The following is a 57,671-nucleotide window of genomic DNA, read 5'->3' on the forward strand; positions in this document are numbered from 1 at the left end:
TAACTGCATTTGATGCACTCTCGGCAGAAGAGAAGGTGGCAATAACGAGATCTTTATCCTGATTAATGTAGAGATGTTGTCCGAACACTCCGCGGAAAGTCCCGACGCCGTTTTCACTGTCATGCACCCACAAATAGTTTTTGTAACCTTCTAGCCATGGGTCAAACGCGGCACTGTTTGGATCTTTGTAGTTACTGTTCGCAACCTGTTCCTTCTCTGCATCGGTTAGTGCAAAGGTGTCTTTCACCCATTTTTCTGAGAACACTTGTTCGCCGTTATATTGACCATTGTTTTCGAACGCCATGCCGACACGTGCGAAGTCTCTCAACGTCGTATTAAAGCCGCCGGTTGCGATGGCGTTGAAGTCCACATCTGCTGCCATAAAGGCATCATGTTCAACCCCCAGTTTGCTCCAAACTTTTTCAGCGATGACCGTCTGTAACGGTTTGCCTTCAACGCGACTGATGATCCAACCCGCGACATCGACGTTTGGTGAGTGATACTCAAATTTGTATCCAGGTTCAAATGCATCGGTTTGCTCAAATTGGGAAAGCAATGGCAAGGTGCCACGCGGTGTATCACTTTTGGTTGGGTCGAGTGCCATCAAATCAAAAGCGGGCACGAACCCGAGTCTACGGAAGTATTCCGTGCTGATTTGGCCCGGTTCGAAGTTTACATAGTCTTCGTTGTAATCCAGTGCGGATACCATATTGAGGATGTCGCGCACTTGTCTATCGCCGAAGTGCGTTCCTTTCAACTCAGGAAGGTAAGTTTCGACCTTAACGTTAACGTCTACCTTACCTTCTTCGACTAACAGTCCCATGACCTGACCGACTAAGGTTTTTGTGCTCGATGCCCATATATGGTGATCGTGTGGGCCAAAACCATTGAAGTATTCTTCGTAAACGATTTTCCCGTCCTTAATCACGACAACGCCATCGGTATCATCACCGACCATGGCATCCCTGACCGTGTAACTTTTACCCTCAAACTCAAATGCCAAGTTAGGTACCTTGCTATTTAACGCGTAAGGGATTTCTGTGATGTCTCCGCCGCGAGGAACCATCAGGCTTGGGAGAATGCTTGCGTTTTTAAAGCTCCAATGGTTGTAAGGCTGCGCTGACCAATTAGAGAGCGTGACTTGAGATTCTGGAGCGGCAGGTATGGCGTCCATCGCCACCTTCGCTTCCGCAAATGCACCTGCGCTCATGCCCATTGCTATGACGGCTGTTGTCAGTGTCTTTTTCATCGTTGCTCTCCAATTGTTACGCTGTTTGCTCTTAAGTTGCACACAGAATATGATTGGGAAAAATTTCGTACAAATACATTATGAACGCTCAAGACGTTCAAGAGAAAAAGGAAATCATCAAGGATGATGTCACTTGAGCAAATCCAAAGCTTCCTGTCGGTTTATGAAACGGGCAGCTACAGCGCGGGTGGCCGCAAGATAGGAAAGGACAGAACCACGGTACGAGAGCGTGTCGTAGCGATGGAGGAAATGATAGGGGAGCCTCTATTTATCATTGAAGGCAAAAAAGCCAAACCGACGTCGTTAGCCGATGCCTTGTACAAAAGAGCGTGGAACATCAACAAACAGGCACTGGATTTTAATCAGGCTGCGTTCGCTGCGAATCATGTCCAACTCACAGAGCTTGTCATTCATCACCATGCGCTTACCTCTATTGATATGCTCGCGGATGTCGACCGCGCAATTGGCGAACGTTTCCCGTATCTGAAAATTAACTGGTTTCAGCGACACAGAGAGGAAAGCTTTGCTGATTTAGAAAAAGGGCGAGCACACATTTCAATTATGCCTACGATAGGTAACGCGCTACTAAAAAGGGATGTTGGGGCAATCAATGTGGGCGCAGAACGCTTTGCTGTCTATGTCGGCAAGCATTCGCCTTTGGCAAATAAAGAGAAAGTGAGCGTCAACGAGCTGACCACCGAAGTGCAATTGGTGAGTGAGAGTGCGCAACACGCGCATCTGGCGTATATCAATGTGGCTAGTCAGCAACACATGGTCTCTAACAGCGAATTGCTGATGTCATTGCTTAGCTCTAGGGGTTGGACGGCACTTAGCCGAGTCAATGCACAAAAATACGTAGATAGCGGCGAAATTGTCGAAGTAGATATTGAGGAATTGACGCAAAGTTATGTCGCGGGTTTTGTGTTGTTTTACTCCTTGGCGTTTGAGAACCACGATGTGGTTAAAAACGTTATCCGTATCGTGAGAGAAGCCTGCGAAACACACCTTAGCTAAGGTAATTTTTCTTATCAGCGAAAAATAAAAAAGCTGCCCATGGCAGCTTTTTGCGTTATCGAAGGGTGTATAGCGCGATCAGTTGGTGCTGACCGCTTCGCCTTCTGGCGAGGTGACAGGATCGCCCTGGAATTGCGCTTCTTGCTGTGCGACTTTGTCACGCATACGCTGCCAAAGCTGCCCTAAACGCTCATGCCAGTACTTTTCGAACTGCTCAAGGTATTGAGCACGCGGCGAGTACTTGATCCAAGGTTGTTTAATCTCTTTCTGTGCAATGTAATTTGTCGGAGCAGGAACAGGGTCCAGACCCGCGGATTCGAACTCATACAATGCGCGGTCCATATGGCTTGCAGAGGTGACCAGCACCAAGTTGCTGTCTCCGACCACTGAAGCAGCTTGGTAGGCTTCTTCCACGTGTCCTTTGCGGTTTCAAGCAACAGAATATTGTTTTGGTTTACACCCATTGCCATTGCAATGCGTGCAAGCATACGTGCATGACTCACTTCAAAGCCACCGTCGTAACCAGACAAGATCAGCTTGGACGTCGGATACATAAAGTGAATGCGAATACCTTCCACTAAACGCATTAGAGCCGTGCGAGAAAGCTCAGATGTTGGTGGGATTTCATCATCAACCACGTGGCCGTGGCCAAGCACCATAACGTAATCGACGGGCTTGTCGGTGGGTAAGAATCGGGTGTGATTGCGCTCCAATGGCATCAATAACGAAGAAGTGAACGGCTGAAAAGACACCAAGCCGATTAACACTAATGAAACAAATACGAAGAACGTGCCAAAGCCTTTTCGCTGCGTAAACCAGATCAGGAACAGGCCAAAAAATCCAATAAGCAGTAGCGCAGGAAGGGGCATCAGTAAAGTTGATATAAGTTTTTTTAGTTCAAACATGAAATGTCGCCCGAAATATAGTCAAACAGGGGCCAATACGTGCATCAAGCCTTTATTAACGGCAGGCTTATGACAAAATGTACCCCTTAGCAGATTATGATAACGAAGGCGCTGTGACAGGGGATAGAAATTTCGACGACATTGCCCACAAATTTGTTAAAAACATTTACGGCTCGGGCAAGGGTGACATCCGCCAAGCCGTTGTTTGGCAAGATCTCGAATCAATATTGAAACAACTGGGTGAATCTACTCCGTTAGACATTTTGGATGCTGGCGGTGGCCTTGCACAGCTATCACAACAGATAGCGCATCGTGGCCACAACGTCACCTTGTGTGATCTTTCTTCACAGATGCTGGCATTAGCAGAAAAAGATATCGATGAAGCAGGCCTTCTGGCGCAATATCGCTTCGTCCATGCGCCTGTACAAGAAATCGCGCAGCACATGGACAAGCAGAGTGACCTGATCCTCTTCCATGCCGTCATGGAATGGCTAGAGAATCCGAAAGAAGCACTGGATGTCATACTGTCACAAGTTAAGCCTGGTGGCATTGCATCAGTGATGTTCTACAACCAAAATGGCCTGCTATTTAAGAACCTAATTTGTGGCAACCTGACTCACGTAGAAGAAGGGATGCCGCATAGAAAACGCTTTAAGCTGCAACCGCAAAAAGGTCTTCAACCAGAAGATGTCTATCAATGGATAGACGATGCGGGTTTTAACATTTTAGGGAAAAGTGGTGTCCGTACGTTCCACGACTATATGAAAGACACGAGAACGGGCGAGTACACTTTTGAACAGGTTGTGGCGATGGAACAGAAGTTCTGCCGTCAGGAGCCTTTTATTTCGTTAGGTCGTTACATTCACGTGTACGCGCAAAAGCCTCTCGAACATAACAATAAATAGACCACAAGGAAAACGGATGAGCGAATTCTCTCTGACTGTTCCTGAGTTGGTAGGTTGGGTGAAACAAAACGACTTTTCTCTCAATTTGCCGCCGGAACGGCTGGCATTCCTTCTCGCCGTTGCCGTTTTGAGCAGCGAGCGCTTTGAGGAGGAGCTTGGAGAAGGGGAGCTGATCGATGCATTCCGCATTGTCAGCGACCAGTTCGGGCAAGCCAGCGAAACCCTCGCATTCCGAGCAAACAACGCAATCAACGATTTAGTGCGAAGCCGTCTGATGAGTCGTTTCACCAGTGAAATGACTGACGGTGCGAGCATTTACCGTCTTACGCCTTTAGCACTGGGTATCAGTGACTATTACGCGCGTCACCGTGAATACAGCTCATTGAAGTTGTCTATTCAGTTGTCCATGGTTGCGGACGAAATCGATAAAGCCCTGTCTGCAGCATCAGAAGATGGTGATGCGGACTTTTGGCGCAAAAACGTTTACGGCGTACTGAAATACTCAGTGGCCGAAATTTTCGATCGTATCGATTTGAACCAGCGCACGATGGATGAGCAGCAGCAGAAAGTGAAAGAAGATATCGCTGCGCTGCTGAATCAGGATTGGCAGGCTGCGATTGCAAACTGTGAACACCTGCTGAATGAAACTTCCAGCACCCTGCGTGAACTGCAAGATACGTTGCAATCAGCGGGTGACCAGCTTCAAACCCAGCTTTTGAACATTCAGGAACAAGTCCAATACAGAGACGACTTAGAGTTTGTCGATGTGATGATCTACAACCTGCAAATGAAGCTGGACCGCATCGTGAACTGGGGTCAACAAGCCATCGACCTTTGGATTGGTTACGACCGCCACGTTCATAAGTTTATTCGTAATGCCATCGACATGGACAAGAACCGCGCGTTCAGCCAGCGTTTGCGTCAGTCGGTGACAGAATACTTCGATAACCCTTGGTTCTTGACCTTTGCTGATGCAGAACGCCTTCGCGATTTGCGTGATGAAGCATTGGTGCTTCGCGACGATGAAGTGACTGGTGAAATGCCAGCCGAAGTCGAGTTTGAAGAACTGACACTGGTTAACGATCAACTGAGCGACCAAATCGCTGACATGCTGTCTCGTCATCGTGCAACAGGCGAGGGCATCGATTTGGGCGTAGTACTGAAAAACTATCTGGCTCAACATCCACACGCCCGTCACTTCGATCTGGCACGCATTGTCATTAACCAAGCGGTTCGCCTTGGTTACTCGCAATCTGATTTGCAGGCAATTCAACCAGACTGGCAGGCAATTAACGAATACGGAGCCAAGGTACAAGCGAATGTCATCGATAAATATTGAAGAATTTATGCCGGAGGAACTGGCAAAAGCGATTGCAATCCGCTATTCCCGGCTTTGGATAGTGCGCTGCGTGCTGGCCGCCATATTGCCAGCGAAGATCTGGATAACCACGCGTATCTGATTGAGTTTGAAACACCGCTGCAGCATTTTTATCAGCGTTACAACGCCGAACTCGTACGCGCGCCGGAAGGCTTTTTCTACCTGCGTCCACGCTCAACGTCTTTGATTGGACGTAGCGTATTGTCTGAGCTGGACATGCTGGTGGGTAAGGTATTGTGTTTCCTTTACCTGAGCCCAGAGCGTCTGGCGCAGGAAGGTATTTTTACCACCCAAGAGCTGTTTGATGAACTGCTGACACTGGCTGATGAGAAAAAACTCATGAGGCTGGTGACGCTACGTGCGAGCGGTTCTGACCTTGATCGCGAAAAGCTTTACGACAAAGTCAAAACGTCACTTCGTCGTTTGCGTCGTTTGGGCATGATTGTGCCAATCGGTGAAAACGGCAAATTCCGTGTAAGTGAAGCAACGTTCCGCTTCGGTGCGGATGTGCGTGCGGGTGATGACATGCGCGAAGCGCAACTCCGTCTGATCCGTGACGGTGAAGCTGTGATCCACACGCAAGAGCATGCGCAATCGAGCCTGCTGCGTGAAGATCACGACGAAGAACGCGATGAAGATGATCAGGAGGTTCAGGCATGAGCATGACCCAACGCGGTAAATACCAATCGCTGACCATGGTCAACTGGAACGGCTTCTTCGCGCGTACCTTTGACATCGATAACTTGGTCACCACGCTTTCTGGCGGTAACGGTGCCGGTAAATCCACCACCATGGCGGCATTTATCACAGCCCTTATTCCAGACCAAAGCCTGCTGCACTTCCGTAACACCACGGAAGCGGGTAGCTCTACCGCATCTCGTGACAAAGGTCTTCACGGTAAGTTGAAGCCGGGCGCGTGTTATGCGGCACTGGACGTGATTAACTCACGTAACCAACGCATTTTGTTCGGTGTGCGTCTTCAGCAAGTGGCTGGCCGTGATAAGAAAGTGGATATCAAACCTTTCATCGTTCAAGGTCTGCCTGCGAACGTGAAAGTCACTGACGTTCTGATTGAAAGCGTATCGGCAAACCAAGTGCGTGTTCGTCAGCTAAATGAAGTGAAAGACGCACTGGGCCAATACGAAACCGCGCATTTCAAAGCGTTCCAATCGGTTACTGATTACCACGCGCAAATGTTTGAGTTCGGTGCATTGCCGAAGAAGCTGCGTAACTCAACCGACCGTTCTAAGTTCTACCGTCTGATCGAAGCATCGCTTTACGGTGGTATTTCGAGCGCGATTACCAAGTCGCTGCGTGATTACTTGCTGCCGCAAAATGGCGGTGTGAAGAAAGCCTTCCAAGACATGGAAGTAGCTCTTCGCGAAAACCGTATGACGCTGGAAGCGATCAAGCTGACTCAACGCGACCGTGACTTGTTCAAACACTTGATCACGGAATCGACCAATTATGTTGCGTCGGATTATATGCGTCACGCCAACGAGCGTCGCAACAAGCTTGAACAAGCGATGAAGCGTCGTGGAGAGCTTCTGGGTGCTCGTCGTCAGTTGGATGACTTCCAAGGCACGTTCGGCCGTATGACCGACGAGCTGGATGCATTGACTGAAACCCAATCGCACCTAGAGTTGGATCACCAAGCTGCTTCTGACCACCTGCAATTGGTTCAAACTGCTGTTCGCCAACAAGAGAAAGTAGAGCGTTACCAAGAAGATTTGGAAGAGCTGGCTATTCGTCTTGAAGAGCAAATGATGGTTGTTGAAGAAGCAACCGAACAGCTCGTGATGGCGGAAGAGCAGGCACACCTCTCTGAAGAAGAAGTTGATAGTCTGAAAACCCAGCTTGCTGATTACCAACAAGCACTGGATATGCAGCAAACCCGTGCGTTGCAATACCAACAAGCGGTTAAAGCACTGGAAAAAGCCCAAGAGCTAACAGAAAACGACGATCTGACTCAAGACAACGCCGTCGAGCTGCTGTCTTCGCTGAAAGCTGACGAAGAACGTCAAACCTCTGAGCTTCTAAGTCTGAAACATAAGTTGGATCTGTCTTCTGCGGCAGCGAAACAGTTTGATCGTGGTTTGGAATTGGTTCGCAGCATTGCAGGTCAAGTTGAACGCGGTGACGCGGCTGCGAAAGCCCGTGAAGTGATTGCAAAAGGCCGTGAGTTTGCCTCATTGGCAGCAAACGCAGACCAACTGGCAGCGCAGCATCGCGACCTTGAGCGTCAAATGCGCAGCTTCCAACAAGCCAAGACCTTGTCTGAGCAATACCAACGTCAGTTCTCAACCACAGTCGTTAGCGAAGACGCTGTTGAACTTGAGATGGCGCGCCAGCAAGAGCGTCTTGAATCAGCGGAAGAATCGGTTGGTGAGCAGGGCGAGAAAACGCGTGAACTGCACCGTAACGAGAACGAATTTAACGCGAAAATCGCTGAATTTGAAAAAGTTGCGCCGGCTTGGATTGCTGCGCAAGAGTCACTAGAGAAGCTGGCTGAGCAATCTGGCGAAGAGCTTTACGATAACCAAGCGGTTCTGGACACCATGCAGAAAGTCATGGCGAAAGAGCGTGAAACGCTGGATACCCGTGACAAGTTAGCGGCAGAAAAACAAGCACTGGAAGCAGAAATCGAACGTCTGGCACAGCCTGGCGGTAGCGACGATGCTCGTCTGCAATCACTGGCTGACACACTTGGCGGTACGCTGCTTTCTGAAATCTACGATGACATCACCATGGATGATGCACCGTACTTCTCTGCGCTTTACGGTCCAGCTCGTCATGCGATCGTTGTGCCTGATCTGAAAGGCATCAAAGAGAAGCTGGTTGATATCGAAGATTGTCCAGAAGACCTTTACATCATTGAAGGTGAAGCGGAAGGCTTTGATGACAGTGTCTTCGATGCAGATGAAATGGAAGGTGCGGTTTGTGTTCACCTGAATGACCGTCAACTTCGCTACTCGCGTTTCCCGAAAGTACCATTGTTTGGTCGCGCGGCGCGTGAGCACCGTTTGGAAATCTTGCGTGAAAAACGTGAAGAGTTGGTAGAAAACTACGCGAAAGAATCGTTTGATTCCCAGAAACTTCAGCGTTTGACCCAAAGCTTCAACCAATTCGTTTCTCACCACATGAGTGTGGCGTTCAACGAAGACCCTGAAGCGGCACTGAAAGATCTGCGTGAAAAACGCAGCAGCGTTCAGCGTCAACTGGCGCAGCTTCGCGAAAGCGAGCAGCAAATTCGCAGCCAACTGACGGGCGCGAAAGAAGCGATCGCTCTGTTGAACAAACTTCAGCACGTTGTAAGCGCACTGGAAGATGAAACGCTGGAAGCGCGTTTAGAAGAAGTGGAAAGCCGTTTGTCTCAAGCAGACGAAGCACGTCACTTCACGCGTGAGCACGGTAAAGCACTGGCAGAGCTAGAGAACCTCGTTTCTACTCTGGACGCGGACCCAGAGCAATTCGATGCACTGAATGAAGCATACCAACAAGCTGATGTGTCACTTCAATCACTGAAGAAGACACTGTTTGCCCTGTCTGATCTGGTTGAACGTCGTCATCACTTCGGTTACGAAGATGCGTTGGCATTGCTGGATAAGAGCAGCGAACTGAATGAGCAGTTGAAAGCCAAGCTGGTGGACGCTGAGCGTGCACGTACACGTTCACGTGAGCACGTGAAACAAGTGCGTGACCAAGTGAACCAATATAACCAACTGTTGGCGTCACTGAAGAGTTCACACCAAGCCAAGCAAGAAACCGTTGCGGAATTCAAGCGTGAACTGGTTGAGTTGGGTGTTCGTGCGGATGTGGAAGCAGAGGAACGTGCACGCATTCGTCGTGATGAACTGCATGCACAACTGTCACAATCTCGCAGTCGTAAGAGCGAACTAGAGAAAGGCCTGACGTCGATTGAGCTAGAGATGAAGTCTCTGGTGAAAACGCTGAAGAAAGCAGGCAAAGAATACACCGATCTGCGTACGTTCGTGGTCAACGCGAAAGCGGGCTGGGTAGGTGTTCTGAAAATTGCTCGCACCAGCAACGTTGAGAAGCAACTGAACCGCCGTGAAATGGCGTACATGTCTGCAGATGAACTGCGTTCCCTGTCGGATAAATCACTGGGTGCGCTGCGTCTGGCGGTGGCTGACAATGAAACGCTACGCGATGCACTACGCGCGTCGGAAGACATGGCACGCCCAGAGCGTAAAGTCCTGTTCTACGTGGCGGTTTACCAACATCTACGTGAGCGTATTCGCCACGACATCATTCGTACCGATGACCCAGTCGAAGCGATTGAAGAGATGGAAGTGGAGCTGGCTCGCCTGACTGAAGAACTGACACAACGTGAGAAACGTTTGGCCATCAGTTCCGAATCGGTAGCGAACATCATTCGCAAGACGATTCAGCGCGAACAAAACCGCATTCGTCTGTTGAACCAAGGCTTGTCTAATATTGCTTTCGGTCAGGTGAAAGGTGTGCGTCTAAATGTGTCTATCCGTGATACGCATGCGCAACTGCTGGCTGGTTTGGCTGAAAATGCCGAGCAACATCAGGACTTGTTCGGTAACAACCGTCTGACTTTCTCTGAAGCAATGGCGAAACTGTTCCAGCGTTTGAACCCGCATATCGACATGGGTCAACGTTCACCACAAGTATTGGGTGAAGAACTGCTGGATTACCGTAACTACCTGGAACTGGGCATTGAAGTTAACCGTGGTACTGACGGTTGGCTGCAAGCTGAATCGGGTGCACTGTCTACTGGTGAGGCGATCGGTACAGGTCAAGCTATCCTGTTGATGGTTGTACAGAGCTGGGAAGAAGAATCTCGCCGCCTACGCGGTAAAGATGTGATTCCTTGTCGTCTGTTGTTCTTGGATGAGGCCGCGCGTCTGGATGCGAAGTCTATCTCGACGCTGTTCGAACTGTGTCATCGTCTGGATATGCAGCTACTGATTGCAGCACCAGAAAACATCAGCCCAGAGCAGGGTACTACCTACAAACTGGTACGTAAGATCTTTAACGACAAAGAACACGTGCACGTAGTTGGTTTGCGTGGCTTCGGTGAGATGTCTAAAGTCTCGACACCAGTCCAAGAAGCGTTGGAAATCGCTGAACAGTAAAGCGAACAATAAGATGAAAAGGCCAGAAAAAGCTGGCCTTTTTATTGGATGATTTTTGAATATAAAATACGAAACTATTTATAGTTAGAGTTGTTATTTTATATAAATTAATTTTCAGTCTTGAAATTGCAATATCAAATTGTTATTAGCTGATGAAATTTTATTTTTGTTAGTTACATCATTGCGTTAAACTCATCTTGTTATTCGCCCTTTAAAAAACTTTCACTTGAACAACATTTGTGCGTCGACTTTAATTCCCGCGATTAAATTAATAAAGGAACACAATAAATGGATGTTTCAGTAAAAGGCAGTGGACAATCAATCATACTACTTCCGGGATTATTTGCCGGAGGGTGGATTTGGGATGATGTTACAGAACAACTTTTAATCAATGGATTTAAAGTTATTTCTTTTAATGACCCCATTCCAGTAAGCCTGAAAGGCAGCATGGAATATGCCATTAAGAAAATTGACGAATTAGTTGAACGTTGTGATGACAAACCCATCATCGCCGGCAACTCAATGGGAGCACTGATCTCCCTTGAGTACACAAAAGTCCATCCAACTAAGATCAGCGGGCTAATTGTGAGTGGCTCTCCTGGGTTGGCAGAGCTTGAAACAGGAGTGACACTTGCAGATTTAAAAACCGGAGAAGTAAGCGTCGCGCGAGAGTTAGCTGATCGCGTATTTTTTGACAAAGGCAAAATTCCTCATCATGGCGTCAAAGAAATTGCAGAGCTATTCAGCAATAAACGAGCATTTTTGAATATTGCTAAGTGGCTAGGGGTAAGTAGAGATTATGATGTCCCTAGCTCTGTGAAAATGATTCCACATGACATTCAATTAATTTGGGGTGACCATGATGAAATTACCCCAATTTATCCATGGGAGAAATTGGCGGAAACGGAAATAAACCTGAGGGTTAATAAGGTTGTTAATTGTGGTCACAGTCCGATGTTAGAATTGCCAAGTCAATTTTCTCGTTTAATTTTGGAATATTCTGATTTAATGGTTGAAGCGGCGATATAAAGAAAAGCCATAATTAGTATGGGCTTTTGATTATTGCTCTTACGCTATTTTGAACATGCCAATCTGCTCGGTGAGCTGCTTGGCTTGTTCATTAATGTTTCTCGCGGTGTCATCTGTGCTGTGTGTTTTGTCTGACACTTGCTGCGAAGAGCTAGCGATGTTATTTACATTACTCGATATCTCTTCGGTGACAGACGATTGCTCACTCGCCGCGGTCGCGATCTGCGTGTTCATGTCGTTTATCTCTGTCATCATGTTGGCTATTTGGTCCAGCATTTCGTTGTTCTTATTACAGTTCTCAACACTGCTGGCGACAAAACGGTTTGCGCCTGAAATATCGTTCACAACTTTGTTCGTTTCCGTCTGCAGTGACTCTACTTTTGCACGAATCTCTTCGGTAGACGTCTGGGTTCTGATTGCGAGAGATCGAACTTCGTCAGCAACGACGGCAAAGCCTCTACCTTGCTCACCTGCACGGGCTGCCTCGATAGCGGCGTTAAGTGCGAGAAGGTTGGTTTGCTCGGCAATGCCTTGAATGACGTCTAACACCGACCCAATCGAGTTACTTTCCGCTGAAAGTTGTTGCATGGATTCCGTGGCATCACCCATCTTCGTCGAAAGCTCAGAGATCTCTGACACCAAGCGTTGGCCAACTTGTGCGCTTTGTCTGACCGATTGCACCACATTTTCAGACGACTCCGAGGCACTGTTAGCAAACTGTGCCACTTCAGAAATCGACGCATTCATTTCTGTTGCGGCAGTCGCGACTTGGCTGGAGTTAGAAGCCTGCATATCGACTTCATTTCGCATCGTTTCGATGTTGCTCTGTATTTCACTGGATGCCTGACCTAATGATTTCACGGTGTTGTCAGCACCTTTGATGACGCTTAAAAAGTCTTCAAGCATGGCATTCATCGACGTTGAAAGCTCGGTGATTTCATCTTTGCCTTTCACATCAAGGCGGATCGTTAAATCATGCGTATTTGCAATGCGTGTGATGCGGTCGGTGAGTGTCGAAATAGGTTTGCTGATGCTGCCAGCTATTAGCCACGCCATGATGATAGATACGGCAATTAACGCTGCGCCAATTGTCATTGCAATGGTATAGAGCGTCTTCTCAAGATGAACGACTTCAGCCATCGCCTCTTTCTTGTCAATTTCAGTGATTAACGCCCATTGCTCGCCGAGTATATTCACGTACTTGTAAGCGGCAAACACTTCGGCACCGACATGATTAACCACGGTCTCAAAGCCAGCTTTGCCGTTCAATGCGGCATTGACATGTGGCGTGTTAACAGGTTGCTGACCCGACGAAGACTCAGTCATCTCGATGCGGTTTACCACATCCCCGTTAACGCCTGACTGGCGGAGGCTGTTTAGGTATGAGGATTTGTTTTCAACCAGCTGTCGACTTTGAGATCGCATTAGGTTATCTGGGCCGACAAGAAACGATTCGCCGGTTTCACCCAAGCCATCTTCGCGCCACTTGCCACCGTAAGTCATGATGGCATTGATATTGTCGATAGGCATCTGAAAGACGAGAACACCAATATTGGTACCGTTTCTTACGACTGGGGTGGCAATGAAAGAAGCAGGGCTATCGTACGAAGGGTAGTAGGGCGAAAAGTCGATAAACGAAAACTCGCCTTTCGGTAAGTTTTTCGCATTGTCGAATGCTTGTGCTAAACCGCTGTCTTTGTAAGGACCATCGACTAAGTTAGTAGCGTAATCGAGTTCCTTAAACACCGAGTACACGATATTACCTGATGTATCGACCAAGAAAATATCGTAGTAACCAAACGACTCAAGGTAGGTGCGATAGTTGGGATGGAAGATTTCGTGGATTTCACTGTATGTCGTTCCATCATTCGCTTTGTCCAGCAGATGTTTGTTACCCAATGGATTTTCGTTTAGTCCAATGTAGGCTTGTTGGAGTAAGCGTCCATTTGTTCCAATACTAGAGAGGGTATCGAGAGATTTGGCTTCCTTAGCATTGGTTTCTTGGTAGGTTTTTCCAAATTCATTGGTGTAGTAGTCACGCAGTTTTTGCGCTTGGTTGGCTTCAGGAAACGTTTCTGTGTTAACGCTCTTGAAGCTTTTCGAAAACTGCAACATCGCGTCTTCGGTCATTGTTGAGTTTGCGAGGTTGATGATCTGTTTGCTGATCCCTTCAAAATACTTCTCGATTTCAGATTTCTTTACTTCTCTGACTGAAAGGAGTTGGTTCTGTACTTGATGTTCTAGTGCTGTGCTCGAGGTGTTCGTAGCCGTAATCGTTAACAAGGCTGCAGTGGCGATGACTGCAAATGCACTCATACCAACAAAGGCGGCTTTAATTTTTGTTGAAATTTTCATGTTAGTCCGCTCCAAATACGTTACATCTGTTGCTCATATAACACTCTAAGTGTAGGTAATATTCAGCATTAAATGCCCAGAACGCTGCATTTTTGCGTGTGTTCTCTCTAACCCTATGAAATAGATGGTTTTAAAATTTAAGCCTTTGATTACAGATAGATAGTGGGGATGACGTACTGTCTAATTTGGAATGTTTGATGCATAAAAGGCATTCAAGAGTGACACTTTTTGGCAATGTTTGCTGAGAAGGGGTGTCTGTGATGTTAGACAGATGATTTGTGCTTCAAGATGTCTAACACCACAAGAGGTTAGGGTAACAAACTATTATTAAATCGCTTTTTCTAATATAGCGACGGAGTAATACTGCTCAAATTTATAGCCAGCTTCGGAAAGCACACCGACTTGTTTGAATCCAAATTTCTCATGCAATTTCAATGAGGCAGGGTTCGGTAAGGTGATAACAGAGTAAATTCGATGAATATCTGAGCCTTCAATCGCATCAAGCAAGGCTTGCATCAATTCTGATCCTGCGCCTTTCCCTGCATATTGATGATGCAAGTAGATAGTCAATTCACTACTTACTCGATACGCCAACTTTTCACGAAATTCGTTGTTGTAAGCAAACCCAATCACCTTGCCATTATCATCTTCTTTGACGAGGACGTGATAGATATCGCTGTTGTGGTTGATTTTATTAAACCACGCCAGCCTTTGCTCTGAAGACCATGCCTCATAATCAAAGGTGATGGAAGTATGCTCAATGTAGTGATTGTATATGGCATTGATGGTATCTAAGTCATCAATGCGAGCGTTTCTGACTGTCATGCTAAACCTCGATCAGTCTTTTTCAAGTGCCAGTTTCACGGCCGCAAGTGCGTGTAAATCGGTCGTATCATAAAGCGGTACATCAGTATGATTCTGTTGGACAAGCAGTCCGATTTCAGTACAACCAAGAATAACGCCCTGCGCACCTGCTGTTTGAAGGTCATCAATCACCGCCAGATATTGCTGTCTCGAATGAGATTTGATTTCGCCTTGGCAAAGCTCTTGATAAATGATCTCGTGAACGACGTCTTGTTGCCATTCTGGAGGGACTGAGACTGTGATTCCATGCTGCTCCAAACGCTCTTTGTAGAAGGGTTGCGACATGGTGAACCTTGTACCCAACAAACCGACATGCGTAATGCCGTTTTCTTTTAGTGCTAACGCTGTGGCGTCTGCAATGTGGAGGAGAGGAATAGAAACAGCAGCTTGTACGTCGGCTGCGACTTTATGCATGGTGTTGGTGGCAATAACAATAAAGTCAGCACCTGCGGTTTCCAGTTTTTTGGCTTCTTGTGCCAAGACGTGAGCAGATTTGTCCCAATCACCGGCGCGTTGATAGGCTTCGATTTCCGCGAAATTGACGCTACTCATCAATATCTTTGACGAATGATGTCCACCCAGTTCGCGTTTTGTGTATTGGTTTAGCAGACGATAGTAAACGATGGTTGATTCCCAGCTCATACCACCAATTACGCCGATTGTTTTCATGTACGATTATTCCTTTAAGCGAGATTATTGGGATCCAAACAGCAATAAAACCTAGTGTTTCAAATAGAGGTATCACAAAACGGGAAGTTGAACTAACAAAAAGTTTTTAAGATAAGGTGAAGAAATTCGATACGTTAGCTAAAACAGGGAAGGGTGCCTGTCGCAGAAAATGGCGATGATGTAATAGAAGCTCGTGCTATGACATCAAGTATGCGTACTTTGCATTGTGGCTCCAACCCCTTTCAACCATTGTTGATACCAGCCAGGTAACGCTTCTAAGGGGCGAGGACGGCTAATCAAAAAGCCTTGCAACAAAATGCCGGGATAGCGTGATGTCAGATAATTGAGGTCTTCAAAAAACTCAATACCCTCAGCAACCAAATCCACTTGAAACTTTTCGGCGATATCCGTTAAAGAACTCACGATAACTTGGCTGAATTGATCGCTATGGATCTGATTGATCAACGTTCGGTCAATTTTGACTCAGTGAAAGGCAAGCTTCTAAGTTGCTGAATGTTTGTAAAACCCGTACCAAAGTCATCAAGGGACAAGCCGTAGCCTCTGATTCTCAGTCTGTTCAAAGACTCCATTTGTTCAGAAGATTTCAACGCATATTCTTCGGTTATCTCTAGGACAACACGTGACTTATCAATGTCCTTTGACTCAAAGAGTGCTTCAAGACGATTAGGTATTTCTAAGTCACCCAATTGCTGTGGAGAGAGATTGATACTGACTTTTACCTGTTCACCGAAGATACGGGACAACTGCTGCATGTCACATGCCGTCTTCTCTGCGAGTTGCATCGTTAACAGATCCATCAAGTCATGCTCGATGGCGGTGGGGATAAACCTGCCGGGAAGTACCGCATCCGTTTCCGAAGGCAACTTGATACGCGCGAGGACTTCCAAGCTCTCTACCAAGTTGTTTTCTGGATTGAGTTTAGGTTGATAGTAGGGGATGATTTGGTGGCGCATGATGCAATCAAGAAGCTCATCTTTTGTCATCTTCTTGAAGTTAATGAACTTCCTTTCTTCCATTTGGGTCATGCGGTCGAAAATCAATCGTAACCCATCAGGGGTAATGGGTTTTGTGATATTTCCAAGTAAGCATACCTGTTGTTGTCTAGCTACCTCAGCTGCCAATTCGATGATGCGAACATCCAGATCCGAGATAATACAAATCCCACCTTGGTATCGAATTTCACCCAGTTCACGGATCACAGCCATGCCATCGATTTCTGGCATGTTCAGGTCGGTGAATACCATATCGAACAGTTTTGGAGATCGTTTGACTTGTTCAAGAGCCTTTCGCGGCGACGAATGCGTGCACACGTCTTCGTATCCGAGTTCAGTCAACATTGACTTCATCACTGCCAATATCGATTCAGAATCATCTATGACCAGTACACGTCTTGCCCGCTTCATGTTGCTCTCACTATTAATACGAAAGTCTCACAGTAAAGTTAGATTCTACTGAGTGGAAATCAACATTAAATGCATGGGTAATTGAAGTGCATGTCCAGAAACCTGACATTCATCTTTTATTTTTTAGAAAGTTATGTATGGAAAATTAATTTTAAAAAATAAGTATGCACTAATGTAGTGACATAAAAAGCAAGGTTATTCGAGAGAGGATTCAGAAAGGTGGTTTAAGGCAGGGAAAAAGTAAAAGCCCCAACAGGGCTTTTACTGGGTGTTTTAGTGCGAATCAGTCAGTGGAGCGACTTCAAGCAGCGGTGCTGCGTCAATGCTGTCGGCGTTCATCATGGATGAGATGCGTTGAACAGAGGAAATAAGAAGTGATTGCTCCCACTCTTCGAGCGCCTGAAAACGAGAAATAAAGCTTTCTTGCAGCGGCTTAGGTGCTTGCTCAAGTGCCGATACGCCTTCTGGCGTAAGATGCGCGTGCACTTTACGTTTATCCAAGCTGCTTCTTACACGTACGATGAGGTTACGGCTTGCAAGACGATCAAGAATCGTTGTTGCTGTGGCCTGACTCATGTTGGTGTGATTTGAAAGTTGACGAATCGTTACCTCACCAAGGTCATGAATAGCCCTCATCAGTACCAGTTGCGGACCAGTTAATCCTGCTTCTTTATTCAACTTTCTAGAATGCAGATCGATGGCACGGATGATTTGCCTCAATGCAACCAATACCTCTTCGTGCTTCTCCATTGAAGCGTCTCCTTAAAAACTGCAAGTTATAAAAATCGGCGAAATTATCTGTGCAAACCTTGTTTTTGCAAAGGCCTTTTGCACGTTTCTTACCAAACCTTACACATTTGGAAAAGAATAAGCGAAAACCATCACATCATTATTTGCTATTGAATGCTCATTTCTAAGACTTTTCATCTTTTACAGCAAGATGTTGTGATCGCCACATTAATCAAATGATATTAATTAGCATTTGCGTTTGAATGTAAGTGTAAATAAATGTAATAATCGTTATCAATTATCAAATGTTGTTACTTAACGTACATTCAAGGAAGGAATATGAAACGCTCATCTCTTGCAATCGCTTGCTCTGCGTTGATTTTTGCAGGGATCTCCTCACAGGCTTCTGCGTCAACCGCTCCTCAGGTTGTAGAACACTATGCTGACTTGGCTCATGCTGTGTTTACCGATGCTCACTCAACGGCTGTGACATTGGAAAAAGCGATCGATGCACTTAACCAAAACCCGTCAGCAAAAACCTTGCAAGCCGCAAAAGAAGCTTGGTTGGCAGCTCGTGTTCCTTACCAACAAACCGAAGTGTTCCGTTTCGGCAACGGCATAGTTGATGATTGGGAAGGGCAGCTGAATGCATGGCCTTTGGATGAAGGCTTGATTGATTACGTAGCGGACGACTATCAGTATGAGTTGGGTAATCCAGGTGCGGTTGCAAACATCGTCGGCAGCACGTCGCTCAAAATGGGAAGTGAAACCCTCGATGTTTCCAAAATCACACCAGAGCTGCTGGCGTCTTTGAATGAACTTGCAGGTTCAGAAGCCAATGTTGCTACTGGATACCACGCGATTGAGTTCCTCCTTTGGGGACAAGATTTAAATGGCACTAAAGCGGGTGCAGGTGATCGCTCATACGCTGACTTTGCTTACGGTGATGCCTGTACGAATGGTAATTGCGACCGCCGTCGTGACTATCTGAAAGCGGCCGCCGAGCTTTTGGTGTCTGACCTTGATTGGATGGAAAACCAATGGGCGGAAGGTCAGAAGAGCAACTACCGCGCAACGCTGCTTTCTGAAAGCTCAGATAACGGCCTGCGTAAAATGCTGTTTGGCATGGGGTCGCTGTCTTTGGGTGAGCTAGCGGGTGAGCGTATGAAGGTCGCACTCGAGGCTAACTCGACAGAAGATGAGCACGATTGCTTCTCTGATAATACCCACAACTCTCACTACTATAACGAACTCGGTATTTATAACGTCTTTACCGGTACATACAAGAAAGTGGATGGTTCGACGTTAACCGGTCCATCACTGTATGACATGGTAAAAGCTTCCGATCCAAAATCTGCTTCGGCCATCAAAGCAGACTTCGACAATGCGAAGAAAGAAGTGTACCAACTGGTTGAATCTGCAGAGAAACAAAACGTGTACTTCGATCAGCTGATTGCTTCTGATAATGCTGCAGGTAATAAGCTGGTTAACAACGCAATCAGTGCGCTTGTTCAGCAAACCAAAGGCATTGAGCAAGTCGCGTCGGCAATTGGTATCAGCAACTTGAACCCTGATACGGCGGATCATCAGTTCTAATTTGCAACGTCAAAAGATAAGCCCCCGGTCTCATCGGGGGCTTTTGTGGTTATAGCGATAATGACTGTTTACTGAAAGTATGAAGTATTCTTTTCTCACCTTACTCCTCGTTTTTTCAACGAACCTATCTGCTTCTGTTAAGTCAGGTGGTGATACAACCACCGCTCAACAAGGGGCAGACGCCTTTTCCCAACCGGCATCGAATCTTCCCCTTTCTGAACGCATTGATTTCAGTGTGGGGAACAGCTTTTTTCGCAACCCTTGGGTAAGTGCACCGGCTTCCACTGACGCTAGAGATGGTCTCGGTCCATTGTTCAACACAAATGGATGTCAGAATTGCCATATCAAGGATGGAAGAGGACATCTCCCCGCGGATGACGATATCAATGCAGTCTCAATCCTTGTTCGATTAAGTATTCCAGCCATCACTGCGGAACAGAAAGCGTGGCTAAAGAAACATGGAAATGTCCCTGAGCCGACATATGGCGGCCAACTTCAGGATTTCGCGTTGCCCGGCTCTAAAGAAGAGGGAAAGATTGACCTTTCCTATGAGACGCGCACGGAAACCTTCAAAGACGGCTACGCGGTTGAGCTAAGAAAGCCAATTCTGAAAATAACAAACTTGAACTATGGAAAGATGCATCCTGATACACAGATGTCGCTGCGTGTCGCGCCACCAATGATAGGTTTAGGTCTTTTGGAATCTATCCCTGAGCAAACTATTTTGGGTTTTGCGACATCGCAAGAGAAAGCTGGGAGGGGTATTTCAGGGCGTCCCAACAAGGTCTGGGACATCGAATCAGGGGAGACAACACTCGGCCGCTTTGGATGGAAAGCAGGTCAGCCCAATTTGATGCAACAAAATGCAGCGGCATTCAATGGTGACTTGGGTTTAACGTCTGCATTGTTTCCTGCTGAAAACTGCTCACCCTCGCAACCGCTTTGTGATGCACTGCCAAATGGTGGTTCACCAGAAGTCAGTGAAAAAATCCTCAAATTTGTCGAATTCTATTCGCAGCACTTAGCCGTGCCGAAGCGAAGGAATCTCGATGATCCTCTGGTGCAACAAGGGGAGGCTCTCTTTGTTGAAGCGGGCTGCCAAAGTTGTCACCAGCGCGCAATGACCACTGGCACTGTTAAAGGACGTCCAGTACTTAGCAATCAGTTGATCCATCCATACACCGATCTTCTCTTACATGACATGGGAGAAGGGTTGGCAGATAACCGTGGAGAGTTTTTAGCAAACGGGCAAGAGTGGCGAACGGCACCGCTATGGGGGCTGGGTTACACCGAAGAAGTTAACGGTCATACCGAGTTTTTGCATGATGGAAGGGCACGCAATGTCATGGAAGCCGTGTTGTGGCATGGCGGTGAAGCTGCATCAAGCAAACAACAGGTTTTAGGGTTCAACAAGGAACAGCGTGAAGCATTGATAGCGTTCCTTAATTCTTTGTAGGTAAAAGATGAACAAAACACTGGTCATATTTCCGCTCTCATTTATCGCACTTTTAGGTTTGTCAGGCTGTGAGCTGGAAGCCAAGACAACTGAATCCAAAGATGTCCTTTGGACGATTCAACAGACAGCGTCTCAAGATTTTTCTCGTGCGGCCTCCGCATTAGTCGGTTCGACGACGAGCTTTTGTCAAAACAAGGCATCACTGAGTGAGACTCAACAAGCTTGGCTAAATGCGATGAAGGCGTGGGCACCGCTTCAAGGTGCGAATGTAGGAAACGAACAAGCAACAGCGTTGAGCTGGCAAATTCAGTTTTATCCCGACAAGAAGAACACCACTGGTCGCCAAATGGCAAAGCTATTACAACAAGGTGGCGAGTATTCGTCTGATTCTATTGGAAAGGAAAGTGTTGCGGTGCAGGGACTGGGGGCGATGGAATGGCTTCTGTTCGACCCTAGCAACCAAGGTAAAGTCGAAACGCATTGTGCTTTGATGAAGGCGGTCGCGCAACGCATAGAGAGCTCTGCGCAAGACCTATCAAGATCATGGTCGACAAATCCTTGGCAGGATGTTGAAGCGAAGCAGAAAGATACAGACGCTTTGAGACTACTTGCTGCACAGCTAGATGCCACTATGAAAGCGATTGAACTACCAATGGGTAAACCCGGCTATCCAAAACCCTACCAAGCTCAATCTTGGCGCTCGCAACAATCCCTCACGGTACTTCGTGAAAATATTGTCCACCTGCAAAGTTTGTATCAACAGACATTGGAGCCTGCACTTGAAGCTCACAAGCAAGCTGAGCTTGCAAAACGCTTGTCCGCGCATTGGGTGACAGCGATAGACAGTATTCCGTCTGGCACAGGATTAAAGTCCTTGTTGGAATCCAAAGAAGGTTATCGCTCGATGATTACGTTGCTGAACAATCTGGAGTATATCAAGCTGGCACTGCATGATGAGGCAGGCCCTGCACTGGGCATGATCGTTGGATTCAACTCGACTGATGGTGACTAGTTGATGTCAATGAGTCAAAAACGTAGGCGGTTTTTGTTGTCCACTCTAGGCGTGGTATGTGCGAGTGGTTTGATGGCAGGTGCATTTGGCTCGCGTCAAAGCAGCAAAGAACAAAAGCTCCCCGTGCTTTTGGGATGCGCTCAAAGGGCTGACGGTGGCTTTGAAGTCTCTGCCATCTCCGTCGATGGCAAACCATGTTATCGCGTACCGCTACCCAAACGAGGGCATGGTATTGCCTTGAGTAAAGATCATCGCATCGCGTTCGTTTTTGCGCGCAGACCCGGTGAGTTTATTCAGGTCATCGATACCGATAGCGGCAAAGTGTTGTCTCTCTTTGAACAACAAGAAGGACGAATCTTTTATGGCCACGGTGATGTGCATGGAGAGTATTTGTATACAAGTGAAGGTGTTACAGAAACCAGTGAAGGCATAGTTGGCGTTTACAAAATATCGTCGAGTGGCGGATTGAGTAAAGTGCGGGAATTTTCTGGCTTCGGTATCGGTCCTCATGAGATAAGAGTGGTCAATGACACGACGCTCGCTGTCGCTGTGGGCGGAATCAAAACGCGCGGCAGGGAAAAGCTCAACATCGATGACATGGCACCGGCTTTGGTGCTTCTTGATCGTGAAAACGGTGAGATAAAGGGAAGATACGAGTTGCACGACCATCAATTGAGTATTCGCCATATGGCCGTGACGTCTTCTGGTGGAGTGGTTGTTGCACAGCAATATAAAGGGGAGAGTGAAGACGCGCTTCCTCTACTTGCTGTGCTGTCGTCAGGTGGACAGTTTTATTCGTTGAATGCGAGAGAAGATCAGTGGCAACGATTCAACCACTACATTGGCAGTGTTGCCTGTACAGATTCACAGATTGTGGCGACATCACCAAGAGGGAATTGTTTTGGTGTTTGGGATATGAAATCAGGAGAACTACTCGAAATCGGATCTTTGCTTGATGCATCAGGCGCTTCCGCTGACAAAACGGGTTTTGCACTGAGTTCAGGAAGTGGCCGGCTCGTCATGCAAAAAACGGAAAAAAGTCATACTTATCATGATTCTGATGTGGTTTGGGATAATCACTGGGTCATGCTTTAAGGTCATGCTTTTCTAAATATCTGATTTCTAATATTCATAAAAATTCCGCCAACGAAAATTGTGTCATTTGCCATACTAAGATCTCTATTTGGAGGTGACACATGCTTTCTGTCCGTACGATTTTCAAGGCACTGATTGTATTTGCCCTGATCCCTTCAGCGGCAATGGCGTTACAAGCAGCTGACGAGCGTCGTGCGTCGGAAGAAGCGTTGTTATGGGTTGAGCAAGCCGAGCCTGAAGTGGGTCTCATCACCTATTCCAATGACGTTGCCAATATCTACGAAACCTTCTCTTTTTCTCCTATTTGGCATGATTACCGTGCAAAAGATGAGTTAGAAACCCAAATTAATATCATTTCTCTGGCGGGCATTAGTCAGGATTTCGAATGGCGTGCAGTGATCCTTAGAGAGCTTCGTGCCAGTGGTGATTGGCGCGCATATGACGTGTTTGCCACCGACAGTTTGCTGGCACTGATGAGTTACATTGAGTCGGTGCCAGAAAATGGGAAAAGCTGGTTCTTCGGAACAGATATCGACGAAGCGTTAGCATCACCCACACTCACGCAAATGAATCGCTTCTTGGTTTCAGCGATGAAAAACAAATTGTATGGCTTTGTGCATGGCCTGAGACCAGAAACACCCCAGTACAAAGAGATGGCGCAAGCGATTGTGGCATTACAAGACCTTGAGCCGACTTACTGGCCGAAGTTTGTGCAGCGTGGGTTAATCAAGCATGGTGAGAAGCTGGATAACGCGGATAGCCTCATTACCAATCTGGAAAGACAAGGTGTGCTCAACACCTATGAAGCGCAACGACTGAAAATAGAAAAAGTCAGCTTTTACAATGCGTCGCTCGTGCAAGCGGTGAAACGCTTCCAACAGCGTCACGGTTTGAAAGTGGATGGCGTTATTGGGAACAAGACGCGTCGTTGGCTCAACAAGTCAGTGAATGCGCGTATTCAAATCCTTGCGTTGAACATGGAGCGTTTGCGTCTGTGGCCGACTGAGCGCGAGAAAATCATTCTTGTTAACATTCCAAACTATGAAATGGAGCTTTGGCTAGACAGTCAGTTGATCCTAGATAGTAAAGTCGTGGTTGGGCGTCCGAGCGTCGCACACCGTTGTTTGAGTCGCGATTGGATTCAGTGGTGTTCAACCCTAGTTGGAATGTGCCGGTTAAAATCATGCGTGAGGACATCCTCCCGAAAGTACGAGAAGACAACGAATACTTGTCTAAGCACTCCTATACTGTGTTGAGCAGTTGGGTGAATGGCAATGTTATTCAGCCTGAAGAAATCGATTGGGAGACGGTCACGCCCCGAAATTTCCCTTATCGCCTCCAGCAATCGCCGGGAAACTCCAATGCGCTGGGTCGCTATAAGTTCAATACACCAAACGGCAATGCGATTTACCTTCATGACACGCCTGCAAAGAGTTTGTTTAACAAAGAACGTCGCGCATACAGCTCAGGGTGTATTCGTGTTCAAAAAGCAGAAACGCTCGCGCAGATTTTGCTGAACAAGTCAGGTTTAGAGTTTGGTGATTATGACTACTACCGTCAGATCCCAGAAACCAAATGGGTATCGCTAAGAAAACACGTTGCCGTTCACACCATCTATCAAACGGCGTGGGTGAATGATGAGGGGTCGTTGAATTTCGTGATGATGTTTATCACTATGATGCGCGCCCAAAGCGAAATAGCACCTCTATGTCTTCTTTGGCTTCAAGCCGTTCTCCAATCTAATTGGTCACAAAAGCGGCGAACACAGCATTATGTGTTCGCTTCGTGATAATTGCATTTATTTACATTTCTCTGACAAATCAAAATTTGCGTGAAATATCAGCACGAAGGTGATGTTTTTACATATTATCGCTCATTTTCGAGACACTTCTGTATTTGATTGTTTGATCTCTAGCCGATAGATTCCCCTTTGTTTTGTGGCCGAGCGCGTAGGGTGTTTACCTCGTTCGCGACATCGCCATGCGTTATGAAACATTGTTTGTGGGAAATGATTGGTTTTTATGGACGGTTTGGATATCCAACGTCGCCGCCTGTTAATGGGTGGTGCGGCGTGTCTGGCTGCAATTGCGCTGCCAAGCACCGCATTAGCTCTCCCTGTCTCTCAGGGTAAACCTCGCAATTTAGCGATGACCAGTGTTAATACGGGTGAACACCTTGATGTTTGCTATTTCGATGGTCAGCAGTATTTGCAAGAAGGGCTGGGTGAATTGAACCACCTTTGCCGAGACCATCGTCGAAATGTATCGACGGAGATGGATCCAAAGCTCTATGACCAGCTTGTGGCGATTTGTGGCATTGTAAAGGCACCAAATCCTATCACTATGGTATCCGGCTATCGTTCTCCAGCGACAAACGAAATGTTGAGACAAAACGGTGGTGGCCAAGCCAAAAAGAGCTACCACATGACAGGTCAGGCAATAGATTTCTTTGTCGAAGGCGTGCCATTGGCGAAACTGCGCGATGCGGCGTTATCGCTGAAAGCGGGTGGCGTAGGATATTACCCCAAAAGTGGCTTTATCCATGTAGATACTGGGCCGCTAAGGTCTTGGTAAGACCCTTGTCAAAATGCAGAAAGGCGCGATAGATATCGCGCCTTTTTTGTGGCAACAAAGAACCGTATTAAGCCAACGCTTCAGCCATACGTTTTGGAAAGTGAGAGGCAATGTAGCGCTGGCGCTTTTTTTCTTTTAGTTTGGTCATGTCGACCATGACTAACCCGTCGATACAATCGGCGAAATCTGGATCCACGCCAAAATCCAAAAACTGAACGCCACCGGGCTCGCAAAGCTCACTGTATTGCTTGTAAAGCGTTGGTATCGCCGTCCCCAGGTTGTCGAGTAACATCTTGAGCGTTTTTAAATCCTGCTGGTAATCGTCGCCACAAAACTGACTCAGCAGCTCATGTTGTTTTTGCGAATCCAGATTGAAAGGACGCTTCGACGTAGCATAAGAGGCAGTGCTGCCAAAATAGGTGCTGTAAAAGAAAATCAGCAGCTCTTTCGCCGCTTGCGGCATCGCATTACTGATGGTGACGGGACCGAATAAATAGCGGTAGTGAGGATGTTTCGCCAGAAATGCCCCAATACCGAGCCACAGGTAGTCGAGGCTGCGTTTTCCCCAATACTTGGGTTGAACAAAGCTTCTGCCAAGCTCCAAACCCTGATTCAACACAGTATTCATTTCCTTGTCGTAGTTGAACAAGGTGTTTGTGTACACCGCATCAATGCCATGTTGGGCGATGACGGCTTGGGTATCACAGAATCGATATGCGCCAACAATATCGAGTGCATTAGGATCCCAAAGCACCAAATGAAAGTAATGTTGATCGTATTTGTCGATGTCTCGACGTTGTCCGGTTCCTTCGCCGACAGCCCGAAACGCGACTTCGCGTAACCGTCCAATCTCCCGCATGACATGGGATTCGTCGCGGTAACGATAGAGATAAATCGTTTTTCCGTCAGGCGTTGTCCCCAAGTGTTCGCTGTTTTCCAATTCCTCTTTGAGCGCAAGTCGAGGCTCTGGTGAGGCAATCGCCGATTCCGTAGGAAACACGCCTGACTTTCCGCTTGCAAGGTTATACAGGTGTCGTTTGAACAGTTTCACGCGCGTTTTAATTGGCAAATTAGCACTGGTGTTGTAGCTCGAGTAAGGAATGGACTCGCCGATGGTCAAAGCGATGTTGTTGTTCTCTTGAGCGAACATTTCATTGACGAGCAAAAGGGTGGATAACGGCTTATACACCATGGAGGCACCGTAAAAGACGGCGGAGTTTCTGCCATCGACATGGATAGGAAGGATAGGGGCTTTTGCTTTCGATGCCATTCTCAAAAAGCCACTGTGCCACGCTGTGTCTTTCACGCCTGTCGGCCCGAATCGAGAAACTTCACCCGCCGGGAAGATGATCAGCGCACCTTCATTTTGAAGCCACTCATCAATTTTTCTCAGGTTTTCTTTGGGCGTTTTGCCGGACATGTTGTTCACGGGCAGCAAACAGGAGTGTAAAGGCTCAATTTGCATGAGCAAGTTATTGGCGATGGCCTTTACATCTGGACGAACTTCTTTGACCATTTTAAGCAACGCCAGCCCATCGAGTGAACCAATAGGGTGGTTGGCGATAATCACGACCCGACCTGTGTTTGGGATGCGTTCTCTTTGTCTGTCGCTGGTAGAATAGCTAAAGCGAAAGTAATCGAGCACCTGCTCGACAAACTCAAACCCCTTTAGGTAGGGGTATTTTTCTCGAAAGTCATGAAAGGCGTCTTGGTGAAGTAGCTTTTGTAGTGTCGAACTCACAGGGCGGGCTAGCCAAGGTTTTCCTGCTAACGAGGGATAATTGGTTGCGATGACATCATCAATATTGAACATGGTTATCCTTACAGCACGTTCGCATTATGCTGCTTCTGTACTTTTAGTTGTTTGAGGCGAAGGCGCGGGAAGAGCAAACGTTCTGGTTTCATCAATCAATTCGCATTTTTCTGTCCATCGAACCAATTGCAAAGAACCATCATCTAGCTCAAGCAATGCCGTGCAGTTTTCTATCCAGTCGCCGTCGTTGAGGTACATTTCATCCCCGATCATCTTCATGTCTGGGTGATGAATATGACCGCAGACGATAGCGTTCGCCCCTTTTCGGCGGGCGTATTGAATCGCAGCCGTTTCAAATCGTTGAATGGCGACGTTTGCTGATGTCACTTTGGATTTGATGTAGGAAGCCAGTGACCAGTAGGGAAATCCCATGCGCTGGCGCGCTCTAGACCACCAACGATTGAGAAACAGCAACAAGTCGTAACCCACATCGCCAGCCATCGCAGTGAGACGTTTGTGGCAAACGGCACTGTCAAATTCATCACCGTGTACCGCGATGACTTTCTTGCCGGTAACCGTCTCGTGCATATAGCTCGACCTGACTTCAATGCGTCCGAAGTCGAACGAAAGGTATTGGCGCACTACCGCATCATGGTTGCCGGGAATGTAGATGAGTCTGGTGCCACTGTGGGCGCGGCTCATCAGCAATGAAAGGATCTGGCTGTGGGATTCAGGCCAATGATGGCTTGATTTCATTGAATAGAAATCAACGATATCGCCAACCAGAATGATAGTTTCAGCGTTGTGTTTGTTGAGGAAGTCGAGCAGGAATCGCGCTTTACAATCTTTATTACCGAGGTGCAGATCAGAGATCCACATTGTACGCACTGAGTATGAGTTCATAGGCACTGTTTAGGTAATTAAACGTTCACTAAGAATTACGCTACTGCCTACAGATGACGCTGTTTTTTCAACGTAGTGACGTAGCTGTGTCAAAGTGATTGCATTGCAATGACATAGACCCAATACGTCAACGCTAACCCTCTGAATAACCGTCGATTCGCGGTGCTTACCATGTTCTCGTTAAAATGAAAGGACGACCATGTTATGCTTTGGCGGTTTTTCGCATTTATACGGAATTTAATATGGCTCTGAAGTACGAAATCGTTCCCGTGACGGCATTTCAACAAAACTGTTCAATTATCTGGTGTGATAAAACCAATGAAGCGGCATTGGTTGATCCGGGCGGCGACGTTTCTAAGCTGGTAGCTAAAATTAACGAGCTTGGCGTAAACGTCACCAAGGTATTGCTGACGCATGGTCACCTTGACCACGTGGGTGGCACAGAAGAAATCGCAGCAGCGTACAAGGTGCCGGTTATTGGTCCAGAGAAACAAGATGCGTTTTGGCTTCAAGCATTGCCTGCTCAAAGCGAAATGTTCGGTTTTGCGCGTACAGAAGCATTTGACCCAACTGAATGGTTGAATGAAGGCGATGAAGTGATGGTCGGCGAGAACAAGCTGGCTGTGATTCATACGCCGGGTCATACGCCTGGTCATGTTGTGTTCTTCAGTGAAGAAGCGCGAATCGCTTGGGTAGGGGATGTACTGTTCAACGGCAGCATTGGTCGTACCGACTTCCCGAAAGGTGACCACGCAACCCTGATCAGCTCAATCAAAGAGAAGCTGTTCCCTCTGGGCAACGATGTCACTTTCGTGCCAGGTCACGGTCCAACGTCTACTTTTGGTAACGAGCGTAAGACCAATCCTTACGTGGCAGATGAAATGCCAATCTGGTAATCAGATTCAAGCTTATTAGCCATTATTCTGCGGGTGTTCTGCCCGCAGAAGCCAAATACCTTCTCGTCAATCCCACGAAATCGTTTAGTGGTCTGTCTAACAGATCTTCACTGACGAAAACGTCGTAACCCAAAAGCTCTCTTGTGTAGCGCATTCTGTTTGCCAGCATGGCGACAAGGCCTTTGTACTCTTTGCCCGATGCGGTCACGTAGGGTGTATCGTCAAACATCATATCTTCGAGTTTGGTGTTGGTCGGTTCTTCTGCGCGTCGGTACGCGCTCAAGAGCAGTCCTCGCTGCTCCATCACGATTTGGCTGGCGAGACGGAAACTGATGCTGTCTAAGAAAGGCTCGTAGTCTTTGAGGCGGATACCTACCCAGGGGAGGGGTTGATGCCAACCATCGTGCGAGACACTGGGCACGCCAATTTCTTTAATGTCTGACCATTTCACACTCCAGCCACCTTTACCGGTATGGTGTTGAAGGTGCATGTCTGACAGTGAAAATGACAGCTTGTTCTCATCGATAACTGTGGATATATAGACGCCGCACCCTGCCATTAGGCAAGGCCGATAAGCGCAGGCACGGTTTTCACTTGTGGGATGGTCACGATAAACGCAAGAACGATGATTGCCAGCACCAACACGGCGACGGTGAAATACTTTCCTATGCGTTGATTCGGTGGATAAATAAGCAATCTTTTTCTCGCCACAAAGCCTGATCTCTTAATTTCTACTCGGTTTAAGCGTAGTACGATCACTTAACCGTAGAATGGGTTGATGATAACTTGAACAAAATATCATGCGGTTTCTGACGCTTAGCGCAAGTTTTGCCGTCTATCTGAGTTAGAGCTACAAAATGACTGTGAATTTTGGTATAAAACGCGCTTTGTTTTTCACCCTGCTGTATTCAGGGGATGCTTAACGCAGTGCATCGAAGTAGGACGATTTAATGAAAATCTCTCACAAACGCAAAGTTCAACTGAAGCTTCAAAAACACATTAAGGCTGCAAAAGCAGTAGTTAATGCGTCTATCAAAAAAGAAGCGGCTGTTAAGAAAGTAGCGGCAGCTAAGCCAGCTGTTGAGAAGAAAGTAGAAGCACCTAAAGTGGTAGCTGATGTTTCTCTTACGCCTAAACAGCAACAAGTACTAGATATTGTTCGCCAAAACGCAGAAGGCATCAACCCTAAAGGTATCGGCCTAGCGGCTGGCCAAGAAGATGCAAAAGCAGCATCTTGGGCAACCGGTGCTCTGAAAAAACTGGCCGAGGAAGGCATGGTTGAGCGCGTACAAGTTGGCAGCAAAGTGATTTACAAAGCACTGTAATCGCTTTCGCAACACCCCAATTTTTAACCAGCCTTCGGGCTGGTTTTTTGTTGCTGAATTTGGGTGCTGGTTTCCGGTCTGTTAACGCTATGTAATGCGTGCTGATTGGAAATTTAGGCGTCGAAAGAAATTAAACGATCGAGTACAAACTTCTACTTTATTCGCGAGAGAAATCCAAAAAAACACATATATTGAGTGTTAACTTGGACATTATCCTAAAAACAATAAAAGCAAATGGGACTTGCTATGACTGGATATTTGGATAGTACGGATACAAAACCGTCCTGTGTCATAAACTATGACTACACGCGCTTTTTGTGCGAGTCCAATAAGTACAATCGAACGTTTATTAAAACGCTGCTGCATCTCGTACCTTGGAGCTTTTCTTCTGACGATGAAAAGAAAGAGAGGTGTTTTCCAAGCGAAGAGTTCGCAAAGATTGCGAGCCAATCTCTATCGTCTTTGAACAGCGACGTTTCTAACCTGATTATGCTTATTGAGCTGGCGCGTGTTCGCCATATTCATCAGTTGAATATCATGCTGCCGTATTCACTGGATGAAAAGGAACTGGCGAAAATCATTAAACACACAGAAGCGCAACTGCAGCAATTCAGTGAGGACAGAGAATACCTGCAAGTTACGCTAATGTAGATTGGGTTACAGTGTCACACCTTTAATGAGCAGGTAAACCGCCACAAAGCCTGCTAATGCCAAAAAGCCGAGCACAATTTTGTTGCCTTTACTGAATCCGTGCTCGCCTTTCTCCTTTCTCACAATCATGTAGAAAATGATACCAGGGATGTAGAGCAGGGCTGCCAACAGCAGATGGTGAATGCCTGACGCATAGAGCAACCAAATACCGTAAATCGTCGCCAATGAAGAAACGAGCTTCACTTTGGTTGACAGTCCTTCACCATACGCCACTTTCATTAAATAGCCACCTACCAAGAGGTAGGGCACCAAAATCATTTCAGACGCTATCGTTAGCAAGTCATCATAGCCGCCACCGATGGCATACATCACGAACAAACAAAGTTGGATAACAATGCTGGTTAGCCAAAGTGAATTGTATGGCGTGCCGTTCTTGTTTACTTTTCCAAAGCACTTCGGGAACATGCCATCACGCGCGGCCGTGTAGGGTGTCTCTGTTGCCAGAAGGGTCCAGCTTAAGTAAGCCCCGCTTACGGAGATAATCAAGCCAACACCAATCATAACCACGCCAGCTTCGCCAATCAGAGCCTCAAGAATTTTCGCGGTTGATGGATTTTGATATTTCGCCAGCTCCGGCGTAGAGACGACACCCATGGATAGCAGCGTTACTGAGACGTAAAGGAACAAACAAATCAGCAGACCAAGAATCGTCGCGCGACCCACATCGGCATTGCTTTTGGCACGGCTTGAGACCACAACCGCACCTTCAACACCAATAAACACCCAAACCGTTATCAGCATGGTTTGTTTGATCTGCTCAAAAAGACTCGCTTCACCCGGGATGTTTGCGCCAGTGAAATCGAAGGTGAAGGTATGCCAGTGGAAAGCAAACAACGCCACAATGATGAAGACAATGATCGGAATGAGTTTAGCGATCGTCGTGATGTAGTTGACGATGGCGGCTGTCTGCACTCCACGTAACACGAGGGTATGAACAAGCCAAATCAGAATCGAGGACATTGCAACGGAAAAGAGGGTATTGCCGTTGCCGAAAAGCGTGAAAGTGCTGGTATCGAAGAACAGTCCGAGTGTACTAAACACAATAACCAGATAGGACACGTTGGCAACAGTGGCACTTAACCAATAGCCCCACGCCGAAAAGAAGCCAATGAGGTCACCAAAGCCTGCTTGCGCATAACCAAACACGCCGCCTTTGATTTCTGGTTTTATCTGGATTAATTGCTGAAAGGTCAGAGCCAGACAGATCATACCGAAACCTGTGATAGCCCAGCCAATGGTGACAGCTCCGGGGCTGGCAACTGCTGCCATATTCTGCGGAAGACTAAATACTCCCGCGCCAATCATCGAACCAATTACGAGAGCTGTTAGCGCTTTTAAATCCAGTTTATTGCTCAAAGTACTACCTAAAATTTAACGAAACATCATAAGTTGGGGAAGTATAGTTAAAGTTAGCACTCGGAGAATTACTCAGAAATGGGATTAATGATTCCAGGATTGTTTTTGTATGAAATAGTTGGCGAGGGCTTGTGTGAGTTTTGAGCATTCCGCTTTAAAGATAAAACGGAATGCACCATGAGACAGGAATGTGCGCAGTGTGAAATACAGGGTGGATCAGTGTAGCTGAGCACCAAAACCATTGATGACGAAAGTCGGAGTCTCGTTCAGAGCAGCGAGTTGGTCTGCGGTGTCAAAGTCATGAGTCTGACCGAAAGCAACGACGGCAGCGGATGTATTACAGGTCAGTGCTTTTTCCAGCAAGCTTGACGCGTCATGCTGTGGTGTTGGACGCGCGATGCGAATGTGTTTTGCATCGATCCCTGCCTTCACTAACAGAGATGTACTGAAACCTGCTGGTGGCGCGATTAACGTAATCCACTTGTTGGACTCACTGAGGCTTTTCAGCAGACGCAACAAGTAAGCAAGCTCACTCATGTTGTCGCGATAGACATTAACAGAAACCAAATGATGTGCAGCCGTTTCAGTATTTAACGAATTCACTGAGGAGTGAAAGCTACGGGTGCCAGCCGCCACACGTGCATAGCAATCGCGGACGACAGAACGAGTGAATGGTGAATGTTGTACTGAATGAGAAAGCGCGAGCATCTGTTTCATGTTGGTTCCTGTATGAATATCCAATACTGTATGCGCATACAGTAGTTGTGTTTTTGCCGAAAAACAATAGGAAAATGAAGTTTATCGAGATGCAGATCACGTAATTCACGCTATTTGCGTGGCGGAATTCGGTATTTGCCTGTCATTCACACCTTGCTATCATTGGCGGCTAAAAATTTTCGAGGAAGAACACTGTATGGATCAGGAGTTTTGGCATAGCCGTTGGGCAGAAAACCGCATTGGTTTTCATCTTTCAGATACTAACCCTTTGTTAATTAAGTACTGGCCAGTGCTTGAGCCAAAGCGTGATGACGCGGTGTTCGTGCCAATGTGTGGCAAAACAGAAGACTTGACGTGGTTGGCGAGCAAGCACAATGAAGTCGTCGGCGTGGAACTCAGTGAAATAGCTGTAAGGGCCTTTTTCGCTGAACACTTCTACACACCGACGGTGACCTCGATTAGCCCAACCATGAAGCTGTATCAGTTCGATGAAATCGCTCTATACAGTGGTGACTATTTCACTGCGCCGCTCGCGACGTATCCTTTGATTTACGACAGAGCAGCATTGATAGCAATGCCAGAGAGTATGCGTGTTCAGTACACTGAAAGGCTGTTGTCACTGTTGCAAACAGGCGGGAAAATCTTGTTAGTAACACTGGACTATCCGCAGGCTCAAATGGATGGTCCTCCTTTTGCGGTGACCGCTGAGGAAGTGAAAACACTGTTCGCGGGTTGCACGATTACGCATTTGAATCGTGATGATCAATGTGACCGGCCGCCAAAAGGAAAAGAGGCGACCTACTTTTCTGAAGAAGTGTGGTTAATCGAAAAGCCGTAGTAGAAACGCGAAGTAAAAAGCCACCAAAAGAGGTGGCTTTTTTGATCACGTTAGGCGGGCGTTAGAAAGAGACTTTTACGCACGCTGCGGCGTTAACAGCTTTCTCAACTGCCGCTTCAATGCTCTCGTCTCTAGCCAGTGCGACGCCAAGTCGACGACGGCCATCAATATCAGGTTTGCCGAATAGACGCAGTTGCGTGTCCACGCCTTGGAGAGCAGCAGCAATACCGCTGAAGGCAATGTTTTCAGATGTTCCTTCAGCCAAAACAACCGCTGACGCCGACGGACCAAACTGACGGATACTGTTAATAGGCAGCCCCAAGAATGCGCGAACGTGAAGCGCAAATTCTGAGAGATCTTGAGAAATCAGCGTCACCATGCCTGTATCGTGTGGGCGAGGGGAAACTTCACTGAAGAGCACTTCGTCACCACGGATAAAGAGTTCAACACCAAACAAGCCATAACCGCCCAGTGCAGTTACAACCTTACGCGCGACATCCTCTGCCGCTTGGCGGGCTTTGTCGCTCATTGCTTGTGGTTGCCAAGACTCACGGTAATCGCCGTCCTCTTGGCGGTGTCCGATTGGCGCACAGAAGTGAATACCGTCGACCGCACTGACAGTAAGCAGCGTGATTTCGTAATCAAACGCAACGAAGCCTTCTACAATGACGCGTCCGCGACCAGCGCGACCGCCTTCTTGCGCATAATCCCATGCTGTTTGGATATCGGCTTTTGTTTTGATAACGCTCTGGCCTTTACCCGATGAGCTCATGACGGGTTTTACAACACATGGCATGCCGACACTTGCGATACCTACTTCCAGTTCTTCCAAACTATCGGCAAACGCATAAGGCGAAGTCGGTACATTGAGATCTTCCGCCGCCAATCTGCGGATGCCTTCGCGGTTCATGGTCAATTTCGTTGCGCGTGCGGTTGGCACGACATTTACACCAGCGTGTTCAAGCTCAACTAACTTGTCTGTGGCGATGGCTTCAATTTCTGGAACAACAAAATGAGGGTTTTCTTGCTCAATGATATGGGCCAGTGCATCGCCATCCAGCATATCAACGACATAGCTGCGGTGTGCCACTTGCATTGCAGGCGCATCGGCATAGCGATCACATGCGATGACTTCGATACCGAGACGTTGACACTCAATAGCAACTTCTTTGCCCAATTCACCAGAGCCCAGTAGCAAAACACGAGTTGCGCCAGGGCGGGTAGCTGTTCCGATCATGATTATCTTCCACCAACAACAAGAAATTGCAGCTGATTTTACCTTAAGCAAACGTTTGCGCAAGCGTTTGCTTTGGTTTTGTGGTCAATTCAGTTTTGATTCGTTTAAATCGAAAATGGGCTTAGAGAGGCGGTTTATCGGTTAGCAGCGAGAAGGCATAAAAAAGCCACCTTGTTAGGTGGCTTTTTCAAGAGGGTGTTTCTTTCAATACTTTAGTTACTTCGCACTGGCGGCTTTTCGCGTTTCCCAGTGGGTAATAAAGAAGACGGCACCAATGATGATGGCAGCACCTAACCACAGTCTGCCAGGTGGTACCCATCCAAACACCAAGAATCCAAATAGCACATTTAGCGGCAATTTGGCGTGGTCGAATGGTTGAACGAAAGACGCATCCGCAACGTCATACGCTTTCGCAATCGCCCACTGCGCAAGACCTGTTAACAGACCAGCACCCAACAACATCACCCAAACCAAGGTGCCAGAAGGCATGGACCATTCTGGAATTGCCAGCACGATATTAAACGGCGTGATCAGTACAAGCAGATAAACCACCATGGTTGTTGGCGAGTCATTATGTGAAAGCTTTTTCACCATCAGTGAGTAGGTTGCCCAGAATACGGCGGCACCAACTGGCAGCAAGGTCGCCCAGGTGAATTCATCAGACCAAGGCTCAAGAATGATCATTGCGCCAATAAAGCCTGCGAGCGTTGCAATCCAGCGTGCTGGGCCGACTTTCTCACCCAAAAACAGACCAGAGCCAATGGTGGCAAAAAGTGGAGATGTCATCAGCAGCGCGATACCTTGCCAAATTGGCACGGGATAGGCCAGTGCCCAAAGCCAAAGCTGAATACCGATCACCGAGAAGAAAACACGCAAGCAGTGCATGCCAAAGTGCTCGGTCTTTAGTGCTTCTTTAAAGCCCATCGAACGAAGCCAAGGCACCATAGCGATAAGTGCGATGAAATACTGGATAAACGCAACGGTAGTGGAAGGCAGTTGCATTTTGAAACTGACGTACTGAGCAAGGCTGTTTACCATGGCAAAGCATAGGCCAGCGGTCAGCATCCATGTTGCCCCGAGAACGGGATTGTGTCGTTGAGTCATGGGTATACGGGTAAATTTAAAAGAGACGTGATAGTAACGAAAATTTCTATTAGGGGAAGTGATATTACAAAAAACGCCGGAATGACCGGCGTTTTTTTGATACTTAACAGATTAAACGCCTAGAAGTGGCGTTTACACCGCAAGATATGCCAATGGGATATCTGGGTTCAGTGCTTCTAGAACGGCTTGCGTGTCTTGAAGGTGGCTGATCACAGCGTTTGCTTTTTCCACTAAGACAACGTCTTGAATCTCTGAAAGGCTAACATCAGCAAGATTCATGGCGATCATTGCGACTTGCAGAGGAGGCAAGCTAGGGTTAAATGCCGCATTTTCTGCATACATACCCGAGAAGATATTGCCTTGCTTATCGCGAATGGCGACGCCGCTAATATTCTTTGAGTAAGGCGCATGACTGCGGTTTGTCGCACCCATTGCGGCTTGAATTAGCGCATCATCTTCGTGCGCAATCATACCGTGATTAAGTGGAGCCAGCAGTGGTTCTTCAATGCCTAGATCTGACGGTCCAAAAGGTTCTGGCAGATACTTGTGAAGCAGCATTGCTTCGCGCTGTGGCAACTGAACTTCCAGTTTGTCGGCATCGTTCAGTTCGTTCATAAACTGACGACAGTGGCCACAAGGACTGTAGTTGATGGTGATGTCGGTCAGGCTGGTTTCACCTTTCAACCAAGCGTGGCTAATTGCTGATTGTTCAGCATGCACGGATTGGCTCAACTGAACGCCTTCGAATTCCATGTTCGCGCCAAAGTAAAGGCGACCAGATGCACCGCGGGCAATGGCACCAACATAGAATTTAGAAATGGGTGCTACAGAGTAGGCAGCAGCGACTGGCAGCATAGCAACGCGCAGATCTGCATCAGACAGGCCAGTAACAGTAGAAAGTGACGCAAAGTCTTCAGGACCGATAGTCGCATCAAAATCTGGAGAACTAACAATCTTTTCCATTTCTTCTTTCAGAGGTGAAGAAAGAGCAGAAATGGCTTCTTGAACGCTGACTCGCATGGCAGCTCCGTGTGTTGTTATATGGGCAGATATTCTATCGACAAACTGCAATAACTTAATGTGATCGTGATCACTTATATGATGTAACTAATTTCAATATTACATAGTTTAGGTTGAACTCACATGAATTCGATTTCATGTGAGGCACATCGAAAGTTGGTCACACAAGAGCCAAGTTGTGAGATGGAAAATTAACGGAGCCAAGACGGTGGTCATAATCCCGCAAATAACCAAGGCCAAGGAGCTCAATGCCCCTTCCTGATAGTTACTTTCCGCCGCTTTAGCTGTACCAATAGCGTGGGAAACCGCACCGATGGAAAGACCACGCGCCAACGGTGATTTTATCTTCATAAGATTGAGAAGCGGATAGCCAATCAAGGCACCAAATAAGCCCGCTAGCACAACAAGTGCTGCTGAAACCGCAGGGATCCCGCCAATTTGCCCAGCAGTACTAAGCGCAAAGGGGGTTGAGATTGATTTTGGTAATACGGTTGCCGCTATTTTTAAATTGCCGCCAGTCAACAATGCCAATCCGCCACCCAAAATCATGGATGCGATACTGGCCGCCAAACAAGCCAATAGAATGATTTTCCAGTGCTGGCGAATCACATGCATTTGCTCGTAGAGAGGGTAAGCAAGTGCGATCACTGCTGGGCCAAGCATGAAGTTTATGGCTTCATTTTCTTTGAAGTAACCTTGGTAGGTTTCACCGGAGTAAATCACAGCTGGCATGAGTACTAACAGACTCAGCAATAGAGGATTACACACCGGATGGCGGACTTTAAGTGCGATCTGACGGGCGACAAAGTAAACCACAAGCGTAGCGATTAACCACATTACTCAGCCTCCTTGTGCAGTCTGTCGAGCACTTTTGACATCACGACAAGGACGGTAACAGAACTCACGAGTGTCGCGCCTAGAAGAGGCATTGATTCTGAAATCAACAAGTGAAAATGATCCATCAAGCCCATGCTTGCAGGAATGAAGAACAGTGGCATCACTGTGATGAGCAGTGTACAGGCATCTTTCACCCAGCGCGCAGGCACAATGCCAGACGTTAAGCTCACAAACAATAACAGCATACTGATGATGCTGCTTGGCATTGGCAGATTGAGAGCCTTTGTCAGTAGGGTACCGATGAGGTAATAAACGAAAATGAGGACAAGGCCTAGCAGGTATTTCACGTTGGGAACTCTCTAGAAAGCGACCCGACAATTTTAGTACGTTGACGACTAAAAAATCTCGACAATTAACATTGTATTTTTGCATATATAGATTGAGGGTCACAAAGACCCTCAATGGAAGCAAGAAGAAGCGGAGCGAGACAGCAGCTGTAAGGGAGGTTAGATCAAAAAGAATGCTGCGGCGGCTGAACCCAAAACGGAGATGCAGGCAATTGAAATACCGATGATTTTCTTGTTCTTTGGCGGTTCAATATTGTCGACATCAGGCATTTCAAGGTTGATGTCCAACTCATCAGGCTCAGACGGCTCAGGCACTGATTCAACTTCGCGTTGGTACGTTTTCTGTGGCAAGTCGACGCGATAACCGTAATCGCCAACGACGTCTAGCGGCAGGACTTTCTCCCCTTGGCGGTAGGACTTCGCCAATAGCGAGCAAAGGCTGTTTTGATGTTGAGTGAAAGTAGTGTCTGGGAGCGAAGTGGATGTATAAAGGACACGCGCAGAGAGCACTTCACCAGCATGGTAGCAAAGCATCTCAAGCAGACGACATTCCTCGTAGGTCAACGTCGTGACTGAGCAATCTCTCCAATAAAGCGTTCTCGATTCCGGCTCGAAATCGACGTCAGAAAAACGATAACACCTGCTGTTTACTTTTGTGACCATTTTTTCATCCAAAACACCATTCACTATTTAAAAAGTGTGGACGCAATTCACAAAAATTCAAATGAAACGTCGTTGAAATTTCAACGACGCTTGTAACGGGTCACTAAATTATCAGTAAGGGTAAGGTGTTGTATTTATTATGAAACTAGAGATTCAACATACTGGTAAACCGACTTTAGGATGCCGAATTTTTTTTGATCATCTTGATGTGATTCAGCAAGAGCCTCTAGGTTCGCCATGTAGGCTGGCAAGTGAGTCTCAAAGTAGTCCCTGCGGTGCAAATGCCACTGTTTTTGCTCTTGTTCCGTCAGTGTCCATGCATAGTTTCGAGCACGGTATCTGAACAGCAGTGGTTTGATGCGCGCGTCTGATACTTGGATATCGAGCGCAGGCAAATTCTCAGGCAGTGTTTGACGGATGATGTCCATCGTTGAGCGATCAGACGGTGAGAAGAAACCGTCGTATAAGGCAGCATCAACATTGTTTACGTCATCGTACTCTCGTTTCTCGGCGAAGAGCTCAACGAGCTTCTCTCGCACTTCAGGGTGCGCTTGAAGCTTTTTAAGATTTTCTAAGCACGCCATTCGATCGATATTCAATCGTTCTGCATCTTCAGGGCGCAACGTCTTCGCCTCTGCAAGTACAGGACACTTGTTGATGTGAATCAGCTTCACGGGTGCTGGAAGCTCATCTGGTCCTAAATCATCGTGCTTGGTGTAGAGACGCTCTCGCAGCGCATCCACATCAAGTTCAAACAATGGTGAAGGATCACGAGCCAAATCGACCGTGATAACAGCATTTTTATTCTCTGGATGCCAAGCGACTGGCACGATCCAACTTGTGTTTCCTCGTTCTACACCAAACATGCCAGAAATGTGTACCAGCGGCTTCATCGACACTACGTCAATCAGCGGTGTCAGTTTGTTTTTGTTTCTGTGGGTGTAGAGGTAATCAAACAGTCTTGGTTGCGCGGCTTTCAACTTCTTCGCCATCTCGATAGTGGCATACACGTCAGCCATCGCGTCATGCGCATTGCTGTGTTCGATGCCATTCGCAACAGAAAGATGTTCCAGTTTAAAGCTGGTGTAGCCTTGGTCGTTTTCCGGCCACTCGATACCTTCTGGGCGAAGCGCATAGGCGGCGCGCATGACATCGAGGAGATCCCAGCGGGAGTTTCCATTTTGCCAACTCCAACCGTACGGGTCGAAGAAGTTACGATAAAGGGTGTAACGAGACACTTCATCGTCAAATCGAACGTTGTTGTAACCCACGCCACACGTATTTGGTACCGACAATTCTTCATGAATCTTTGCGATAAATTCCGGCTCGGGTAAGCCTTGTCTCATTGCCGTTTGCGGTGTGATACCCGTAATCAAACACGCCTCTGGCTGAGGCAGATAGTCATTGGGTGGCTGACAATAAATCACCAACGGCTTACCAATCACATTCAGATCTTTATCTGTTCTGACACCCGCAAATTGGCAGGGTCTGTCTAGTGCAGGGCTGGTTCCGAATGTCTCGTAATCATAAAAAAAGAATGTTGGTTCGTTGGAGTGTGCCACGGTGTATTCCAAAGGTTTGATTGACCATAGGATATTACCGCAGTTACTAGGAAAAATCTTCCTTCTTGCACGGTTCAGGGCAGGTTCGATGCTGATGGGAAAAGGTTTAAACAGCGCGACGACTGATGTGTTTTTGTACACGTTTAAAAGTAGTGTTGGATATATTAATTAATGAGCTGTTCTAAATTATAAATATAGATGTTAACTATTGATTCGAAATTATCTATAGAACAAATTTTGTGCTTTATTTTTAATTGTTGAAGTGCTCATTAATGCTAATCCAGTCGCAAATATTAATGAAGGCTTAGCAGACGCAATGGAATGCTTCAGAACAGACGCGAAAGTATCATCTCGTTGAGCTTGTTCATATAAATCCATAGATAACAATTATTTGATGGTATAGGGACTGATGTAAGGATTAGTGCCTACGTGCGTTCAGCCAACACTGTTGTTTTCGTTAACTAACAGAAAATCAATTTACTCGTAGATATTCCCACCTTTACATTTCTATCTCCCCAACAAAGGAGATAAACCATGAAAACTGAGAAAATTGTATTAAACGAAAACACTTACCGCTTTAGCTTTCACCCAAATGAAAATACCGATCAAACCGTTATTTTCATGTTTGGTGCTCTACAAGATATTGAGTCTGTAGAAAGGTACTCGAAGTACTTCTCCAATTACCTGAATTGCTATTCTTTGGAGTTGCCAGGAACCGGACAAACCAGCGTTCTGGATTCTCGATTCAGCATTCGAGAGCAGTCAGAAATGCTGTTGGAGTTCATCAAACACAAGAAGCTGACCTCGGTTCACCTTATCGTGTTCAGCTATGCAACGGCTGTGGCGGTAGAGCTCTGTAAAATCTGGCCGGAAGTCATGTCGCTCTCGGTGTGTTGTGGCGTTCCTGGCGTACCGGTATCGGGTAGACCTGCCACGAAGAACATCTTGGGTGCAGCACTGCAGCAAAGCACAGCTGAGTTTGCTTCAATGTTCACTAAGTCTCTCACTGTTGTAGACCCTGAAATTCCGCGCAACACAGCAATCATTAAAGCGACAGAAAAGGGCATCTCCAAATTGCAAAGAGACAGAATTGAAATGTTCTTTGAGAACACGGTGCGCTTGTTTGTTTACTCGCCAAAAGACTTGTCGGGAATCCTTACGCCGACAACGGTGCTGGTGGGCGAGGCTGACCCATACGTTACGCTGGAAGAAGCGAGACGTTTTTCAAACAGCTTACCGTTTAGTCAGTTCAGAACCATCAAGAATGCCGATCACTTCATTCATCTTCAGCACCCTGAAATTGTTGCGGAAACCATGATTGAAAGGGCGCGAGCATGTGTGTTATCTGAACACCAAATGACAGCGTAAGGTTCTAAACACAATAGTGGACTAAACATATCTGTGTATGAGGCAACCGACTCCGGTAGGGGCGGTTGCCTTTTTTATGTGAGTTGAAATCAAAGACAAAGTGCTGAAATTTCCTTCAAGATGTTGGCGACGGGAGCTTTTTGTTTTTCTGCAAGCAAACGCATTGCCTCTACGATGAGCATGTCTCTGAGGTGTTGGGTTTGTCTCAGGCGGTGAAACTCAGGGAAATGCGTCATTTCGCTGGTGAATTCCACGTGAGAACTTTGCATGAAGCCAAGCTTCGCTCTCACGCCCAAAGATACGGGGAACTGTACGGTTCGACGTTCGTCTTCCAGCGCACTGTACTGGTATTGTGACATCCCTAGAACGTGCGCCATCGTGTTGTGCGAGAGCTTATGCTTTGTTCTGAAACGTTTCATTGTGATGGCAATGGAACGGTAGTAATCAATGGCGAACAAGTTAATGTCCAATTTCTCCGGAGGCATGAGGTCGTTGTAGCCTTTCGACACACCGTCGTCTTGGAGTTTTTCTCTAAATGCTCGGAATTCTCGTTGCTGCTCTGGTGCCATGAAACTGGCAATGAGATCCAATGCTGTTTCAAATTGAAAGCTCGGTATCCGCCCGACAGACAACAAGGCTTCCACCGCTTTATCATCCATACCGCGATAGTGCTCTTTGATTCTCAGTCCATGATAAAACGATGTCATTGGCACCATAAGCACCCATGAAAGGGCTGCAAGGAAATGCAGTGGCTTCATGGCCGTATAACTTTGCTGGAAATAGCGTTTCAGTGTCGAAAACTTAATGCCTGTCATTCGCTCGTTCAGCTGCTCATAAGACATGCCATTGGCGCGACGAACAAACGACATAGAGACGGATATCTCTTCATTCAAATGTCTAAGTTTGTCGTTAATCCTCGCGATATTCTCTTCATCAATGACAATCGGTTCTAGTGCGCGCAGCGATGACATGTTTCTTCCCATAAGAGCTTTGACTACTGCTAAATATCACAATGTTAATAGAGAAGGGAATCAATAAGATGGCTTTTAGATGAAGGTCAATAAACCTTTGATCAATCTCAATGTTGGCAGAGGGTTATCAGCACTGTTGGAAGAGGAGGTAAGGGGGAATGTGAGCGGATTGGAATGCCAACAGTTATTGCATGGTGAGGGCTGCGTACGCTGGTACTCAGCCCGTTTTGGAAGGAGAAATGATGATGTCACTTCTTCTTTTTCACTTTCCCCTGCACCGCTTTAAAGCGAGGGTTTGATTTACAGATAACGTAAATTCGGCCGCGTCTTTTGACAATTTGGCAGTCTTTACTGAGTTTCTTTGCGCTTTTTAGTGAACTCAGTACTTGCATGAATTATCTCGCCTTCAAATCTTTGCTGCCAAAACGCTGGTTAAAGCGCGCCACACGTCCGTCTTGTTTAGTGACTTTTTGCTTGCCAGTGTAAAAAGGGTGAGAGTGTGACGAGACATCTAATGTGACGTACGGGTACGTCTTTCCATCAATCTCAACGGTTCTGCTCGTGTTCACTGTAGAACCGACAAGAATGTACTCATTGGCACCTGTGTCGTGAAAAGCCACTGTTCTGTATTCTGGGTGAATACCTTGTTTCATATTTCTATCTCCATTTAGTGATGTTATAACATAGCACCTAATTCGCGGTAATGATAATTATTTGCAACACTGTCGTTTGTTGGGTTGTGCTGTGCATAAAAATTTACAGACCGATCTTAGATGTAAGCCTTTGTTATAAAAGAAATAATTGTGGTTTTGTAAAGTTTTTTTTATGGTTCATGCTTTTCTTAAGCAATGAAGCAAACTAGCGAGTTCTTGAGGTTGCACATGTTACGATGATCCTGATAATACTCACTTTGTTGCTGTTTATAAGGTTGCTGTTTGTGCGGAAGAAGATCGTTGGTTTTTCTACCAAAAGAGCATTAGCTAAGAAAATGATTTGCGTTGAACAACCTATGTACAAACGTCTTAGAATGAGTAAAGAGCCCGTAGAATTGGAGCCTTTCTCCAGGTTCTCGGATAAGTCTCGCAATATATGGAAAATGGGGGCATTTTCGTACTCTAATTCAGAATTACCGATTGATACGGAGGTTGGGCGCTATTGTTCGATAGCAGAAGGTGTCAAAGTACTGGGCTATCAGCATCCTTTGGATAGATTTACGACTTCAAACATTAGCTATGATCCTACATTCGGCATTAGCTCACCTTGTATACTGCCATTTGAGTCCAACTCACGTGCAATAAAAATTAAAAATGATGTTTGGATCGGTGCAGATGTAACGATTAAGCGAGGAGTAACAATCAATAACGGTGCAGTTATAGCCGCGCACTCAGTAGTAACGAAAGATGTTCCACCATATGCAATAGTCGGCGGTGTTCCTGCAAGAATTATCCGCTATCGCTTCAAAAAAGATGTTATTGATAAGTTATTAAAGTTGGCCTGGTGGCAGTATTCGCATATGGATTTTGAGGGGCTCAATGTTGAAGAGGGAGTAGAATCGTTTATCGAGTACATTGAAGGGGCTGTAAAAAGTGGAAAAATAAGAACATTTTCCCCTGAGCCTTTTGTGTTCTGAAAATTTTAAAAAGCTGGCTTTTTAGACCAGCTTTTTAACGATTTAGAGTTGAAGTTAATCAAAAACGCTAACCAAGGTTGGCTTGTGCACCAAATATCCTTGTAGGTAGTCAATACCTTTTGATTCAAGGAACCGCTGTTCGTCCTCAGTTTCAACACACTCCGCGACCACTTTGATGTTCGAGACATTCGTAATCGTGCGCAGGTTTTCAATGATCTGCTGTTTTACAAAGTCTTTGTCACAGTCGCGAACCAGTGCGCCATCAATTTTGACGATATCGATAGGCATAGAGAGTAATTGATTAAACGTTGAGTGCCCGGCACCAAAATCGTCCAGTGCGACTTTAAATCCCGCGTTTTTCAATTGATTCAGGTTCGTCACTAACAACTGTTGGTCTTCAATTTCACCTGATTCGACAACTTCAATGCAGATTTTGTGCGTCGCAATATGTTGATGCTTCACGAAGGCAAGCAAGGTTCGCATTGCACTCGAATTACACAGGTAATCTGGCGTTAGGTTGATAGACGCGGTTTCGTAGGTGTTTACATTCAAGCTACTGATGTACTGAAGTTGCTTGAAGAGAATTTTTTTCTCCAAGTTCTCCATGTGCCCCAGCTTTTGCGCGCAGTGAAACACACGCGCGGTGTTCAGCACTTCATTATTCAACGTGAAGCGAGAGAGCAGTTCGAACCGCTGCTTTTCTGGGTCTTCGCAATCCAAATAGTTTTGCCTCAGGATATTGATGTTGTCATCACTGAGTTCTTCCAGCATCAAGATATAACGCTCGTAATCTGTGTTGTCACAGTTGATCAATGTCGAGTTTGCATTCTTCTCGGCCAGTCGCATGTTTGTGTTCAAACGTGTCACTGCATGTCTGATACGAATACCTTTCGAGCACTGACAGTAAAAAATACGGTCTGCACTGAAGTTGATGTATTTCTCTTTCATTGCCGCGTTTAAACGGTGTGGAATCTCCGCCAACTTCGAGATGGCGCGCTCATTGCTCTCCGACGAGATGATCAGGGATGACACGTCATACAAAATGAAGCATTGGTCATACAAGCTCGTTTCTTTCTGAAAGAACGCTGAAATATGGCGAAGTATGTTATCTCGCTTGTCTGCTGGGTATTTAAATGCCGGAGACAGATCGATCGCGGCGACGATGAAATCTCTCGCATCTTCGGTTTCTGCCTCTAACTTTTGGTATGAACCAAAATTGCTTTGCTTATCAAAATACAGGCGTTGTGTGTTGTCTTGGATTTCCTTTCTCAACGAGGATTTGTAATCCAGCATGATGTAAATGATCAGCGAGAAGTTTAAGAACAACGCCAGTTGATTGTTTAAGTCGCGCAGGTCAGCGATGTCATGGCTATGAATCAACAGATGAAAGCCAATGATCATCAAAAAAATCTGCGTCAGTTCTGAAAAGTTAGAACCGCGAGAATGACCAATGGCGCAAGCATCATGTAGTAGAGGTAGCTGTCTACATGTTCCTGTCCCAATCTTTCCAGTACCAACACCAAAGTGGCAACGAGCGCCAGTTTGCAAAGCATGTGCGCTGGCAGCAAAGACATCAGCAATTTCTTTAATGATTTCGGGCTACGAATGCGCTGTACGCTGAGAATCGCCAGCGCAATGATGGGAGCCGTGATCAATATGCCGATGGAATCTGTCAAATAGAGGTGAAGGGCGAGGGTACGGTTCAACTCATTGGGTGCAAGGATCGACAACGCAAGCGTGGTGATCCCGGGCAAACAAAATACGAAGTAGCCAAAGATAAATTTGGTGGCGTGTTGATGATTTTTAATACGTTCGATGACACGCAAAGAAAGCATTAACAATGCAGAAATTATGAGTGTGTAAAGATATCCAATGCCGCTGGGTTTGATGTTGATAAAGCTGTAGTAGAAGGTGAGTCCAACAAACACGCCGCAGATGCCCGTTTTACCATAAAGATAAGTGAGAGCGACAAAGGTCCCTGCCGTTACTGACAGCAATTGAAACGTGGAGGCCTCGCCAACAGATAAGCTGGCGAGTTCAGTGCTCAATACCGTCAGCACAAAAGCGAGCATGACATAGCATGCTCTGTGCAAAAACGTAGGTTGTGGTATCGACAGGTAGTACTTCATGCAATGGTTGCTCGATTTCTTCCACGGTGTTTAGATTCGTACAAAGCGGTATCGGCGGCTTTGTAGCATTTGGCAAACGTCGAATCGGTGCTGAAAACACCACCGATAGAAACAGTGACGTTCAATCCCGCTGTTTTCTGCTCTGCAAACGCGGCACGAATGCATTCCGCTTTCTCTTGCAAATAGTGCTGATTCATATTGTTAAACAGCACGATAAACTCTTCTCCGCCCCAGCGAATGGCAATATCACCACTGCGAATCAGACTTTGAATCAACGACGCGCCTTCACGAATCACTTCGTCACCTTTTCTGTGGCCGAATGAGTCATTGATTTGCTTAAAGTGGTCGATATCGATGATCAACAGCGAGAAATTACGCAAGCGCTTCAGTTTCGGCTCGTAGAAATCTCGGCGGTAAAAACCTGTCATTTCGTCATGTTTGATCGAACGCTCGTGGCGACGAATTGCTGCGCGAGTGAGTTGAACCAAAATGGCGATAATCAACGCAGGAAACACGGACTTTTTCAGTGTGTCCATATAATGAATACCGACGGCAAAATACTGGCCATCCGAGCAGGGCAGACGTGATGATTGGTGATACACGTTATGCTCGCTGTCTCCATTCAATACCGTTTTATATTTGGCGTTGTACTTCTGGATAATGGAATTGATGAACGAGTCTTTGATATCGACAGCGACAAGGGCTTCCAGTGACTGTTTATTGTGCACTGGGAAGTAGATCGTCCGAATTCTCTCTCCAGAATGCTTCTCCGTGTACGGTTCAGTGACACGAATATTGCAGCCATAAAACTCTTGATAGGTATGATCAAGGCGTTCACGCGCAACAATACGTGACATGACGTCATTGACTTTGTATTTGTCGAAAACATCCGCGTAGCTTGGGCGAAGCGGGCTGAAGTGTGCGTAGTAACTTGGGTTCTCAAAAACGGCAACCGTCCAAATATCCTTGGGTGCACAAGTGTTAAGGTGCGTGCTCAGCTTTTGAATGCCTTGGCTGAGAGATTTCACTTTTGTATCGTCCGCAATGACGACAACGCCGACAGAACCTTGCTGATGGATACCTTTTTCAAGCAAGCGTGTCGGGGCGTTGTTGTAGTAAGAGCCAAAGCGGCGGATAGACGTGTACATGCGCGTGAAGCTATTTTGAACTTCTTCTGCGAGACGACCTGCGTGGAACATGTTGTAGCTTGGTAGCAGGTTGAAACTACCAATAAGGAGAGCATGCAGACTTTCAAAAAAGAGAAGATGTCTAGTTTCTCTACCTTTGTGCGAAAGCTCATTTACGTAATATGTCCGTTTGATAAATTAGTCGTGTCTAAAAACTGTGACTTGGATCTTGTTTAGGGAGGGGCAGTCTATACCTTTTCTTTTGAGTTTCAACGAATAAATTGCATGTTCTCCATGAGAAAATTTGATTGATGTGACTGTGAAGTGTACGGAAATGGATGCACCCATGAGCAATACTGGCTTTCAAAGCATCAATGCGGAATTTTTGAGTGCGGTAAAGAGGGTCGGTTGAAAGTAAAATGGTTGAATAACGGTTTATATATTTCTCCAAATTGACGCTGGGATGCGATGTCGATGAGAATTACTCCTATTAATACTACGATTGGTGCCTTGGTCGAAGACGTTGATCTGGCACAGCTTTCTGATGAAGATTTCGATCTGATTTATCAGGCCTTCCTGAAACATAAGGTCATCTTCTTTCGACGTCAGACGCTGACAGCGGCCGAGCATTTATCGTTGGCTCGTCGATTTGGCGAATTGGAAGCCCCTCATCCATTTTTCCCGCATGTCGAGGACTACCCCCAAGTCAGTAAAATTGAAACCATGCGTGGCAATCCACCTGGTAAAAGCTTTTGGCATACGGACATGACATGGCAATCAGCTCCGCCTAAATGCTCAATTTTGGCAGCTCAGTACTTGCCGGATGCGGGGGGAGATACGATTTGGCTTTCTATGGAAGCGGTTTACCACTCTTTACCTGCACCATTAAAGCATCGCATCCGAGGTCAAATGGCCAAGCACGCTGTTCATGGCTTTGCAGGAAGTCGGTTTGACCATCAAGACGAATCAGGTGAGAGCCGTGTTGACCAAATCTCTCAGTATATTGATGCAGTTTCTCATCCTCTCGTTGCTGAACACGAAGAAACGGGGAATCCTACCTTGTTCATCAATGAACAGTTCACACGCTTTGTCGAAGGTGAAAGCGCAGATGAAAGCGAGGCTTTGCTGGCAACCTTGTTCTCCCATTGCCGAGATGAAACATTACAAGTGAGGTTTAAGTGGGAAGAGGGCAGTGTGGCAATTTGGGATAATCGGTGTACTCAACACTTTGCGGTGACAGACTACGGTGATACTCCTCGATTGCTGCATCGAGTCGTTGTGAAAGGGACGCAACCTCGCCTGTTTACGTCCTAGTTTGGATGAAACGAACAAACCGAATTGCTTGGATATAAGAAATGCGTACCAAACCCTGATGTTTACGCTGAACCGCAACCTAACTTAGCTATGATTAAAGTGTGCATTCAGAGAGTTGCCTTTTTGTGACGATGTCACTTTTTCAGGGAGAGAGGTATGACAAACACGCGATCTAGCCATCGATTTGGCCGAGCTTTCACAGCCATCCTAACCCTTCTCGTTTCCTTTTCCCTTCATGCTGAAACATTACGAATTGGTATTAGCCAGTATCCAACGGGTTTAAATCCCGTCTTGGATTCTTCCGTCGCGGGCAGTTATGTGCAATCGACGTATTGGCGACCCATGATGATTTACGGCAAAGACTGGCAGCCGTACTGCCATCTTTGCAAAGAAGTGCCGACCTTTGAGAACGGCTTAGCAAAGAAAGTCGTGTTGGATGACGGACGCGAAGGCATAGAACTCACTGTTCAGCTCAAAAACGATTTGTTTTGGGCTGATGGCATTCCTCTCACGACCAAAGATGTGCTTTTGGGATATCAAATATCAACGGACAAACGTGTAAAGGGCAACCCTGGTTACGAGGAAGACCAAACGATTGAACGCCTCGATATTGTTGATGACCAAACGTTTAAAGTCTTGCTCAACAAACGCGTGTTCAGTTATCGCACGCAAGTCCCCTCCGCGATGCCAGACCATATAGAAGGCGATATCTACCGCGCTGACCCGGAAAATTACGACAAGAAAACGCGCTACGTTACCGCGCCAGAAACCCCGGGTTTATACAACGGTCCTTATCGCCTCGATAACTTCTCAACGGGCAGTTTCATTAACGTCACTGTCAACCCACATTGGAAGGGCAAGGCTCCTCACTTCGACAAGATCACCTTTAAAGCGGTCGGGAATACAGCAGCGTTGGAAGCACACCTGCTTTCAAATTCCGTCGATATGATTGCAGGTGAATCCGGTTTGACTCTTGATCAAGTCTTGCGAATGGAAGATAGGCTAGCGGGGAAATATCAATTTCATTACGAGCCCGGGCTCTTGTATGAACACCTCGACGTGAATCTCGACAATCCGCATTTAAGCAAAAAAGCCTTCCGCAAAGGGCTGCTGTACAGCATTGACCGTCAGCTTCTCGTAGACAAACTCTTTGAGGGCAAACAGATACTGGCGCACAGCGATACCAGCCCAAGAGACATTGGGTTCACGGATGATGTGGAGAAATACGCATACAGCCCTGAAAAAGCGAGAGAGCAATTCAAGCTAGCTGGGTATGAGATTAAGAATGGCAAGCTGGTGGATAAGAAGGGCAATGCGGTGCAGTTAGAGTTGATGTCGACGGCTGGCAACAAAACGCGAGAATTGGTTCAGCAGGTACTGCAATCTCAATGGAAGCAGATGGGCATTCAAATCAACATCAATAATCAGCCTGCCCGTGTGTTTTTTGGTCAAACATTGAAAGAGAGAAGGCACACGGGATTGGCACTCTTTGCATGGTACTCAGCACCGGAAAGCCCACCAGAAACCACGCTTCATTCGGAGAATGTGCCTACCGAAGCAAATAACTGGGGTGGACAGAACTACGCGGGATACAAGAACCCGAAAATGGACCAATTACTTGATGACATTGAAGTGCACTCGATGAAGGCAAACGTACGCAATTGTTTGCTGAAATCCAGCAAATCTACGCAGATGACCTTCCTGCGTTGCCGCTGTATTTCCGCTCAGACAGCTTTGTTTTGCCGCTCTGGCTAAAAGGACTTACGCCAACGGGGCACATGTTCCCGTCTACGCATTGGGTTGAAGAATGGCACCGCGCTGACCAATAAGGAGAGACGCATGACGCTCCTTAATGTGAAGTCATTGTCCGTTGCGTTTAAAGGTCACCGTGCGGTGAATGACATCTCCTTTCACGTCGACAAAGGCGAAATACTGGGTGTGGTGGGGGAATCAGGATGTGGGAAAAGCCTGACCTCGTTGGCGGTGATTGGCCTGCAGCCTTCGGTGATGAGGGTTTCTGGTTACATCGACTTTCTCGGACAAAACGTGTTGGCCTTAAACGAGCGCGAATGGCAGCAAATCCGTGGTGATGGCATCTCCATGATATTCCAAGAACCCATGACGGCGTTGAACCCTGTGATGACCATTGGCAACCAGATTGCGGAGATGTTTGAGTTACACCGAAGGTGTGACAAAAACGCAGCGAAAGTGCTCGCGCTGGAAATGCTAGAAAAGGTTCATATTCCTGACCCATCAAAACGCTTTGACGCGTTTCCTCACGAACTATCAGGTGGTATGCGCCAACGCGTGATGATTGCCATGGCACTTGCTTGTGAACCGAGCCTCATCATTGCGGATGAGCCTACGACGGCACTCGACGTTACCGTGCAAGCTCAGGTCCTCGACTTACTCGAAGAACTCAGAGAAAACACGGATACCGCCATTATGTTCATCAGCCATAACTTAGCGGTTGTATCTCAAATCGCGGATCGCGTCATCGTGATGTATGCAGGGAGAATTGTCGAAAGGGCAACGCCGGAGGTGCTGTTTTCAAGCCCTAAGCACCCTTATACCCAAGGCTTGATTGCGAGCCTGCCTGTAATGGGAGAATCGCATGAGGAACTCTATGCTATACCCGGCACTGTCCCCGCACTGGATGAACGTGGTGTTGGCTGTGTCTTTGCAGATCGCTGCAATCGCACGTCAGATGTATGTCGAGCAGAACAGCCTGAAGAAACGTTAGTCGATAACAATCACGCCGTAGCGTGCCACCACATTGGGGAGGCATAAATGACGATATTGGCATTGGAAAACGTCTGTCAGCATTACTCCATCAAAAAAGCGGGCTGGTGGCGTGCAAATTCTCATGTATTGAAGGCCGTGGATGGCGTTTCCCTTGAAATACACCAAGGAGAGACGGTTGCGGTGGTGGGTGAGTCAGGCTGCGGTAAATCAACCTTGGGAAGAGTCGCCTCGCTGTTGGAAACACCGACCTCAGGTACTGTCATTTTTAACGAGGTGACCACGGAAGGCCTCCACGGTCAGGCACTAAGGCACTTGCGTCGTCAGTTAGGGTTAGTCTTCCAAGACCCATATTCGGCAATGAATCCACGATTACCCATTGGTGAATTGGTGGGAGAGCCTTTAGCCGCACACAATATTGGGAATAAGGAGACGCGGCACAAAAAGGTGCTTGAAGCCCTTGAGGCCGTTGGACTGGGTGAAGACGTTATCAACCGTTATCCCCATGAGTTCTCAGGCGGTCAACGACAACGTATTTGTATTGCCCGCGCATTGGTTTTAGACCCAGAACTGATTATTGCGGATGAACCTCTTTCCGCTTTGGACGTGTCGGTTCAAAGTCAAATTCTCAACCTTTTTGTTGAGCTAAAGCGAACGCGAAACCTTGCCATTTTATTTATCAGTCATGACATGGCTGTGGTTAATTACCTTGCCGATACCATTGTCGTCATGTATCTGGGTAAAGTCGTTGAACAAGCACCACGAGCCTCCTTTTTCTCTCACGCGGCACATCCATACAGTCAGGCTTTATTGGCCGCCGTGCCGAAGCTAGGGGCGGGCAAACGAAAGCGCGGATTGGCTTTGCAAGGTGACGTACCAAGCCCCATCAATCCACCCTCTGGTTGTGCATTCCATCCACGGTGCAATAAAGCCACAGATAAATGTCGAACGATAGAGCCTGTTTCGAACGCCTTTAACAACAACGAGACTCACCGCGTAGCATGCCACTATCCCGATGAAAGTGTGATTACTGCCTCTGCGTATTCGGAGGTGTCCGAATGATGCCGTTTCTTTTGAGTCGCGCACTACAAAGCCTTCTGGTGTTGTTTCTGGTCTCGTTTGTTTCTTATGCGTTGATAGGGTTGATGCCCGGCGATCCTATCGATCTCATGGCGACTTCGGACCCGAATATGACATCAGAAGATGTTGCTCGTCTCAAAGCCCTTCAGGGGCTAGATAAGCCAATAATGGAGAGATATTGGCATTGGTTGGTCGCTGCGGTGCAGGGAGATTTTGGCTACTCGCGGCTTTATTATAAACCTGCTGAAGACGTTCTCTTGCCCGCGGTTTGGAACACGGTGAAGCTGGTGGGATTGGCGACGGTACTTTCCTTGCTAATCGCTATACCTGTTGGGATTATTGCCGCTGTTAAACATAAAAGCTGGGTGGATTACTTCATTAGTTTCAGTGCCTTTATTGGCTTTTCGACGCCTGCGTTTTGGTTGGCCTTAATGCTTATCTTGGTGTTTTCGGTGACGCTGGGTTGGTTTCCTGCTGGGGGTACGGGGGAGGCCGAAGGCGGCGATTTCTTAGTTCAGCTCAAACATCTTGTTTTACCTGTGACCTCGCTGACTGTGTTGAGTGTTGCAAGCCACTCTCGCTTTGTTCGCGGCACGATGCTGGAAGTGCTTCGTCAGGACTATATTCGCACAGCTCAAGCAAAAGGGGCTTCAAAAACACGAGTGCTGTTCAAACACGCTTTAAGAAACGCGATGATCCCGCTAGTAACCATCATCGCGCTAGATATTGGTTTTTTGCTTTCCGGCGCCTTGATCACCGAAACGGTCTTTGCTTGGCCTGGAATGGGGAAACTCATTTTTGATGCCATTATGGGGAACGACTACAACCTCGCGCTATTGGGGTTGATGGTGATTACCTTCACTGCTCTGCTAGGCAATTTCATTGCTGACGTTGCGTACGCCAAATTGGACCCTCGGATCAGTCTGACGAAAGGAGCCTCATCTTGAGTCAGTTATCAAGCACGCCGTTAAAAACGCAAACAAAGCATTATTCTCCGAGTTATCTCGTTTGGCAGCGATTCTGCAGTCACAAAGCGGGATTGGTCAGTGCTGTTTTTATCGCTCTTTTGGCGGTGCTTTGTATCAGTGCACCGTTGATTACGTCGTGGTTTGGGCATGACCCCTTTGCGGTAGATTTCTTTGCACGATTTGAACACTCAAGCAGCAAACACTGGTTAGGTGCTGACGAGTTAGGAAGAGACGTTTTCTTGCGCTTACTCTATGGCGGGCAAGTGTCGTTGGCCGTGGGGACGGTTGCTGCATTAGCAACGGCAATCATTGGGACACTCGTTGGGGTATGTGCAGGTTATTTCGGTGGAAAACTGGACGCAATATTGATGCGTATCGCCGATTTTACGCTTTCATTGCCTACGTTACCTTTGATGATCGTGTTGGCTGCGGTCGACTTGAGCAAACTGGGATTACCTCAGTCTTGGGTGCAAGGAGAGAACGCCAGCCTTATTCGTATTGTTGTGATCGTGGCTTTGTTTGGATGGCCGACAACCGCCAGATTAGTGCGCTCAGGAACGCTTTCAGTCCGAGAGCGGGACTATGTGAAAGCGGCGATAGGTTACGGTGCTTCGCCTTGGCGTATTATCCGCAGACATATTGTTCCGAATGTATTGTCGCCAGTGATCATTGCTACAACCATGGCTGTCGGCGGGGTAATTTTGCTTGAAAGTGCGTTGTCTTTTCTTGGCCTTGGGATACAACCGCCTATGCCTTCTTGGGGGAACATGCTGCAAAATGCACAGGAAGTCATTTGGCAATCTCCCGGGCTCGCCATTTATCCAGGACTCGCCATTCTTCTCACTGTTATGGCGTTTAACTTCCTTGGCGATGCTTTGCAAGATGCGATGGATCCTAAAGCGATTTCCTAAATAACCATTAAATTCATGTATTTGAGACGATGCTTTTTTATTACTCAATAACATGTAAAATATATGCATGTTTAAAGTTTTCTTATGAGTAACCCATGCTAAACATCGTTGACAGAGCGCAAGAAGAAAAAATCATTCCTATCTTACGGCTTGGGTTTCGACCTCTATTTTTGCTCGCCAGCATCTACGCGGTTGTGTCGATCGCGCTTTGGTCATGGATGTTTACGCGAGGACAAAGCGGATTGCCTCTTCAAGTCCCCGCTATGTGGTGGCACGCCCATGAAATGCTTTTTGGCGTCGCGATGGCTGTGGTTGCGGGCTTTTTGCTTACTGCAGTGCAAACTTGGACTGGGGTGAAAGGCACTTCTGGGTTGCGTTTAGCGGCTATCGTTGGACTTTGGATAGTGCCAAGAATCCTGTTTTGGACAAGCGCGCCGCTTTCAGTGATTGCGCTTGTTGACGCCGCATTTTTGTTTGTTGTCGGTTTGGAAGTGGGATATCGCGTGATTGCGGCGAAGCGTTGGAGAAACCTGTTTTTCATTCCTATGCTGCTGGTGGCGATGTTCGCGAACTTAGCCAGCTATGCGACAGTAAAAGGGTTGCCGCCATTTAGTGCCAGTGTACTTTGGCAGGCGATGTTGTGGTGGTTTATGTTGCTGATTTCCATCATGGGCGGGAGAGTCATTCCATTCTTTACGGCTAAACGCTTCGGTTTCGACGCAGCTAATCCCCTGTTATGGCTTGAAGTCGGCGCGAATCTTCCTCTTTTGCTTTTGGCTGTATTGAGTTTCTACCCACTCATCGACACTTGGATAATCGCTGGTTTAATGGGCATTGGTGGGGCGGTACAGTTGATTCGTCTTTATCGCTGGAAAGGGACAAAGAGTGCGTCAGAACCCTTGGTGTGGAGTTTACACCTTTTCTATTTGGCGTTGCCCGCAGGATTGTTACTCAAGGCTATTTTTATTAGCCATGCTTGGATATCCCATACACTCATCCACTTATTGGCGATGGGGGTACTCAGTGGCGTTGTTCTTGCGATGATCTCACGAGTGACATTAGGTCACACTGGACGGGCTATCTATCATCAGCCGAGTTTTGCGTTTGCTTTCATTGCGCTGGTTTTAGCCACGATTGTTCGCGTGTTGGGGCCCATTATGTGGCCTAGCTATCTGCAATGGTGGGTGGGGATAGCTGCCGTGGGTTGGACAATCGCCTTTGGCGCGTTTGTCTTACGCTTTGGCCCAATGCTGTTTAAAGCCAGAGCTGATGGTCATCCAGGTTAGGATGTCTCTAAAAAGCGAATATTCAAACTCGATGCGGTAAAAGTGTTTTTCTGCCTCATACTGTAAGTAAGTGTATGAGGGAGGCGTCAATGTGTCGGTGGTTAGCGTACCAAGGTAAACCCTGCTTTTTAGAAGAAATGTTGCTTCAACCAAACCACTCTTTAGTGTTGCAGAGCATGGAAGCGACGAAGGCTGTGACAGCGGTAAATGCGGATGGATTTGGTGCGGCGTGGTATGGAGAAAAAACCTCGCCAGCCCTCTACCGTGAAGTCCTTCCTGCGTGGTCGGATGCTAACCTAAGATCAATTGCCGAACACACCAAGTCGCATCGGTTTATGGCGCATGTTCGTGCCTCAACGGGTACCAATACCTCGCGAGAAAATTGCCATCCATTCAATGTTGAAAACTGGCTGTTTATGCATAACGGCCAGATCCCTGAGTTCGAATCCGTTCGCTTTAATCTTGAACGCCAGTTAGAAGAGCGTTTCTATTTGAAAAGGACTGGCACGACCGATAGCGAGCTTATCTTTCTTCTGCTGCTGCAATATGGTCTCGAAACCAATCCTCGTTACGCGCTGAAAAGGGTGTTTTCTGATATCGAAGCTGAAATCAGAGCGCGAGGCGTTAATGATCCTTTCAAAGCGTCACTTTGTATTAGCAACGGCTTGCAGTTCTGGGGTCTTCGTTATGCCTCATATGGGCCGCCGCCGACGATGTTCTACAAGCAGGTAGACAGTGGTGTGGTGTTGGCGTCAGAGCCTTATGAAATGGAACGAGAAGGATGGCAGGCGATTCCATCCCAAAGCTTGGTAGAGCTGGTGGGGGAAAGTGTAGAGATTACGCGTTTTTCACTTGAAGAAAGGGCGGCTTAGCCGCCCATTGAAAGCTTAAACTGCTTTAGCAAGCGGATGATAGTCCTGCCACGCTGCATCATAAAGTGCTCTTGATTCAGTTCTTAGCTTTTCGATTTTACTCAATTCCCAATGGCTGAGGTCGCGTTGCTCAAGTTTCGCTAGACGCTCAATGCGTTGGATGTTCTCGTAGATCGCATGTTCTTCACCGTTTTTAATCGCTGAAATTGCTTTGAGGTGAAGCTGTACTTCCGCAACTAAATTGGTTTCAGGCAGCGTAACCAGCACTTTAACATCGCGATAGCCTGATGGACGAGGTGTGTGGAAGCGGTTAATCACTTCTTGGGTTTTTGTCGCAGAGGCCAATTTGTCGAACGCGCTGTTCAAGTCGGCGATAGAGTCTGTTTCGATGGTGACACGTACGATATCGGTGAGTTTTGATGCATCGCCGTTGAGCTCACCAGCCACTTTCTCTGCTGCGCGTTGTTGGCCTTTGATGCCTGGGGACAACATTTCGCCATTCACTTGGGTGGCAATGTCGGAAGCAAGTGCTTCGAGTTCGTTTTGCGCCGCTGAAGCGACGTCATAGAGTTCGTTTAAGTCGGTGTAGGGTTGTTCCAAATGTTGAGCCCGAAAAGACGAGATG

General features: G+C 47.0%; 47 protein-coding genes and 5 pseudogenes (2 of these 52 cut by a window edge). 26 read left to right on the forward strand and 26 right to left on the reverse strand.

Going from position 1 to position 57,671, the window contains the following annotated elements; genetic code table 11:
• Positions 1 to 1,249, reverse strand: the 5' portion of a protein-coding gene (locus tag ATN88_RS10310; RefSeq protein ID WP_067415109.1) for a serine hydrolase domain-containing protein. Its footprint begins 59 nt before the window's first position; the window shows 1,249 of its 1,308 coding nt (coding positions 1-1,249); the start codon lies at positions 1,247 to 1,249; its stop codon lies beyond the left edge, outside the window.
• 123 nt (positions 1,250 to 1,372) lie between these two features.
• Here ATN88_RS10310 and ATN88_RS10315 point away from each other — a divergent pair, with 123 nt between their 5' ends.
• On the forward strand, positions 1,373 to 2,263 hold the full coding sequence (locus ATN88_RS10315; RefSeq protein ID WP_067415112.1) for a LysR family transcriptional regulator: 891 nt from the start codon (positions 1,373 to 1,375) through the stop codon (positions 2,261 to 2,263).
• A gap of 78 nt (positions 2,264 to 2,341) precedes the next feature.
• On the opposite strand, the pseudogene elyC reads toward ATN88_RS10315, so the two are convergent.
• Positions 2,342 to 3,168, reverse strand: a pseudogene (gene elyC / locus ATN88_RS10320) (envelope biogenesis factor ElyC).
• Positions 3,169 to 3,281: 113 nt separating this feature from the next.
• On the opposite strand from elyC, the gene cmoM reads away from it, so the two are divergent.
• The 5 genes and pseudogenes from cmoM to ATN88_RS10345 all read left to right on the forward strand — a co-directional run bounded on the left by cmoM (position 3,282) and on the right by ATN88_RS10345 (position 11,606).
• Complete coding sequence (gene cmoM / locus ATN88_RS10325) at positions 3,282 to 4,073, forward strand: tRNA uridine 5-oxyacetic acid(34) methyltransferase CmoM (protein ID WP_157490697.1); 792 nt, start codon at positions 3,282 to 3,284, stop codon at positions 4,071 to 4,073.
• A 16-nt stretch (positions 4,074 to 4,089) separates the two neighbouring features.
• The gene (mukF, locus tag ATN88_RS10330; protein ID WP_067415118.1) at positions 4,090 to 5,412 is read left to right on the forward strand and encodes a chromosome partition protein MukF; all 1,323 of its coding nucleotides are present in this window, start codon (positions 4,090 to 4,092) and stop codon (positions 5,410 to 5,412) included.
• Positions 5,393 to 6,111 (forward strand): annotated as a pseudogene (gene mukE, locus ATN88_RS10335) (chromosome partition protein MukE). Before mukF ends, mukE begins: the two are co-directional and overlap by 20 nt.
• Positions 6,112 to 6,113: 2 nt before the next feature.
• Positions 6,114 to 10,577 carry a chromosome partition protein MukB gene (gene mukB, locus ATN88_RS10340; protein ID WP_067415303.1) on the forward strand — a complete coding sequence of 1,488 codons (4,464 nt, stop codon included), beginning with the start codon at positions 6,114 to 6,116 and terminating at the stop codon, positions 10,575 to 10,577.
• Between the two features lie 288 nt (positions 10,578 to 10,865).
• A complete protein-coding gene (locus ATN88_RS10345; protein WP_067415121.1) occupies positions 10,866 to 11,606 on the forward strand; it encodes an alpha/beta fold hydrolase in 741 nt (246 codons plus the stop codon).
• 39 nt (positions 11,607 to 11,645) lie between these two features.
• Here ATN88_RS10345 and ATN88_RS10350 read toward each other — a convergent pair whose 3' ends face one another.
• From ATN88_RS10350 to ATN88_RS10370, 5 genes and pseudogenes are all read right to left on the reverse strand, one after another.
• Positions 11,646 to 13,961 carry a methyl-accepting chemotaxis protein gene (locus ATN88_RS10350; RefSeq protein ID WP_067415124.1) on the reverse strand — a complete coding sequence of 772 codons (2,316 nt, stop codon included), beginning with the start codon at positions 13,959 to 13,961 and terminating at the stop codon, positions 11,646 to 11,648.
• Positions 13,962 to 14,288: 327 nt separating this feature from the next.
• Positions 14,289 to 14,786, reverse strand: coding sequence for a GNAT family N-acetyltransferase (locus tag ATN88_RS10355; RefSeq protein ID WP_067415127.1), 498 nt, complete (start codon positions 14,784 to 14,786; stop codon positions 14,289 to 14,291).
• A 12-nt stretch (positions 14,787 to 14,798) separates the two neighbouring features.
• Complete coding sequence (locus tag ATN88_RS10360; RefSeq protein WP_067415129.1) at positions 14,799 to 15,494, reverse strand: aspartate/glutamate racemase family protein; 696 nt, start codon at positions 15,492 to 15,494, stop codon at positions 14,799 to 14,801.
• A gap of 204 nt (positions 15,495 to 15,698) precedes the next feature.
• Positions 15,699 to 16,918 (reverse strand): annotated as a pseudogene (locus ATN88_RS10365) (EAL domain-containing response regulator).
• Positions 16,919 to 17,191: 273 nt separating this feature from the next.
• Positions 17,192 to 17,668, reverse strand: a complete 477-nt coding sequence (locus ATN88_RS10370) for a MarR family winged helix-turn-helix transcriptional regulator (RefSeq protein ID WP_067415132.1) — start codon at positions 17,666 to 17,668, stop codon at positions 17,192 to 17,194.
• Between the two features lie 318 nt (positions 17,669 to 17,986).
• Between ATN88_RS10370 and ATN88_RS10375 the strand changes: the two genes are divergently transcribed.
• The 6 genes and pseudogenes from ATN88_RS10375 to ATN88_RS10400 all read left to right on the forward strand — a co-directional run bounded on the left by ATN88_RS10375 (position 17,987) and on the right by ATN88_RS10400 (position 25,379).
• Positions 17,987 to 19,243 carry an imelysin family protein gene (locus ATN88_RS10375; RefSeq protein WP_067415135.1) on the forward strand — a complete coding sequence of 419 codons (1,257 nt, stop codon included), beginning with the start codon at positions 17,987 to 17,989 and terminating at the stop codon, positions 19,241 to 19,243.
• 79 nt (positions 19,244 to 19,322) lie between these two features.
• The gene (locus tag ATN88_RS10380) at positions 19,323 to 20,699 is read left to right on the forward strand and encodes a di-heme oxidoreductase family protein (protein ID WP_067415139.1); all 1,377 of its coding nucleotides are present in this window, start codon (positions 19,323 to 19,325) and stop codon (positions 20,697 to 20,699) included.
• A 7-nt stretch (positions 20,700 to 20,706) separates the two neighbouring features.
• Positions 20,707 to 21,711, forward strand: a complete 1,005-nt coding sequence (locus tag ATN88_RS10385) for an imelysin family protein (RefSeq protein ID WP_067415142.1) — start codon at positions 20,707 to 20,709, stop codon at positions 21,709 to 21,711.
• Between the two features lie 36 nt (positions 21,712 to 21,747).
• Complete coding sequence (locus ATN88_RS10390; RefSeq protein WP_232313076.1) at positions 21,748 to 22,806, forward strand: DUF1513 domain-containing protein; 1,059 nt, start codon at positions 21,748 to 21,750, stop codon at positions 22,804 to 22,806.
• Between the two features lie 101 nt (positions 22,807 to 22,907).
• Positions 22,908 to 24,549 (forward strand): annotated as a pseudogene (locus tag ATN88_RS10395) (L,D-transpeptidase family protein).
• Between the two features lie 278 nt (positions 24,550 to 24,827).
• On the forward strand, positions 24,828 to 25,379 hold the full coding sequence (locus tag ATN88_RS10400; RefSeq protein WP_067415149.1) for a DUF882 domain-containing protein: 552 nt from the start codon (positions 24,828 to 24,830) through the stop codon (positions 25,377 to 25,379).
• Between the two features lie 67 nt (positions 25,380 to 25,446).
• Here ATN88_RS10400 and ATN88_RS10405 read toward each other — a convergent pair whose 3' ends face one another.
• On the reverse strand, positions 25,447 to 27,192 hold the full coding sequence (locus ATN88_RS10405; RefSeq protein ID WP_067415152.1) for a GNAT family N-acyltransferase: 1,746 nt from the start codon (positions 27,190 to 27,192) through the stop codon (positions 25,447 to 25,449).
• Between the two features lie 24 nt (positions 27,193 to 27,216).
• Positions 27,217 to 28,035, reverse strand: a complete 819-nt coding sequence (locus tag ATN88_RS10410; protein WP_067415157.1) for a UDP-2,3-diacylglucosamine diphosphatase — start codon at positions 28,033 to 28,035, stop codon at positions 27,217 to 27,219.
• A gap of 242 nt (positions 28,036 to 28,277) precedes the next feature.
• On the opposite strand from ATN88_RS10410, the gene ATN88_RS10415 reads away from it, so the two are divergent.
• Entirely contained in the window at positions 28,278 to 28,931 is a 654-nt protein-coding gene (locus ATN88_RS10415) for an MBL fold metallo-hydrolase (protein WP_067415162.1), read from the forward strand.
• 22 nt (positions 28,932 to 28,953) lie between these two features.
• Here ATN88_RS10415 and ATN88_RS10420 read toward each other — a convergent pair.
• Positions 28,954 to 29,642, reverse strand: a pseudogene (locus ATN88_RS10420) (DUF2982 domain-containing protein).
• A 239-nt stretch (positions 29,643 to 29,881) separates the two neighbouring features.
• On the opposite strand from ATN88_RS10420, the gene ATN88_RS10425 reads away from it, so the two are divergent.
• Together ATN88_RS10425 and ATN88_RS10430 are read left to right on the forward strand one after the other, a co-directional pair.
• A complete protein-coding gene (locus ATN88_RS10425; protein ID WP_067415165.1) occupies positions 29,882 to 30,256 on the forward strand; it encodes a hypothetical protein in 375 nt (124 codons plus the stop codon).
• A gap of 246 nt (positions 30,257 to 30,502) precedes the next feature.
• The gene (locus ATN88_RS10430) at positions 30,503 to 30,907 is read left to right on the forward strand and encodes a hypothetical protein (protein ID WP_067415168.1); all 405 of its coding nucleotides are present in this window, start codon (positions 30,503 to 30,505) and stop codon (positions 30,905 to 30,907) included.
• A 6-nt stretch (positions 30,908 to 30,913) separates the two neighbouring features.
• On the opposite strand, the gene ATN88_RS10435 is transcribed toward ATN88_RS10430, so the two are convergent.
• On the reverse strand, positions 30,914 to 32,323 hold the full coding sequence (locus ATN88_RS10435; RefSeq protein WP_067415171.1) for a basic amino acid/polyamine antiporter: 1,410 nt from the start codon (positions 32,321 to 32,323) through the stop codon (positions 30,914 to 30,916).
• Positions 32,324 to 32,539: 216 nt separating this feature from the next.
• Complete coding sequence (locus ATN88_RS10440; RefSeq protein WP_067415174.1) at positions 32,540 to 33,040, reverse strand: SulA-like leucine-rich domain-containing protein; 501 nt, start codon at positions 33,038 to 33,040, stop codon at positions 32,540 to 32,542.
• Positions 33,041 to 33,236: 196 nt separating this feature from the next.
• Between ATN88_RS10440 and ATN88_RS10445 the strand changes: the two genes are divergently transcribed.
• Positions 33,237 to 33,878, forward strand: coding sequence for a thiopurine S-methyltransferase (locus tag ATN88_RS10445; RefSeq protein ID WP_067415177.1), 642 nt, complete (start codon positions 33,237 to 33,239; stop codon positions 33,876 to 33,878).
• A 61-nt stretch (positions 33,879 to 33,939) separates the two neighbouring features.
• Here ATN88_RS10445 and purT read toward each other — a convergent pair whose 3' ends face one another.
• The 7 genes from purT to sbcB form a co-directional block, all read right to left on the reverse strand.
• A complete protein-coding gene (gene purT, locus ATN88_RS10450; protein ID WP_067415180.1) occupies positions 33,940 to 35,115 on the reverse strand; it encodes a formate-dependent phosphoribosylglycinamide formyltransferase in 1,176 nt (391 codons plus the stop codon).
• Between the two features lie 216 nt (positions 35,116 to 35,331).
• Positions 35,332 to 36,219 carry a DMT family transporter gene (locus ATN88_RS10455; protein ID WP_157490698.1) on the reverse strand — a complete coding sequence of 296 codons (888 nt, stop codon included), beginning with the start codon at positions 36,217 to 36,219 and terminating at the stop codon, positions 35,332 to 35,334.
• Between the two features lie 132 nt (positions 36,220 to 36,351).
• The gene (gene cdd, locus ATN88_RS10460) at positions 36,352 to 37,239 is read right to left on the reverse strand and encodes a cytidine deaminase (protein WP_067415188.1); all 888 of its coding nucleotides are present in this window, start codon (positions 37,237 to 37,239) and stop codon (positions 36,352 to 36,354) included.
• Positions 37,240 to 37,374: 135 nt separating this feature from the next.
• The gene (locus tag ATN88_RS10465; RefSeq protein ID WP_067415192.1) at positions 37,375 to 38,076 is read right to left on the reverse strand and encodes an LrgB family protein; all 702 of its coding nucleotides are present in this window, start codon (positions 38,074 to 38,076) and stop codon (positions 37,375 to 37,377) included.
• A complete protein-coding gene (locus tag ATN88_RS10470; protein WP_067415195.1) occupies positions 38,076 to 38,423 on the reverse strand; it encodes a CidA/LrgA family protein in 348 nt (115 codons plus the stop codon). The genes ATN88_RS10465 and ATN88_RS10470 overlap by 1 nt, the downstream gene beginning before the upstream one ends.
• 159 nt (positions 38,424 to 38,582) lie before the next feature.
• Positions 38,583 to 39,098 (reverse strand): hypothetical protein, encoded by a 516-nt coding sequence (locus tag ATN88_RS10475; RefSeq protein ID WP_067415197.1) that lies wholly within the window; start codon positions 39,096 to 39,098, stop codon positions 38,583 to 38,585.
• A 125-nt stretch (positions 39,099 to 39,223) separates the two neighbouring features.
• Positions 39,224 to 40,648, reverse strand: coding sequence for an exodeoxyribonuclease I (sbcB, locus tag ATN88_RS10480; RefSeq protein ID WP_067415200.1), 1,425 nt, complete (start codon positions 40,646 to 40,648; stop codon positions 39,224 to 39,226).
• 534 nt (positions 40,649 to 41,182) lie between these two features.
• Here sbcB and ATN88_RS10485 point away from each other — a divergent pair.
• Entirely contained in the window at positions 41,183 to 42,016 is an 834-nt protein-coding gene (locus tag ATN88_RS10485; protein WP_067415203.1) for an alpha/beta fold hydrolase, read from the forward strand.
• An 89-nt stretch (positions 42,017 to 42,105) separates the two neighbouring features.
• Here ATN88_RS10485 and ATN88_RS10490 read toward each other — a convergent pair whose 3' ends face one another.
• From ATN88_RS10490 to ATN88_RS10500, 3 genes are all read right to left on the reverse strand, one after another.
• Complete coding sequence (locus ATN88_RS10490) at positions 42,106 to 42,987, reverse strand: hypothetical protein (protein ID WP_067415207.1); 882 nt, start codon at positions 42,985 to 42,987, stop codon at positions 42,106 to 42,108.
• 248 nt (positions 42,988 to 43,235) lie between these two features.
• The gene (gene ykgO / locus ATN88_RS10495; protein WP_067415210.1) at positions 43,236 to 43,379 is read right to left on the reverse strand and encodes a type B 50S ribosomal protein L36; all 144 of its coding nucleotides are present in this window, start codon (positions 43,377 to 43,379) and stop codon (positions 43,236 to 43,238) included.
• A 3-nt stretch (positions 43,380 to 43,382) separates the two neighbouring features.
• Positions 43,383 to 43,640: a type B 50S ribosomal protein L31 gene (locus ATN88_RS10500; protein ID WP_067415215.1), complete on the reverse strand. Its 258-nt coding sequence runs from the start codon at positions 43,638 to 43,640 to the stop codon at positions 43,383 to 43,385.
• 284 nt (positions 43,641 to 43,924) lie between these two features.
• On the opposite strand from ATN88_RS10500, the gene ATN88_RS28260 reads away from it, so the two are divergent.
• The gene (locus ATN88_RS28260) at positions 43,925 to 44,617 is read left to right on the forward strand and encodes a CatB-related O-acetyltransferase (RefSeq protein WP_269748129.1); all 693 of its coding nucleotides are present in this window, start codon (positions 43,925 to 43,927) and stop codon (positions 44,615 to 44,617) included.
• A gap of 54 nt (positions 44,618 to 44,671) precedes the next feature.
• Here the strand turns inward: ATN88_RS28260 and ATN88_RS10510 are convergent, their stop codons facing one another.
• The 3 genes from ATN88_RS10510 to ATN88_RS10520 are packed head-to-tail and all read right to left on the reverse strand — an operon-like array spanning position 44,672 to position 47,945.
• Positions 44,672 to 46,018 (reverse strand): EAL domain-containing protein, encoded by a 1,347-nt coding sequence (locus ATN88_RS10510; protein WP_067415218.1) that lies wholly within the window; start codon positions 46,016 to 46,018, stop codon positions 44,672 to 44,674.
• A 14-nt stretch (positions 46,019 to 46,032) separates the two neighbouring features.
• Positions 46,033 to 46,746, reverse strand: a complete 714-nt coding sequence (locus ATN88_RS10515) for a hypothetical protein (protein ID WP_157490699.1) — start codon at positions 46,744 to 46,746, stop codon at positions 46,033 to 46,035.
• Positions 46,743 to 47,945 (reverse strand): GGDEF domain-containing protein, encoded by a 1,203-nt coding sequence (locus ATN88_RS10520; RefSeq protein WP_157490700.1) that lies wholly within the window; start codon positions 47,943 to 47,945, stop codon positions 46,743 to 46,745. Before ATN88_RS10520 ends, ATN88_RS10515 begins: the two co-directional genes overlap by 4 nt.
• Positions 47,946 to 48,347: 402 nt before the next feature.
• Between ATN88_RS10520 and ATN88_RS10525 the strand changes: the two genes are divergently transcribed.
• The 8 genes from ATN88_RS10525 to ATN88_RS10560 all read left to right on the forward strand — a co-directional run bounded on the left by ATN88_RS10525 (position 48,348) and on the right by ATN88_RS10560 (position 57,046).
• The gene (locus ATN88_RS10525) at positions 48,348 to 49,187 is read left to right on the forward strand and encodes a TauD/TfdA dioxygenase family protein (protein ID WP_067415224.1); all 840 of its coding nucleotides are present in this window, start codon (positions 48,348 to 48,350) and stop codon (positions 49,185 to 49,187) included.
• A gap of 156 nt (positions 49,188 to 49,343) precedes the next feature.
• On the forward strand, positions 49,344 to 50,942 hold the full coding sequence (locus ATN88_RS10530; RefSeq protein WP_232313088.1) for a peptide ABC transporter substrate-binding protein: 1,599 nt from the start codon (positions 49,344 to 49,346) through the stop codon (positions 50,940 to 50,942).
• Positions 50,943 to 51,026: 84 nt separating this feature from the next.
• Positions 51,027 to 51,977, forward strand: a complete 951-nt coding sequence (locus tag ATN88_RS10535; protein ID WP_067415227.1) for an ABC transporter ATP-binding protein — start codon at positions 51,027 to 51,029, stop codon at positions 51,975 to 51,977.
• A complete protein-coding gene (locus tag ATN88_RS10540) occupies positions 51,978 to 52,991 on the forward strand; it encodes an ABC transporter ATP-binding protein (RefSeq protein WP_067415231.1) in 1,014 nt (337 codons plus the stop codon).
• A complete protein-coding gene (locus ATN88_RS10545) occupies positions 52,988 to 53,956 on the forward strand; it encodes an ABC transporter permease (RefSeq protein ID WP_067415234.1) in 969 nt (322 codons plus the stop codon). The genes ATN88_RS10540 and ATN88_RS10545 overlap by 4 nt, the downstream gene beginning before the upstream one ends.
• Positions 53,953 to 54,888: an ABC transporter permease gene (locus tag ATN88_RS10550; protein ID WP_232313090.1), complete on the forward strand. Its 936-nt coding sequence runs from the start codon at positions 53,953 to 53,955 to the stop codon at positions 54,886 to 54,888. The genes ATN88_RS10545 and ATN88_RS10550 overlap by 4 nt, the downstream gene beginning before the upstream one ends.
• 95 nt (positions 54,889 to 54,983) lie before the next feature.
• Positions 54,984 to 56,174: an NnrS family protein gene (locus ATN88_RS10555; RefSeq protein WP_067415241.1), complete on the forward strand. Its 1,191-nt coding sequence runs from the start codon at positions 54,984 to 54,986 to the stop codon at positions 56,172 to 56,174.
• An 89-nt stretch (positions 56,175 to 56,263) separates the two neighbouring features.
• Positions 56,264 to 57,046, forward strand: coding sequence for a class II glutamine amidotransferase (locus ATN88_RS10560; RefSeq protein WP_067415244.1), 783 nt, complete (start codon positions 56,264 to 56,266; stop codon positions 57,044 to 57,046).
• Positions 57,047 to 57,061: 15 nt separating this feature from the next.
• Here ATN88_RS10560 and ATN88_RS10565 read toward each other — a convergent pair whose 3' ends face one another.
• On the reverse strand, positions 57,062 to 57,671 hold the 3' portion of the coding sequence (locus tag ATN88_RS10565; RefSeq protein ID WP_067415249.1) for a nucleotidyltransferase family protein. 161 nt of this gene lie beyond the right edge of the window; only the last 610 of its 771 coding nucleotides appear in the window; the start codon falls outside the window, past its right edge — the gene reads right to left on this strand; it ends in the stop codon at positions 57,062 to 57,064.

It is taken from the genome of Enterovibrio coralii (assembly GCF_001559595.1).
GTDB lineage: Bacteria > Pseudomonadota > Gammaproteobacteria > Enterobacterales > Vibrionaceae > Enterovibrio > Enterovibrio coralii.

Excerpts from the sequence above, each read along its gene's own strand:
- ATN88_RS10430 (WP_067415168.1), top strand. The coding sequence starts at position 30,503 with ATGACTGGATATTTGGATAGTACGGATACAAAACCGTCCTGTGTCATA.
- ATN88_RS10485 (WP_067415203.1), top strand. The coding sequence starts at position 41,183 with ATGAAAACTGAGAAAATTGTATTAAACGAAAACACTTACCGCTTTAGC.
- ATN88_RS10535 (WP_067415227.1), top strand. The coding sequence starts at position 51,027 with ATGACGCTCCTTAATGTGAAGTCATTGTCCGTTGCGTTTAAAGGTCAC.
- cdd (WP_067415188.1), bottom strand. The coding sequence starts at position 37,239 with ATGCGAGTCAGCGTTCAAGAAGCCATTTCTGCTCTTTCTTCACCTCTG.
- ATN88_RS10425 (WP_067415165.1), top strand. The coding sequence starts at position 29,882 with ATGAAAATCTCTCACAAACGCAAAGTTCAACTGAAGCTTCAAAAACAC.
- mukF (WP_067415118.1), top strand. The coding sequence starts at position 4,090 with ATGAGCGAATTCTCTCTGACTGTTCCTGAGTTGGTAGGTTGGGTGAAA.
- ATN88_RS10440 (WP_067415174.1), bottom strand. The coding sequence starts at position 33,040 with ATGAAACAGATGCTCGCGCTTTCTCATTCAGTACAACATTCACCATTC.
- purT (WP_067415180.1), bottom strand. The coding sequence starts at position 35,115 with ATGATCGGAACAGCTACCCGCCCTGGCGCAACTCGTGTTTTGCTACTG.
- ATN88_RS10360 (WP_067415129.1), bottom strand. The coding sequence starts at position 15,494 with ATGAAAACAATCGGCGTAATTGGTGGTATGAGCTGGGAATCAACCATC.
- ATN88_RS10375 (WP_067415135.1), top strand. The coding sequence starts at position 17,987 with ATGAAACGCTCATCTCTTGCAATCGCTTGCTCTGCGTTGATTTTTGCA.
- ATN88_RS10415 (WP_067415162.1), top strand. The coding sequence starts at position 28,278 with ATGGCTCTGAAGTACGAAATCGTTCCCGTGACGGCATTTCAACAAAAC.
- ATN88_RS10515 (WP_157490699.1), bottom strand. The coding sequence starts at position 46,746 with ATGAAGTACTACCTGTCGATACCACAACCTACGTTTTTGCACAGAGCA.
- ATN88_RS10410 (WP_067415157.1), bottom strand. The coding sequence starts at position 28,035 with ATGAACTCATACTCAGTGCGTACAATGTGGATCTCTGATCTGCACCTC.
- ATN88_RS10525 (WP_067415224.1), top strand. The coding sequence starts at position 48,348 with ATGAGAATTACTCCTATTAATACTACGATTGGTGCCTTGGTCGAAGAC.
- ATN88_RS10530 (WP_232313088.1), top strand. The coding sequence starts at position 49,344 with ATGACAAACACGCGATCTAGCCATCGATTTGGCCGAGCTTTCACAGCC.
- ATN88_RS10560 (WP_067415244.1), top strand. The coding sequence starts at position 56,264 with ATGTGTCGGTGGTTAGCGTACCAAGGTAAACCCTGCTTTTTAGAAGAA.
- ykgO (WP_067415210.1), bottom strand. The coding sequence starts at position 43,379 with ATGCAAGTACTGAGTTCACTAAAAAGCGCAAAGAAACTCAGTAAAGAC.
- mukB (WP_067415303.1), top strand. The coding sequence starts at position 6,114 with ATGACCCAACGCGGTAAATACCAATCGCTGACCATGGTCAACTGGAAC.
- ATN88_RS10500 (WP_067415215.1), bottom strand. The coding sequence starts at position 43,640 with ATGAAACAAGGTATTCACCCAGAATACAGAACAGTGGCTTTTCACGAC.
- ATN88_RS10465 (WP_067415192.1), bottom strand. The coding sequence starts at position 38,076 with ATGTGGTTAATCGCTACGCTTGTGGTTTACTTTGTCGCCCGTCAGATC.
- ATN88_RS10355 (WP_067415127.1), bottom strand. The coding sequence starts at position 14,786 with ATGACAGTCAGAAACGCTCGCATTGATGACTTAGATACCATCAATGCC.
- ATN88_RS10400 (WP_067415149.1), top strand. The coding sequence starts at position 24,828 with ATGGACGGTTTGGATATCCAACGTCGCCGCCTGTTAATGGGTGGTGCG.
- ATN88_RS10345 (WP_067415121.1), top strand. The coding sequence starts at position 10,866 with ATGGATGTTTCAGTAAAAGGCAGTGGACAATCAATCATACTACTTCCG.
- ATN88_RS10510 (WP_067415218.1), bottom strand. The coding sequence starts at position 46,018 with ATGATCATTGGCTTTCATCTGTTGATTCATAGCCATGACATCGCTGAC.
- ATN88_RS10315 (WP_067415112.1), top strand. The coding sequence starts at position 1,373 with ATGATGTCACTTGAGCAAATCCAAAGCTTCCTGTCGGTTTATGAAACG.
- ATN88_RS10445 (WP_067415177.1), top strand. The coding sequence starts at position 33,237 with ATGGATCAGGAGTTTTGGCATAGCCGTTGGGCAGAAAACCGCATTGGT.
- ATN88_RS10455 (WP_157490698.1), bottom strand. The coding sequence starts at position 36,219 with ATGACTCAACGACACAATCCCGTTCTCGGGGCAACATGGATGCTGACC.
- ATN88_RS10350 (WP_067415124.1), bottom strand. The coding sequence starts at position 13,961 with ATGAAAATTTCAACAAAAATTAAAGCCGCCTTTGTTGGTATGAGTGCA.
- ATN88_RS10370 (WP_067415132.1), bottom strand. The coding sequence starts at position 17,668 with ATGGAGAAGCACGAAGAGGTATTGGTTGCATTGAGGCAAATCATCCGT.
- ATN88_RS10540 (WP_067415231.1), top strand. The coding sequence starts at position 51,978 with ATGACGATATTGGCATTGGAAAACGTCTGTCAGCATTACTCCATCAAA.
- ATN88_RS10555 (WP_067415241.1), top strand. The coding sequence starts at position 54,984 with ATGCTAAACATCGTTGACAGAGCGCAAGAAGAAAAAATCATTCCTATC.
- ATN88_RS10520 (WP_157490700.1), bottom strand. The coding sequence starts at position 47,945 with ATGTTCCACGCAGGTCGTCTCGCAGAAGAAGTTCAAAATAGCTTCACG.
- ATN88_RS10405 (WP_067415152.1), bottom strand. The coding sequence starts at position 27,192 with ATGTTCAATATTGATGATGTCATCGCAACCAATTATCCCTCGTTAGCA.
- ATN88_RS10380 (WP_067415139.1), top strand. The coding sequence starts at position 19,323 with ATGAAGTATTCTTTTCTCACCTTACTCCTCGTTTTTTCAACGAACCTA.
- ATN88_RS10545 (WP_067415234.1), top strand. The coding sequence starts at position 52,988 with ATGATGCCGTTTCTTTTGAGTCGCGCACTACAAAGCCTTCTGGTGTTG.
- ATN88_RS10490 (WP_067415207.1), bottom strand. The coding sequence starts at position 42,987 with ATGTCATCGCTGCGCGCACTAGAACCGATTGTCATTGATGAAGAGAAT.
- ATN88_RS10385 (WP_067415142.1), top strand. The coding sequence starts at position 20,707 with ATGAACAAAACACTGGTCATATTTCCGCTCTCATTTATCGCACTTTTA.